Origin of the sequence: Streptomyces sp. NPDC050315 (assembly GCF_040655775.1) — a bacterium.
Classification (GTDB): Bacteria; Actinomycetota; Actinomycetes; order Streptomycetales; family Streptomycetaceae; genus Streptomyces.
Genome location: NZ_JBFAKN010000008.1, coordinates 346,029 through 403,699, shown reverse-complemented (window position 1 = coordinate 403,699; position 57,671 = coordinate 346,029). Strand labels below are relative to the sequence as shown.

Genomic DNA, 57,671 nt, shown 5'->3' with positions numbered 1-57,671 from the left:
AGCGAACAACGCCGGCTGCGTGTAGCGCGTTTCATCCACCAGCGACCCGTCGGGGGTCTGCGGGTCGGCGAAGACCGCCTGCCGCAGCGGCCGGTCCAGCAGCCCGTCGAAGTGCTCACACACCTCGTCGAAAGCCGCCGTGAACACCGGATACGCCGCGTACAACTCACGGCCCATCCCCGCCCGTTGACTGCCCTGTCCGGAGAAGAGGAACGCGGTCTTTCCGGGGCGGGCGACCAGCCCGCTGCGGGCGGTGGCCGGGGTCTCCCCGAGGGCGAACGCGTCGAGGGCGGCGAGGAGCTCGGTCCGGTCCGCGCCGACGAAGACGGCCCGGTGGCCGTGCAGGGCGCGGGTCGTGGCGAGGGCGTGCCCGACGCTGTGCGGGTCAGCATCGGCGTTCCGTACGAGGTGGCCGTGGAGCCGGGCGGCCTGCGCACGCAGCGCGGTCTCCCCGGCCGCGGAGAGCAGCCAGGCGGCCGGCGCGCGGTCCGGCACGGGACCGGCGGCCTGCGGTTCTTCAGCCGACTCCAGTTCGTTGGCTGCGGGGGGTTCTTCGAGGATGAGGTGGGCGTTGGTACCACTGATGCCGAAGGAGGACACCGCGGCCCGGCGCGGCCGGTCGCCACGCTCCCACGCCACCGGCTCGGTCAACAACGACACGGCGCCCGCGGACCAGTCCACCTCGGGCGAGGGCTCATCCACATGCAACGTCTGCGGCAACACACCGTGCCGCATCGCCATCGCCATCTTGATCACACCCGCCACACCCGCCGCGGCCTGCGTGTGCCCGATGTTGGACTTGATCGAGCCCAAGTGCAGCGGCGTCTCCAGCGCACGCTCCCGGCCGTACGTCGCCAGCAAAGCCTGCGCCTCGATCGGGTCACCCAGCCGCGTACCGGTGCCATGCGCCTCCACCGCATCCACGTCATGCGGGCCCAGCCCGGCATCCGCCAACGCCTGCCGGATCACCCGCTGCTGCGACGGACCATTGGGCGCGGTAAGACCGTTGGACGCACCGTCCTGATTCACCGCCGAACCACGAATGACACCGAGAATCGGGTGACCGTTGCGCTGCGCGTCCGACAGCCGCTCCAGCAGCACCAGACCCGCGCCCTCGCCCCAGCCCGTGCCGTCCGCCGACGCAGCGAACGCCTTGCACCGGCCGTCCTCCGACAGCCCACGCTGACGGCTGAACTCGACGAAGGTGCCGGGGGTCGACATGACCGTGACACCGCCGGCCAGCGCCAGGGAACACTCCCCCTGCCGCAGTGCCTGCGCCGCGAGATGCATGGCCACCAGCGACGACGAGCACGCCGTGTCCACACTCACCGCCGGGCCCTCAAGGCCGAAGGTGTACGCGACCCGGCCCGAAGCCACACTGCTCGAACTGCCGGTGAGGAGATAGCCGTCCGTGCCGTCCGCTGCCTCGTGCAGCCGCGGGCCGTAGTCGGGGGCCATGAGTCCGGTGAAGACGCCGGTGCGGCTGCCGCGCAGCGAGTGCGGGTCGATGCCCGCACGCTCGAACGCCTCCCACGCCGTCTCCAACAGCAACCGCTGCTGCGGATCGGTCGCCAACGCCTCCCGCGGCGAAATACCGAAGAACTCCGCGTCGAAGAGGTCGGCGTCGTACAGGAAGCCACCGTGCCGTGCGTACGACGTGCCGCGGTGCTCGGGATCCGGGTCGTACAGCGCGTCCAGGTCCCAGCCGCGGTTCTCCGGGAAACCGGAGATCGCATCCCGACCCTCGGCGACCAGCTGCCACAGGTCCTCGGGGCTGCTCACCCCACCCGGGTAACGGCAGCCCACACCCACGATCGCGATCGGCTCGTCCGCCGTCATGGGCACCGGCCGGTCATCGGTCGCGGCAGTGGTACCGGCGTCGGGCTCCGCCGCGCCCACCAGGTCCGTACGCAGCCGCTCGGCGACCGACGCCACGGTCGGGTGGTCGAAGAGCAGGGAGGCGGGCAGGCTCAGGCCGGTCGCGGACTCCAGGTGGCTGCGGGCCTCGACGGCGCGGAGCGAGGTGAAGCCCAGGTCGCTGAAGGGAGTTTCCGGGTCGACCGGTGCGTCGTCGGGCTGCTGGAGGACGGCCGCGGCAGCCCGCTGTACGAGCTCGCGCAGGGCCTCTTCCTGCTCGGCCGCCGGCAGTGCGGAGAGCTGCTGCCGGAGGGCGGCGGCCGGGCCGTCGTGGTCGGCGTCGGCCGTCGGGCCGCCCGCCGGCCGCAGTCCGCCCGTGGCGCCCGTACCGCGGTGCCGTCCCGCCGGGTCCGGCCAGTAGCTCGTGCGCTGGAAGGCATAGCCGGGCAGGGCGCAGTGCCGCGCCCCGGCGGGGAAGACGGCCGACCAGTCCGGGGTGCGGCCCGCGGTGTGCAGCTGGGCCAGGGCGAGCACCGCGGCCTGCGGCTCGAAGCGGTCGCGCTGGAGGGCGACGGCCGTGACGGGGCGGGGCTGTGCTCCTTCCAGGGTGGTGGTGACGGCCTGGGTGAGGACGGGGGCCGGGGAGAGTTCGAGGAAGGTGGTGACGCCTTCGTCCCGCAGGGTGCGGATGCCGTCGGCGAAGCGGACCGTGGCCCGGATGTGCCGGACCCAGTACTCCGGCGAGGTCAGCTGCTCGTCGGTGGCGAGCCGTCCGGTCACGTTCGACACGACGGGGATGCGCGGCGGGGAGTACGTCAGGCCGGCGGCCACCCGGCCGAATTCTTCGAGGATGCCGTCCATGTGCGGGGAGTGGCCCGCGACGGTGACGGCGAGGCGCTTGGTCTTGCGGCCGCGTTCCTTCCATGCGGCGCACAGGGCGAGTACAGCGTCCTCGTCGCCCGAGATCACGGTGCCGTCGGGGGAGTTGATGGCCGCGATCGACACGGCGTCGGCGTGGTCGCCGAGGTGGGCGAGTATCTCTTCCTCGGCGGCCTGTACGGCGGCCATGGCGCCGCCGGCGCGGGACTGGATGAGGCGGGCGCGGACCGCGGCCAGCTCACAGATGTCGGGCAGCGAAAGGACGCCGGCGACGTGGGCGGCGGCCAGCTCGCCCATGGAGTGGCCGGTGACGTAGTCGGGGGTGATGCCCCAGCTCTCGTACAGCCGGTAGAGGGCGACCTCGACGGCGAGCAGGGCGGGCAGTGCGTAGTCGGTGCGGTCGAGGAGCTGTGCGTCGGCGGTGCCCGGTTCGGCGAAGACCAGTGCGCGGACGGGCCGTTGCATGTGCCGGTCGAGATGCGCGCAGACCTCGTCGAATGCGGCGGCGTACACCGGATACGCGGCGTACAGCTCGCGGCCCATGCCGATGTGCTGGCTGCCGCCACCGCCGAACAGGACGGCGAGCCGGCCGCCCTCGGCCCCGGTCGCGGGGCTCCGACCGGCGGGCGGGCCGGAGACGGTGCTGGGTGACGGCATCCCGGTGGCCAGCGCGCGCAGGCCGCCGAGCAGTTCGTCGCGGCCGGTGCCGACGACGGCGGCGCGGCGCTCGAAGGCGGTCCTGGCCGTGGCCAGTGTCAGGCCCACGTCGGCGGGTCGGGCATCCGGCCGGGCTTCGATGTGGTCGGCGAGCCGGGCGGCCTGTGCCCGCAGTGCCGCGTCCGTACGCGCGGAGAGGACCCACGGGAGGGGGACGGCAGGCCCGTCGGCGGAGGTCGCGCCGGTGTCCGCTGCCTCCGGCGCGTCCCCCAGCACGACATGGCAGTTGGTGCCACCCACTCCGAGCGAGGCGACGCCCGCCAGCAGCGGGGCGTCCTCCTGCGGCCAGGGGCCGAGCTGCTGCTGGACGCTCAGCTTCAGCTCGGACAGGGGAATGGCGGGGTTGGGTGTCTCGTAGTTCAGGCTGGCCGGCAGCTGCCGGTGGCGGATGCTGAGGGCGGTCTTGAGCAGGCCGACGATGCCGGCGGCGCCCTCCAGGTGCCCCACGTTCGTCTTGGCGGAGCCGACGCGCAGCGGGGCGGCGCGGCCGGGTGCGGTGACCGCCGCCACGGCCCGGGCTTCGATCGGGTCGCCCACGTGGGTGCCGGTGCCGTGGAGTTCGACGTACTGGAGCTGTGCGGGGTCGATTCCGGCGCGGCGGCAGGCCGCGCGCAGGGAAGCGCTCTGCGTCTCGGACCCGGGCGTGGTCAGCCCCTGGGTAGCGCCGTCGTTGTTGACCGCGCTGCCGCGGATGACGCAGTACACGGGGTCGCCGGCGGCGAGGGCAGCGGAGAGCGGCTTGAGGACGACGAGCGCGCCGCCCTCGCCGCGTACGGTGCCGTTCGCGCGGGCGTCGAGGACGTGGCAGCGGCCGTCGGGTGAGAGCGCGCCGAGCCGGGCGAGGCCGAGGGAGCTCTCCGGGATCAGGTTGAGGTTCACACCGCCGGCGAGGGCGACGGACGACTCGCCGTTGCGCAGGCTGGCGCAGGCCGCGTGCACGGCGACGAGCGAGGAGGACTGGGCGCTGTCGACGGTCAGGCTGGCGCCGCGCAGGCCGAGGGCGTACGAGACGCGGTTGGCGATGATGCCGCGGTGGACGCCGGTCACGCTGTACTGGTTGACGGCTTGCGGCCCGTACTCGTGGAGCAGCCTCGCGTAGTCGTCCCAGATGGCACCGATGAAGACGCCGGTGTCGCTGCCCTGGAGGCCGCCGGGGACGATCCGGGCGTCCTCCAGCGCTTCCCAGGCGAGTTCGAGTATCAGGCGCTGTTGCGGGTCCATGGTGAGCGCTTCTTGCGGTGAGATGCCGAAGAAGGCGGCGTCGAACCCGTCCACACCGTCGAGGAATCCGCCCCTGCGCAGGTCGGCGCCGGTCCCGGCGGGTGTGTCGAAGTCGCCCCAGCGGCCCTCCGGCACCTCGCCGATGGCCTCGCGGCCGTCGCGCAGCAGCTCCCAGAACGCCTGCGGGTCCGGGGCTCCCGGCAGCCTGCAGGCAATGCCGATCACCGCGATGGGCTCCCCCGGCGCCGGTGCCGCGGTGCTGCTGTCGCTGCCGTGCTGGTCGTTCATGCGGTGCTGTCCCTCGGTGTGTGTGACGCTGAGGCGGGTGAACTGGGGGGCGGAGTCCGGAGGTGCGGTGGCGGGCCGGGTGTGGCCCGGCACCCGGTGGGTGCCGGGCGGTGGGGTCAGCTGCCGGCCAGTGCCTGGAGCGCCTGCTTCCAGGCGAGTTCGCCGCCGGCGGCCTCCATCAGCAGCCAGGGGTTCCAGAAGTCGCGGAAGAGCTTGATCTTCCCGTCCTCGAAGCGGACGACGGACAGGTACGTCTGGTGGTACTTGCCGCCAGTGGCGACCAGGGTGCAGTCGGCGGTGAACGCCGCGATCACCAGGCCGTCCTCGGTCGCCGTGTAGAACTCCGGCGCGGAGAAGGCGATTTCCAGCTGCTCTCCGAACATCGTCATCTGGGCGAGCAACTGCTCCCTGCCCTGCATCTGCGCCGGGAAGCCCCAAGCGGGATACGGGAATTCGAGGATGCCGTCCGCCGCGAAGAGGTCGACCCACTCCTCGATCCGTCCGCTCTCCAGCAGCTTCAGGCTGTGTGCGAACGTGTCCTTCAGTTCCTGCGGCCGTGCGGTGGTCATGCGTTTCTCTTTCCGGAAGGGGGCGGGACGATCTGGACTGTCGGTGGGTCAGCGGGAGGGCGCGACGATGCCGCCGAAGACCCGGTCGATGGCCCGGTCGGGCAGCAGCCGGGCGAGGAGGCGCCCGCCGGTGGCGTCCTTGCCGACGCCGTAGCGGGTCCGGGGGCGCCTGGTCACCAGTGCGCGGAAGACGACGCGGGCCACGTCCTCGGGGGTCTTGCTGCTCGTACGGGCGCTTTTTTCGTTCGTCTCCAGGAAGCGCAGGAAGCTGTCGCGGTACAGCTCCTGGACCGGCTCCGGGGCATCCTCGATCGTCCGCAGGCCCTCGGCCGACATCTTGTCCCAGATGGGCGTCATGATCGCGCCGGGCTGGACCACCGAGACCGGGATGCCGAAGGGCGCCAGCTCGCGGCGGAGCGCGTCGCTGAGCGCCTCCTTGCCGAACTGGGCGGCGGCATAGGCCCCGAGGTACGGGATGGCGACGTTGCCGACGCCCGAGGTGACGTTGACGATGCGGCCGGCCCCGGCACGCAGCAGCGGCAGGAAGCCCTGGATCACCGTGAGCTGGCCGACGACGTTGGTGGCGAGCTGGCGGCGCAGGAGTTCCGGGCGTACGCACTCCAGCGGCGCGGTGACCGCGATACCGGCGTTGTTGACCAGGCCCCACAGGCCGTCGTCGCCGACCTCGTCGGTGACCCGGCGCACCGCGGCCGCGACGCCCTCCTCATCGGTCACGTCGAGGATGACGGGGGTGAGGTCGGCGGGCGCCGCCTCGCGCAGCCTTTTGCCGTCCGCCTCGCGCCTGACTCCGGCGAAGACCCGGAAGCCGACCCGGGCCAGGTGGTGGGCGCAGCTCTCGCCGAGGCCGGTCGAGGCCCCGGTGATGACGACGGCCCGCCCCTGGGGGGACAGCGGTTCCGACCTGTTCGACACGTGTTCCTCCGACTCGATGCGCGGGTGGTTCAGGACTTGGCGGCGGACAGGGCCGCGTCGAGCGAGGCCGCTGCCAGCCGCTCGGCGCGTTCGGCCGGCACCGCGCCGTCGACGTGGGTGAAGTTCCAGGCGAGGCGGCCATGGCTGGTGTTGATCGCCGCGCAGTAGTACGCGTTCACCGACAGGCCCGCGATGAACTCCGCGTGGGAGACCCGCCAGGCGCCGATGGCCTGCGGGAAGTCGTAGCGGCCGATGTTGGAGACGCACAGGGTGATCGGTCCCTTGTCCTCCATGAAGCGCAGGAACCGCTCGCTCTTGGCGACCGACTTCGGGGCGACCGGGCCCAGGCTCGCGACGGCCGTCAGGTGCTCGCCGCGCCGTCTGCGGCGCATCAGGTCGCGGCTGATCGTGCGGGCCATCGGCCACAGTGGCGCGTCCGGCCGGTAGTCGACGATGGTGGGCACGGTGGCCACGTAGGTGCCCATGTCCCGCTCGGAGACGGCGGGATCGAGCGCGTCGCGGAAGGTGATGGGCGAGCCGATCGTCAGGGGCCCGGCCGTCAGGCCGGCGTCCTGTGCGGCGGCGGTCGCCATGGCGGCGGCGAGCGCGCCGTGCACCGTGGTCTGCTCGCGGCGGCAGGCCGCCACCAGGTCGGCGAGTTGTTCGGCGGTCAGCGAGCGGGGCAGCAGCCGGGTCGTGCGCTCGTCGAACGGCACCCGCCGGGTGGGCTCCATGCGCCGCGGCTTCAGCCGCCGCGCCGCGCCCTGGTCGGTGAACTGCTGCCCGACGACCTTGCGCAGCCCGGCGAGACCGCGATGGCCGGCCGGCAGCAGGGCTTCGGGGGCGGGCAGCGCGGGCCGGGAGACGACCTTGCAGTGCTCGGGGCCCAGCTCCTCGCTGCCGATCTCGGCGGCCAGCTCCAGCCACTGCTGCATCAGGGTCAGCGCCGTGGTGCCGTCCGCGATGTAGTGCGGCAGGGTGAGCACCAGGTCGTGGACGTCCTGGGCCCCGTCGCCGTCCCCCGGCCGGGTGATGGCGGTGGCCCGCGCCAGCGGTCCCTTGTGCCAGTCGACGGAAGTGGTGAGCTCGTACTCGTTCACCTCGGTCTCCCAGCGCTCCGCGGCGCCCGCTTCCGGCCCGTCGCCCGCGGCGACCATGCGCAGCGGCACCCGCTTCGAACCGGCGGGCACGAAGCGGGGGTTGCGGCCCGTCGCGTCCGCCCGGACGGCGGCGCGCAGCAGCGGGTGCCGCCGCTGGAGCGCGTCCAGTCCCTGTGCCAGCAGCTCCTCGGGCAGCGGTCCGTACACCCGGGCGTGCGAGAGGACGTTCAGTGGCGAGCGCTGGTCGCAGATCCAGTACCAGCGCTCCAGCGGGCTCAGTGGGCGGCCCGCCCCGGTCTGTCGGTCGAGCATCACGGCTGTGTCTCCAAAGTACGGTCGTCGGGGCTGCCGACGGCGTGGAAGTCGAGGTACTCCGCGTTCTGCTTGTCCACGACCGACGCGGGCGCGAAGCGGAAGAACAGGTCACGTCCCAGGACCCGCAGCGGCTGCTCGGTCTGTTCCAGGGCGCTCAGGGCGTGGGCCCCTTCGACGATCTTCCGCGTGCGGGGTCGGCGCGCGGCTTCGTAGGCGCGCAGCGCACGCTGGGGGTCGTCGGCGTCCTTGAGGTGGTGGGCGAGGACCACCGCGTCCTCGATGGCCATGCACGCGCCCTGGCCGAGGCTGGTCATCATGGGGTGGGCCGCGTCGCCGAGGAGGGTGACCGGGCCCTTCCCCCATTCACTGCGGAACGGCCGGTCCCTGGCGGGGAATGCGGTGATCGCCTCGAAGGGGGTGGCCTCGATGGCGGCGACGACCTCGGGTGCCCAGCCGGCGTAGGTGCGCAGGATCTCGTCCTTGTCGCCCTGCCAGTCGCGGGCCCGCTCGGGCGGCATGTTCTTGGTGCCCCACCAGTAGATCTCGCCGCCGCCGATGTTGGCGATGCCGAAGCGCTTGCCGCGGCCCCAGTAGTGGCCGCCGTACTGCTTGGGCACCCGGGGGTGGGTGAATTGCGGGGTGGCGACCCAGCAGATGTAGCCGGTCTCGCGGGGCTGTTCGGGGCCTGCGAGCTGCCGGCGGACGGCCGAGTGGAAGCCGTCGGCGCCGATGAGGACATCGCCGTGCGTCTCGCTGCCGTCCGCGAAGCGGACGCGTACCCCGCCCCCGTCCGGCTCGAAGCCGGTGGCCCGGGCGTCGAGCCGGACGGGGCAGTCGTCGATCTCCTTGAGGAGCAGCTGCTGGAGGAGGGTGCGCGAGACGCCGAAGCTGGGCGCGCCCAGCCGGTCGCAGATCTCCTTGAACCGCAGTGTGCGGATGCGCTTCCCGCGGTGGGTGAGGAAGTGCAGCTCCTCCAGGATCTCGGCGTGGTCCGCCAGCTTCAGGTCGATGCCGAGGGTCCGCAGCGCGAGGACCGCGTTGGTCATCACGGAGAGCGCTCCGCCGGCCGGGCGCAGCTCCTTGGCCCGTTCGTGGACCTCGACCTCCCAGTCGGTGCTGCGCAGGGTGGCGGCGGCGGTGAGCCCGCCGATGCCCGCGCCGATGACCACGGCCTTTCTCTTCCGTCCGGCCGCGTTCACTTGGTGTCTCCTTCCGCGGCGATGGCCCGGGCCACCTGCTGGACGTGCGGCTCGTCCAGGAGCAGGAGGTGGTCGCCGGTGACCTCGACGACGTCGATGCGGCCGCTGGTGAGGGTCGCCCAGCCGTTGGCCGGGGCCTGGTGCAGGGTGCGCGCGGCGCCGTGCATGGGCTTGAGCGCGTCGGGCAGCGGCGCGGTGGCCTTGACGAGGGTGAGGTCGACGGGGTCCGGGTGCGGCGCGTAGTCGCGCAGCGAGCCCCAGTTGGCCTTGTAGACCTCGAAGAGTCGGCGGATCGCGGTGCGCGCGGTCTGCTCGGGGACGATGCCGGCCCGGCCGGCGCGGTCCGCGATGAAGTCGAGCCGCTCGTCGTCGCTCTCCAGGTTGTCCGGGATGCGCTCGATGGGCGCGCTGCCGCCGCGGTCGACCCAGATGAGCTCCCAGAAGAACCACTCCATCATGGCGCGTTCCGCCACGTCGGGGCGCTCGCCGGGGTCCGGTGCGATGGAGTCGAGGAGGATGAGCTGGGCCACCTCGTCCGCGCCCGAGTGCCGCAGCTGCCGGGCCATTTCGAAGGCGACGAAGCCGCCGAACGACCAGCCGCCGAGGCGGTACGGGCCCTCCGGCTGCACGCGCCGGATCGCCTCCAGGTAGCTCTTGGCGAGTCCGCTCATGGTGGCGATCGGCTCGGTGCCGGGCTCAGCGCCGGCCGCCTGGAGCGCGTACAGCGGCTGGTCGTCGGGCAGGTGCCGGGCCAGGCGCACGTAGCACAGGACGTTGCCGCCCAGCGGGTGGACGAGGAAGAGCGGCGCCTTGGTGCCACCGGTCTTGATGGGCACGACGGGGTCGAAGGCCGGGGCCGCGTCGCCGGTGCGCAGCCGCTCGGCGAGCTGCGCGATGGTCGGGGCCGCCACGAAGGCGGTCAGCGGGACGCGTACGCCGAACCGCTTCTCGATGGTGACGACCAGCCGCATGGCGGTCAGCGAGGTGCCGCCGCTCTCGAAGAAGTCGTCGTGCACGCCCATCGCCGGCCGGGCCAGGATCTCGCCGAAGATGTCGGCGAGGGCCCGCTCGTGGTCGTCGCGCGGCGGGGTCGGGGCGGCGGCGGGTCCGGTCTCCAGCGGAATGCGGCGCAGTGCCGCGTCGTCGCGCTTGCCGCTGGGGGTCATCGGCAGCCGGTCCAGCCAGGCGAGGTGGGCGGGCACCATGTACTCGGGCAGTACGCCGCGCAGCCGGGCGCGCAGCTCGTCGAGGTCGACGTTCTTCCTGGCCTGCTCGTCGCCGAGCAGGTAGGCGACGAGGAAGGAGTCGACGCCGTCACCCCGCTTGCGGGCCACCACGGCGGCCGAGCGGATGCCGGGGAAGTCGTCGGCCATGCCGGTGATGGCGACCTCGACCTCGGCCGGCTCGACGCGGAAGCCGCGCACCTTCACCTGGTTGTCGGCGCGCCCGAGCCAGACGGTCTCGCCGTTCGGCAGTACGCGGCCCACGTCACCGGTGCGGTAGAGGCGTACCCCGGGCTTGCCGGAGGGGTGCGGTACGAAGCGTTCCTCGGTGAGGTCCTTGCGGCCGCGGTAACCGAGCGCGAGGCAGGCGCCGCCGAGGTAGATCTCGCCCTGGACGCCGGTGGGCACGGGGCGCAGCCGCTCGTCGAGTACGTGGATCTCGGCGCCGTCGATCGGTGTGCCGATGGGCGGCAGCGCGGGCCACTCGGCGGGGTCGCCGGACAGCAGATAGGCGCTGGCGATGTTGGTCTCGGTCGGCCCGTACTGGTTCTCCAGGAGGGTGGGCCGGCCGGCGCACAGGCGGCGTACTTCCTCGGTCACCCGCAGCTGTTCCCCGGAGGAGATGAGGATGCGCAGCGCCCTGGGCCGGATGCCGAGCAGGTCGGCGGCCTCGGCCATCTGCTGGAGGGCGACGAACGGCATGAACCAGCGCTCGATCTCCTGCTCGTCGAGGATCCGCAGGAGGGTCGCGGGGTCCCGCCGGTCCGGGTCGGAGATGAGGTGCAGGGTGCCGCCGACCGCCATCGTGGAGAAGATCTCCTGGAAGGAGACGTCGAAGCTCAGCGGCGCGAACTGCAGGGTCCGTGCGCCGGGTGCGGCGGTCTCGATCCGCACCTGCCACTGGGTGTAGTTGGCCCACAGCCGGTGCGGGAGTTCCACGCCCTTGGGCTCGCCGGACGAGCCGGAGGTGAAGAGGATCAGCGCCAGGCTGTCGAGCGGCAGTTCCGGTTCGGGCTCGCCCAGGGCGCCCGGGTCCTCCGCGCCCGGCATCGGGATGGACTCCACGGGCAGGACCAGCGCCGGGTCCGGCACGAGGTGGGCATGGGCCCGGTGCGCGATGACACGGAACGGCTCGGCCCGCTCGATCATCCGGGAGATGCGCTCCGGCGGGTAGCTGACGTCCAGCGGAACGCAGGCCGCGCCGGCGCGCAGGATGCCGAGGACGGTGGCGATCATCTCGGGCGAGCGGTCGAGGGCGATGCCGACGCCCGCGCCCCGCGGTACACCGAGCCCGCGCAGCCGGCGGGTGACCTGCCGGGCCGCCCGGTCCAGCTCGCGGTAGCTCCAGCGCACCTCGCCGAAGACGACGGCCTCGGCGTCCGGCTGCTCCGCGGCCTTCGCGGTGAAGCGGCTCATGACGTCCGCGGGCTCGGGGGCGGGGTTCGCGGGGATCTCGGTGCCGGCGAGGAAGTCGAAGTCGGCCGCGGCGTCGGGCTGTTCGGCGATGCGGCGCAGGATCGCGGTGTAGGAGTCGGCGAACAGCTTGGCCTGGGTGGCGGTGAAGGCGCGGCCCGCGCAGTTCAGACGCAGCCGGGTACGGCCGTTGCGCGGGTCGACGAGCGCGTTGACCAGCAGGGAGAAGTTCGTCTCCTCGTACGTGGTGAGGTCCAGCAGCTCGATCCCCCCGGCCGCCTCGAACAGCGGCTCCAGGTTGTGCAGCCGGACGAAGGTGAAGGCGGAGTCGAGCAGCGGGGCGCCGCCGCGGTCGGTCTGGATGGCGCTGAGCGGGTAGGCCCGGTAGGGGTGGGCCTCGCGCTCCTGGCGTACGACGTCCCGCACCGTGTCGAGCAGCGTCTGGTGGCCCGTGCCGAGCCGGAACGGCATGGTGTTGAGGAACAGCCCGGTGAGCCGGTCGGCGCCCGCGACCTCGGGGCGGCCGTGGGTGACCAGGCCCGTGGTGACGTCGTCGGCGCCCGCGAGCAGGCGCAGCGTCAGGCAGTGCGCGGTGAACAGGACCAGCCGCAGCGGCACGGCGTGGGCGCGGGCGAACTCCTTGACCGCGTCGTCCAGTTCCTCGCTCAGCTCGACGTGGTGGACGATCGACTCGTCCGCTGCCGCGCCGCGCGGCGCCTCGTACGGCACGAACGGGTCGAGCTGGACGAGCTCCACGCCGTCGAGGCGGTCCAGCCAGTACTGCTTCGCGTCCTCGGAGGCGAGGAGGCGGCGCTCCGCGCGTACGTAGGCGGCCTGCGAGGGCGGGTCGGCGGCGGGCACCGGCGCCACCGCGGCGCCCAGGGCGTGCAGATGGTCCCGGAGCAGTTCGCCGACCAGGTTGGCCACGCTCCAGCCGTCCAGGATCGCGTGGTGGAAGCTGAGGACGAGGTCGAGCAGCCCGTCGCGGACATGGGCGCGGAAGTGGTACAGCCCCGGCTGTTCGAAGTCGTACGCGTGGTGGCGCCGCTCTTCGATGTGGGCGAGCACGACGGCCTCGGCCGCCGCGCTGTCGCGGTCCCGCAGGTCGGTGATCTCCAGGGTGCCGGGCGCCCGGTCGTGGATGATCTGGAGCGGCTCGCTGTAGCCGCCCAGGGAGAAGGAGGAACGCAGCACCGGGTGGCGCTCCACCAGCTTCGCGAAGGCGGTACGGAACGCCTGCTCGTCCCAGTCGACGGCGAGGCGGTAGCGGAAGACGTCCTTGTAGACGGTGGAGGCCTCGTCCTCGCTGCTGTGGTACAGCATGCCCAGGTGCAGCCGGGTCGCCGGGTAGGCGTCGACCGCGCCGCGGCCCAGGAGGCGTGCCTTGTCCATGCCGGTGACCAGGGCGAACGGTTCGTCCTGCGGCTCGCTGGGCGCGCCGGCCGCGATGCGCTCGGCGTGCGGTGCCAGCCGGGCCACGGTCGGGTTCCGTACGAGGTCGGCGAGCGCGATGCGCAGGCCGCGCTTTTCGGCCACCGCGCGGATCCGCAGCATCAGGATGGAGTCGCCGCCGAGGACGAAATAGTCGTCGTGCACGCCGACGTGTGCGACGCCGAGCACCTCGGACCAGATCTCGACGAGTACGGCCTCCACGTCGTTGCGCGGCGCGGTGCGTTCCGTGTCCGGGGCGTCCGGCTGCTCGGGGATGCTGCGCAGCAGGGCCTTGCGGTCGGCCTTCCCGTTCGGGGTGAGCGGGATCCGGTCGAGCTTGAGGTACCGGGCGGGGACCATGAACTCCGGCAGTACGTCGCCGAGCCGGGCGCGGGCCTCGGTGGGCTCCAGCTCGCCGTCCGCGACGTAGCAGCCGACCAGCTGCCGGGTGCCGTGCACCGCCCGGTCCAGCACGACGGCGCCGCGCACGCCGGGCAGCAGCGACAGCTGGTGCTCGATTTCGCCCAGCTCGACGCGGTTGCCGCGGATCTTCACCTGGCCGTCCAGCCGGCCGAGGTACTCCAGGCTGCCGTCCGCCAGCCGGCGGACCAGGTCACCGGTGCGGTACAGCCGCCCGTCCGCGGTGAACGGGTCGCCGGTGAACTTCTCCCGCGTCAGTTCGGGCCGGGCGAGGTAGCCGCGGGCGAGGCCGACGCCCGCGATGCACAGCTCGCCGGGCGCGCCCACGGGCTGCGGGTTGTCGTGCGGGTCCAGGACGTGCAGCGCGGTGTTGTCGATGGGGCGGCCGATCGGCACCCTGCCGACCTGCTGCTGCGCGTCGCGGGGGCAGTCGTAGTACGAGACGTCGACGGTCGCCTCGGTGGGCCCGTACAGGTTGACCAGCGCGGGTGCCCGGTCACCGGCCGCGGCGAAGAGCTGGTTGAAGCGGTTGACCTGCTCGGGCGGCAGGGCCTCGCCGCTGCAGAAGACACGGCGCAGGGAGTCCGTACCGGCGAGCAGCTCGGGCCGGCTCTCCAGGAGTTCGAGGAACGCGCCGAACATCGAGGGGACGAAGTGCACCACGCTGACCCGCTGTTCCCGCACGGCGCGCAGGATCTCCCTGGGGTCCTTTTCCGCGCCGGGCGGCAGCAGGGCGAGCCGGGCGCCGGCGGTCCCCCACCAGAACAGCTCCCATACGGAGACGTCGAACGAGACCGGGGTCTTCTGCAGCAGCACGTCGCCCTCGCCGAGCGGGTAGTTGCGCTGCATCCAGTTCAGGCGGTTGACGACGGAGCGGTGCTCGACCATGACGCCCTTGGGCCGGCCGGTCGAGCCCGACGTGTAGATCACGTACGCGAGGTCGCGCGGCCCGGCCGTCTCCGGCAGCGGGTCCACCGGCCCGTCGAGCGGCTCGTCGGCGCGGCGGACGACGGCGTCGAGCCCGGCGGGGAGCTCGGGCGTGCCGGGCCCGGTGAGGATCGCCGCGGCGCCGCTGTCCTCCAGCAGGAAGCGGATGCGCTCGGCCGGATACCCGGGGTCCACCGGCACGTACGCGGCGCCGGCCTTCAGGACCGCCATGATCGCGGTCATCATGGCGGTGCCGCGCTCCATGACCACGGCGACCCGGTCGCCGGTGCCCACCCCGTCGGCGCGCAGGGCGTGCGCGAGGCGGTCGGCGCGGGTGTCGAGTTCGGCGTAGCCGAGGCGGTCCCCGTCGGGGCCGACGACGGCGGTGCGGTCGGGGGTACGCGCGGCCTGTTCGGCGAAGAGCCCGTGCAGGGTCTGCTCGTCCGGGAACGGGGCGGCGGTGCGGTTGTGCCCGACGACCAGCTCCTCTCGCTCCTCGGCGTCGAGCATGGACAGCTCGGCGAGCGGCCGGTCCGGGGTTTCCAGGCCGCCGAGCACGAGGTTGCGCAGGTGCCGGGCGAGCGCCTCGACGGGGAAGTCCGCGTCGAAGACGTCCTGCGCGTAGTCGAGGTCGATGCGCACGTTCCGGCTGTCGTCGCCCTCGTTCACGACGACCGCGAGCACGTCGTGGTCGTGCGCGCGGGTGCCGCCGGTGGTCTCCTGGCGCAGCCCGGGCAGCTCCGTTGCGCTGGGCCACTGGACGTACGACAGCGTCACGTCGAACAGCCCGCGCGAGGTCCCGGCCGGTGCTTCGCGCAGCACCTCGCCGTACGGGAGGCGCTCGTGCCGCTGGAGTTCGCGGACCGCGGTCCCAACGGTGCCGACGAGTTCGGTGAGGGACTGCCCGCCCGCGGCCCGTACCGGTAGCGGCAGGGTGTTGGCGAAGTGGCCGACCGTACGCCGCTGGTCCCGGCCGCGGCGGTTCAGCAGCGGTACACCGAGCACCACGTCGTCGGTGAGATGGACGCGGGAGAGGTAGACCGCGAAGGCGGCGGCGATGAACGCGAACGGCGACTCGCCGCGCTCCCGGATCCGCTCCACGGCCTCGCGCGGCAGATCGAAGGAGTGCCGGGCCGACCGCCGGGTGCCGCGCCCCGCCTTGCGGGCGAACAGCGGCGGTTCGAGGCCGGAAAGCAGGTCGCGGAAGTACGCGCGGTCCTTGTCGTACTGGGGCGAGGTGCGGTACTTCGCCTCGTCCTCCAGGCACGCGAGGTAGCGGGGCGGTTCGGCCGGGGTGCCGGCGGCGCCGCCCGTGGCCCGCGCGTATTCGTCGGTGACCTGGGCGAAGAACTGGTTCAGCGCCCAGGCGTCGGCCACGATGTGGTGGGCCTTCACGTACGCGTGGACGGCCGAGCCGCTCTCCTTGAGCACGGCGAGCCGGACCGCGCCCTCGCCCAGGTCGACGGGCCGGTCGAAGTCGGCGTCGATCCACTCCGCGCAGCGGGCCCGCGGGTCGGCGTCGGCGGCGAAGTCGACGAACTCCACCAGCGGTTCGTCGTCGCTCACCCGCTGCTGGGGCGTCCCGCCCGCCTCCCGGAACCGCAGTCGGAAGGCGTCGTTCGCGCGCGCGGCCCGGATCAGCGCGGCCGACAGCGCCTCGGTGTCCACCGCTCCCTCGAACCGCCGGGACAGGAAAATGTTGAATTGGGGCAGCTCTGGGAACATCGAATGCGCCACCCAGATGTCACGCTGGTGTGCCGTCAATGCTGACCACTCGGATGAATTCACGATTCCCTCTGCCCGTTCGATCGCGGAGTCCAGTCTCGACGGCTCACACCCTGACCCGGCCGGCCGCCCCAATCCAGAAAGCGCCCTGCCTGGTAGTCCCGATACCAGGCAGCCGAGCCCCTCCCTCGGAGCACCCGTTCCGGCGGATCCTGGCTCCAGCGGAAAAATATGGAACAGTTCCACTGCCCCCTGGCGGAGCCCTGCTCGAACCGGCAAGAATCCAGCCTCGCAGTGCTTTTCCGTCTTCCCCTCGGCCAGAAAGGAAGCCCGTGAGCAGGCAAGTGCCCCTGGTCGCCGCCAACTCCGTGCTCGGCTCGCTGCAAGAACTGCGCAGCGATACGCTCGGGGCGTACCTCAGAGCCCAGCGAACCTACGGTGACGTGGTACGTTTCAGCGCCGGCCCACCCGGCATGCGAGCCGATGTGTACGGTGTCTTCTCGGCTGAGGGCGTGCAGCAGATCCTGGCGTCACAGGCGGCGAACTTCCGCAAGGAGAACGCCGTGTACACCGAGATCCGGGAATCCATCGGAAACGGTCTGCTCACCAGCCAGGACGAGGAATACCGCTTCCAGCGCCGTATGGTGCAGCCCTTTTTCACCCAGCGCCGGGTCAATGGCTATGCCGCCGCGGTCCATTTGGAGGCGATAGCGGCCGCCGAGAAGTGGTCCGCCTCGCCGGACGGGCTCATAGACGCCTCGAAGGAAATGGCGGAGTTCGCGCTGCGCGCGGTCACCAGAATTCTTTTCGGCTCCGACATCGACACCGCCATCGACGTGGTGCGGCGGAATTTCCCGGTGCTCGGCGACAGCGTGCTGCGCCGCGGCGTGGCACCGCTGCGCATTCCGCGTACCTGGCCGACGCCGGCCAACCGCCGGGTCGCCGCGGCCCAACGCGAACTGTACGAGGTCTGCGACCGCATCATCGCCGAGCGGTCCGCCGCCGGGGACACCGGCGAGCAGGACATGGTCTCGCTGCTGGTACAGGCCCGGGGCGAGGACGGTGCCGCGCTCGACGCCGACGCGGTGCGCGACCAGGTCCTGGTCTTCCTGCTGGCCGGGCACGAGACCACCGCGACCGCGCTCGCCTTCTCCCTGCACCTGCTCGCGCGCCACCCCGAGGCCCAGGCCCGGCTGCGCGAAGAGGTGGACTCGGTACTCGGTGGACGGGCTGCGGAGGCAGCCGACCTCGACACCCTGCCGTACGTCGGACAGGTCCTGAAGGAGGCGATGCGGCTCTACCCGTCCGTGGCGATCATGGGGCGCCGCAACGCGGAAGCCGCCGAGGTCGAGGGCTTCCACATCCCGGCGGGCAGCGATGTCTATCTCAGCCCCTGGGTCACCCACCGCCACCCGGACTACTGGGCCCGCCCCGAGGACTTCGACCCGGACCACTTCGCGCCGGAGGCCGAGGCGGCCCGGCCGCGCTACGCCTGGTTCCCGTTCGGCGGCGGCCCGCGCGCCTGCATCGGCCAGCACTTCTCGATGCTGGAGGCCACCATCGCGCTCGCCACGTTCTTCCAGCGCTTCGAACTCACCGCGGTCGACCACGACATACCCGTGGGCCTGGCGATGACCATGCAGGCGATGGGGCCCATGCGGGTGCGGGTGACGCCGCGCGACAAGAGGCCCCAGCGGCACTCCGCCGGGGCCCGCACCGAGGGGCAGGGGGCCGCCGAGTGAAGCACATCCTGGACGCCGTCCTCGCCACGGACCGTACGGCCGACGACATCGCGGCGCTCCCGCTGCCCGAGTCGTACCGCGCGGTGACCCTCCGCAAGGAGGACACCGCGATGTTCGAGGGCATCCCGAGCCGCGAGAAGGACCCGCGCAAGTCGCTGCACCTGGAAGAGGTGCCGGTACCTGAACTGGGCCCGGGCGAAGCCCTGGTGGCGGTGATGGCCAGCTCCGTGAACTACAACACGGTGTGGTCCTCTATCTTCGAGCCGCTGCCGACCTTCGGCTTCCTGGAGCGCTACGGCAAGCTCTCGCCGCTCGCCGAGCGCCACGACCTGCCGTACCACGTCATCGGCTCCGACCTGGCCGGCGTCGTGCTGCGCACCGGCCCCGGCGTCCGCCGCTGGCAGCCCGGTGACGAGGTCGTCGCGCACTGCCTCTCGGTGGAGCTGGAGTCCTCCGACGGTCACAACGACACGATGCTCGACCCCGAGCAGCGCATCTGGGGCTTCGAAACCAACTTCGGCGGCCTGGCGGAGATCGCGCTGGTCAAGTCCAACCAGCTGATGCCGAAGCCGGATCACCTGAGCTGGGAGGAGGCGGCCGCCCCCGGGCTGGTGAACTCCACCGCGTACCGCCAGCTCGTCTCCCGCAACGGCGCGGGCATGAAGCAGGGTGACAACGTCCTGATCTGGGGCGCGTCCGGCGGGCTCGGCTCGTACGCCACCCAGCTCGCACTGGCCGGCGGCGCCACCCCCATCTGCGTCGTCTCCAGCCCGCAGAAGGCCGAAGTGTGCCGTGCCATGGGCGCCGAGGCGATCATCGACCGCGCCGCCGAGGACTTCCGGTTCTGGAAGGACGAACACACTCAGGACCCGCGCGAGTGGAAGCGCTTCGGCAAGCGCATCCGCGAACTCACCGGCGGCGAGGACATCGACATCGTCTTCGAGCACCCCGGCCGCGAGACCTTCGGCGCGAGCGTCTACGTCACCCGCAAGGGCGGCACCATCACCACCTGCGCCTCCACCTCCGGCTACATGCACGAGTACGACAACCGCTACCTGTGGATGTCCCTGAAGCGCATCATCGGCTCCCACTTCGCCAACTACCGCGAGGCATGGGAGGCCAACCGCCTGATCGCCAAGGGCAGGATCCACCCCACGCTGTCCAAGGTCTACCCGCTCGAAGAGACCGGGCAGGCCGCCTATGACGTCCATCGCAACCTCCATCAGGGCAAGGTCGGCGTCCTCGCGCTGGCCCCCGAGGAAGGCATGGGCGTCCGCGACCACGAGAAGCGCGCGAAGCACCTCGACGCCATCAACCGCTTCCGTGCCGATCTGCCGGAACCGGCCCGTGCACCCGGCAGCTGTCCGGACGGCGCGGCGCAGTGAGTACCACGAGCCGCACAGGCTTCTCGAGAGGTGAACAACCAGTGAAACCCACTGCATTCACGCATGGGGGAACCACCAGCAGTACCCCTGAGGCCCGTGCGGAATCCTTCTACCGCGACGGCGGCGCCCCCGCCATCATGCGGGCCGCCCACTTCCCCGACGAGCTCCTGTTCTTCCTCCAGATGGAAGGGCTCGCCGCGCTGGACGCGGTCTCCCGCCACCAGTGCGACAGCCTGGTCGAACTCGGCTGTTACGACGGGCGGGCACTGGAAGTCGCCAAGGCGGCCCGCATTCCGTACCTGGGCGTGGACATCAGCAGCGGCGCCATCGGACGGCTCAACTGCCGGATCGCCGAAGAGGGTTTGCAGGAGCAGGCGCGCGCCGTGCTCGGCGACGTACTGCACAGCGCGGAGTGGGCCGGCGAAATAACCGGCGAACACCCCCTGCACCTGCTGCCGTTCAACCTGCTGGGCAACTTCACCGAGCCCGAAAAGGTGATCGCCGGCCTGAGCGGCATCGGCGGCACCGGCCTGATATCGGTGTTCAACGAGCAGCCGTCGACCACCGCGGTGCGCCGCGCCTATTACACCTCCTGCGGAATTCAGCACATCGAAGAGGCCCCGGGCGATTACGGTGGCGTTGTGTTCCGCGGCGAAGGCGGCTTCAGGTCCCAGTCCTTCAGCGAGGAGAGTATGAACCAGCTGCTCGACAAGGCCAACGCCACGGTCGTGGGGCGGACCTGGAACCGGCTCGGCCAGTGCGTCATCGCACGCTTCTGCTGACCGGCCCCCCAGAAAGCTCCCCGGCCGTCCCGGCCCCGCGCAGAAAGGCAGAGTAGTGACCTCTCCCCCGGCCCGGCCCTCGCTCGAGTGGGACGACGGCGCTGTGCTCGCAGTGGACCAGCGTGCGCTGCCCCACACCTACCGCACCCTCCGCCTCACGACTCAAGAACAACTCATCGACGCCATCCGGTCGCTGGCGATACGGGGCGCCCCGGCACTGGGCCTGGCCGGCGCGCTCGGCGTGGCGATGTCCGCCCGGCAGCACGCGTCGGCCCCGGACGGCCGGGACACCGTGCGTGCGGAGGCCGCCCGGCTGGCCGACGCCCGGCCCACGGCGGTCAACCTCGCCTGGGGCGTGCGGCGCGCGCTGGAGCGGCTCGGCGAGGGGCCCGAAGCGGTGCTCGCCGAGGCGCGGGCCATGCTCGACGAGGACATCGCCGTCAACCGGGCGGCCGTGGAGCGCGCCGCCGACCTCGTCCTGTCGCTCGCCCCCGGCCGGCCGCTGCGGCTGCTCACCCACTGCAACACCGGCCGGCTCGCCACCGCCGCCGTGGGCACGGCACTGGGGACCATCGTCGAGCTCGCCCGGCGCGGGCACGTCGAGGAGGTCCTGGTCGACGAGACCCGGCCGCTGCTGCAGGGCGCCCGGCTCACTGCCTGGGAACTGGGCGAGGCGGGCGTGCCGTACCGGCTGTGCGTGGACTCGGCGGCGGCCGCCGCCATGTCCCGGGGGCTGGTGGACTGCGTACTGGTCGGGGCCGACCGGATCGCCGCCAACGGCGATGTGGCCAACAAGATCGGGACATACGGTCTCGCGGTGGCCGCGGCCCGGCACGGCATCCCCTTCCTCGTCGTCGCCCCCGAGTCCACCTGGGACCCGGCGCTGGCCGACGGCTCGGGAATCGTGGTGGAGGAACGCGCCCCGGAGGAAGTGACGCGCTTCGCGGACACCGCGGTCGCCCCCGCGGACGCCCGCGTCCACAACCCCGCCTTCGACGTCACACCGGCGGAGCTGGTCACCGCGCACGTCTCAGAGAAGCAGACCGTACGCCCGCACGAGACACGGCAACGGCTCGCCGCCGACCTCGCCCGCTTCTCCCGTGACCTGTACGAACGCGGCTGGATGCCCGGCACCTCCGGCAACCTCTCCGTACGGCTGCCGGGCCCCGGGAACCACGCGCTCATCACCGCCAGCGGACGGGACAAGGGAGAACTCACACCGCGGGACATGCTGCGGGTGGACGCCGAGACGGGCGAGCGCACCGAGCCCACGGACCTGCGGCCGTCCGCGGAGACCGCGATCCACACCGCGGTCTACCGCACCACCGACGCCCGTGCGGTCATCCATGTGCACTCCCCCTACGCCACCGCCGTCGCCTCGCTGTACGGAGACACCTCCGGCACCGCGTCCGTGCCGCTCGAACGGTACGAGCTGCTCAAGGGCCTCGGACTGGCCGACCCGTCCCGCACCGCGCTGCCCGTCTTCGCCAACTGGCCCGACGTGCCGCGGATCGCGGCCGAGGTCGCCGCACACCTGGGCCGTACAGAGCAGCCGGCCCCCGGCCTGCTCATCACCGACCACGGCGTAACGGTCTGGGGCAGCGACCTGTCCCAGGCACGCAACCGGCTGGAATGCCTGGAATCCATCTGCCAGTTGATGCTGCTCACCGGGGTGCCGCACGGCGGCGCCCGAGGCCGCGGCGGCGCGGAAAGCCCCGGCCGTGCCCGCGAAGACGCCCGAGACGAAGAGGAGGCACTGTCGTGACCCTGCTCCAAGTGATGCCGCAGGACGCGCCGGACACCGTACTGCTGCGCACCCGTGACCCCGAGGCCATCGCCACGGAGCTGGCCAAGTGTGACGTGGAGCTGCGCCACTGGCCGGTGCGCGGGCCGGTCGCCCCCGGCACCGATGCGGACGAGGTCCTCCAGCGGTACCGAGCGGAGGTGGACGACCTGTGCGCCCGCGAGGGCCTGCGGCTGGTGGACGTCGTCCAGCTGCACCCCGAGGACAGCCCCGAGTGGCGGGAACGTGCGGCCACAGCCCGCGGCGCCTTCCTGGAGGAGCACCGGCACGCCGAGAACGAGGTCCGCTTCTTCGCCCACGGCACCGGCTGCTTCTACCTGCACGTGGCCGACCGGGTGTACGCGGTCGTGTGCGAGGCGGGTGACCTGCTGTCCGTACCGGCCGGGACGACGCACTGGTTCGACATGGGGCCGCGTCCCGAGTTCTGTGCCGTCCGCTTCTTCGAGGAGGAGGACGGCTGGGTCGGCGACTTCACCGGCGACCCGATCGCCCGGCGCTTCCCCCGCCTGGACGCGCTGCTGGCGGAGCCGGCGTGAGCGACACCACCGTCCCGCTCGTCACGGCCGACGCGGTGGTCCTCGACATCGAGGGGACCACCGGTTCGGCCTCCCACGTGCACGACGTGCTTTTCCCGTACGCCCGGGACCGGTTCGCCGACTGGTTCGCCGCGCACCGGGGCACCGAGCGGCAGGCGGAGCTGGTCCGGCAGATCGGGGCGGCCCGCGGCGAGCCGGACCTCGACGAGACCGGCGCGGTCCGGGCGCTGCTCGACTGGTCGCACGCCGACGTCAAGGCCGCGCCCCTCAAGGCGGTCCAGTCGCTGATCTGGGCCGAGGGTTACGCGGACGGCACCCTGACCGGGCACGTGTACGCCGATGTGCCCGAGGCCCTCGAACGCTGGGCCAAGGCGGGCATCGCCCGGTACATCTACTCCTCCGGCGCCCGCCAGGCCCAGCGCAACTGGTTCGCACACACCGCGCACGGGGACCTCACCGGGCTCCTCGACGGCTACTTCGACCTGGACAACGCCGGCGGCAAGCGCGACCCGGCGTCCTACCGCGCGCTGACCCGCGCCATCGGTGTGCCGCCCGGCAGCACGCTCTTCCTCAGCGATGTACCGGCGGAACTCGACGCCGCCACCGCCGCGGGCTGGCAGGCCGTCCTCGTGCAGCGCCCCGAGGACGCGCACCCGGAGGCCGCGAGCAGCTACCCCACGATCCGGACCCTGGCCGGCATACGGCTGGCGCGACAGTGAGCGAGGCACAACACACCATGACCGAGACCCGCCCGGAGATCGGCGTCATCGGCGGCAGCGGCTTCTACGAGCTGCTCGACGACGCCCAGCAGATCAGCGTCGAGACACCGTACGGCGAGCCGTCCAGTCCGGTCTCCGTCGGCACCGTCGCCGGCCGCCGGGTGGCGTTCCTGCCCCGGCACGGTAAGGACCACCGCTTCCCGCCGCACCGCATCAACTACCGGGCGAACATCTGGGCGCTGCGCTCACTGGGCGTACGGCAGATCCTCGCCCCGTGCGCGGTCGGCTCGCTGCGGCGTGAGCTGGGGCCGGGCACCATCGTCGTACCGGACCAGCTGGTGGACCGCACCAGCGGCCGGATCCAGACGTTCATCGACGAGGGCGCGGTGCATGTACCCTTCGCGGACCCGTACTGCGCGGCGGGCGGCGCGGCGGTGGCCGCCGCTGCGGGCGGCGAGGTGCGCACCGGCGGCACCATGGTCGTGGTGGAGGGCCCGCGCTTCTCGACCAGGGCCGAGTCGCAGTGGTTCGCCGCGCAGGGCTGGTCGCTGGTCAACATGACCGGCCACCCGGAGGCCGTCCTCGCCCGCGAGCTGGCGGTCTGCTACACCTCCCTCGCGCTGGTGACGGACTTCGACGCGGGCATCGACGCGACGGAGAGCGTCTCCCAGGAAGAGGTCTTCGCGGTGTTCGCGGAGAACATCGACCGCCTCCGGAACATCGTCCTGAAGACGGTGGAGGTCCTCCCCGAGCACCGCACCTGCCACTGCGCCCGAGCCCTCGACGGCATCCGCCTCCCGTTCGAGCTGCCGTAGAGGAGGGCCCTGCCGGCGCGCGCCGGCAGGGCCCTCCTCGTAGGTCCGTTGTTGTCCCTCGCCGTCTTCCGCTACCCGAGAGTGGGGGCGCCGAGCAGCGCCGAGGCGTTCTGGAGCGGCGTGAGCGTGCGCGTGGGTGCGGCCTCGGGGTGGGTGCGGCACGTGAAACCGAGGCGAGTCATGGCCCGCGTGACTTCCCCGGCGGTGAAGTCACGGCGGTCCTGCCTGGTGATGACCGCGCCTACTTGCTTGACGGGGTAGTGGCGGCGGCCGATGACCACGCTGTCACCCGTGATGGGCTCCGGCTCGATGCCGTGCATCGAAGCCAGTACTCCGCTCTTGCAGAGGTCGAAGGGGAAACGTGCGATGACGCAGCGCATGATGCCTCACAGGTAAGGGAGCGAAGGAGCCGGCTGACGGGCGTGCGGCGATCAGCGGAAAAGGGCAGGAGCACCCGGAACACCGGTGCGTTCAGCGACGAGCGGCAGGCCTCGGCGTTGCCAGTACGACATCCCGTGCTCCGTTCCGGCCGATGTGGTGACGGACGGGGTGAACGGCTCGCCGGTGGCGATGACGTCCCGCAGGCGAACCTGGTCCGTGTACGCGGGACTGTCACGGACGGCGGTGAGCTGGGCCCGGCTGATCATGCCCGTGCACTGGTCGTCGTCGTCACAGAGGAACAGATGACCGGCGCGAGCGCCCGCCATGACGGACAGCGCCACCTCGACGGTCATGTCGCTGCCGACCTGCGGTCCGGACACGTCCGCAGCATCGGTCAGGGCGGTGGGTATGGGGCCCGCTGGGCGGGGCTGCGTCTGAACCGGGGTCAAAGATGCCTCCTGCAGAATGGGGGGAGCCTTCTGGAAACGATCGCTCTAGGCCGCCGCGGCGGGGGCGGACTGCCACTGAGCCGTGCGGCGCGACGTGCGGTCGGTGCGCCGGTTCTGGGCGCTGCGGCTGCGGCGGCCGCGGGAGGAGGAGGGGCTGCCGCTGCGGGGGCGTTCCGCGGCGGCCGGCTTGGGGATGGTGACCGGGACACCTGACGGGGCTTGCGCGCCGGTGATGCGGCTGAGTTCCGCCTCGCCGGAGCGGACCTGGGTGATCTGCGGGGTGATGCCCGCGGTGGCCATCAGGCGGCTCATGTCGCGGCGCTGCTGGGAGGTCACCAGGGTCACGACGCTGCCGGACTCGCCGGCGCGGGCCGTGCGGCCGCCGCGGTGCAGGTAGTCCTTGTGGTCCTGGGGCGGGTCGACGTTCACGACCAGGTCGAGATTGTCGACGTGGATGCCGCGCGCCGCGACGTTGGTGGCGATCAGCGCCGTCACATCGCCGGTCTTGAACTGGGCGAGGGTGCGGGTGCGCTGCGGCTGGGACTTGCCGCCGTGCAGGGCGGCAGCCCGGACGCCGTTGTTCAGCAGGTGCTGGGTCAGCTTGTCGACGGCGTGCTTGGTGTCCAGGAACATGATCACCCGGCCGTCGCGGGCCGCGATCTCGGTGGTCAGCCGGTGCTTGTCCGTGCCGTGCACATGCAGCACGTGGTGGTCCATCGTGGTCACCGCGCCCGCGGACGGGTCGACGGAGTGGACCACCGGGTCGGTCAGGTAGGTGCGGACCAGCCGGTCGACATTGCGGTCCAGCGTGGCCGAGAACAGCATCCGCTGGCCCTCGGGGCGCACCTGGTCCAGCAGCGCGGTGACCTGCGGCATGAAGCCCATGTCGGCCATCTGGTCGGCCTCGTCCAAGACGGTGATGCCGACCTGGTTCAGCTGGCAGTCGCCGCGGTCGATGAGGTCCTTCAGGCGGCCCGGCGTCGCGACCACCACCTCCGCACCGCCGCGGAGCGCACCGGCCTGCCGGCCGATCGACATCCCGCCGACCACCGTGGCCAGCCGCAGCCTCAGGGCGCGGGCGTAGGGGGTGAGCGCGTCGGTGACCTGCTGGGCCAGCTCACGCGTCGGTACGAGGACCAGGGCCAGCGGGCGGCGCGGCTCGGCCCGCTGCCCTGCCGTGCGGGCCAGCATCGCGAGGCCGAAGGCAAGGGTCTTGCCCGAACCGGTGCGGCCCCGGCCCAGTACGTCCCGGCCCGCCAGAGAGTTCGGCAGCGTCGCCGCCTGGATCGGGAACGGTACGGTCACGCCCTGCGAACCGAGCTCGGCCAGCAGCTGCGCCGGCATGTCGAGATCGGCGAACGCCTCGACAGCGGGCAGCGCCGGGGTGACCGTCACCGGCAGCGCGAACTCCCCCTGCGGAGCGGCCGGCCGGCGTCCGTTACCGCCACCGGAGCGGCGCGGGGCGCCGAAACGGCCGCCGCCGGAACCACCGGAGCGGGTGCGGGCGAAGCGATCGTTCGTGCGTGTGCGGTTCATGCGAAACCTTCCTCGATGCGGCGCGTATCAAGGAATTCCCGCAGCGAGTACACAGAGCGGAGAATTGCGAGAACGAGCCGAGAAAAATACAAGCCGGCCTGCCAGACGATGCATGACCGAAGAGCCGACGCGGTCGAATAACTGGCGCGCTCTGAGCGAGCGAGCCACCCAAGCGCAACCCCAATAAAGCGAATTGAATCCGCAGTTCCGCGTGGAGCATGCGCCCTATGGCGACTGTGCGTCCAGGAAAAATAGACCGCGCGGCGAGCGGCGTGAGAGGGGTGCGCCCCGAAAAGCAACGAGCTGGGGCCCGCACCCTAGGTGCGGGCCCCAGCTGCGAAGTACGCGTCAGCGTCAGGCGGGAACGATGTTCTCCGCCATCGGGCCCTTCTGGCCCTGCGCGATGTCGAAGGTCACCTTCTGGCCTTCGAGGAGCTCACGGAAGCCCTGGGCGGCGATGTTCGAGTAGTGGGCGAAGACGTCGGCGCCGCCGCCGTCCTGCTCGATGAAGCCGAAGCCCTTTTCCGCGTTGAACCACTTCACGGTGCCAGCAGCCATGTCAAATCTCCTTCGGGGCAGTGCCCGGAGTCCACGCCTTGCGGACTCCGCGTCGCCGCGATGATCACCCCGCCGGAAATGACCGGAAATACAAAAGCGCTCCCACCGGCACAAACACGGTGCGGGCACTTGAAGTTTTCGGGAACCACAACTGCAACTGAGACCGACAGTAGCACGGCACAGCCGGCTCTGCGTGGTGAATAATTCCACCCCGCCTGCCGCACAAGAATCCCTCAGCGCGCCTCGCGCCGATTTCTCTCCCCGCGGCCACAGATATCGGCTGCCTCCGGACGCAGCGTTTCTGCCACAGGCGGCGGCCGGACGTTCCGGGCGGCATGCGTAGGGCCTTGGGATGTACGGGTTCCGGTCAAGACGTTCGACTGCCGTTGCCGTCCGAGGACCAGCGGGTTCGTGCATCGGGCGGTCCGTCCGGCAGGGGACCTTCGCAGAAGGGCGGCGCCACGCGCATGGTCCGGCCGCGGCGTACTGCGGCGAAATACCGGCCCTGGCACTTTGCCTTCCGCCCCGGGGCCGCAACAGTGGACGGCCTGGCGCGCTGTAGCGCGTGCTGCACCGGCCCAGTGATCGAGTTCCTCGTCGACGAGGAGAGGACATCTGGAGCATGGCCCACCTCTTGCACCGCACTGTGCTGTCCGAGCGTGTCGTACGTCTGGCGCTGGGAGCAGCGGGCCGGCTGACCACGCCCCTGCTCCCGGACGACTACCTGGCCCTGGCCGATCCGCTGCTGTCCCGGCACCGGCCGGCCGGACGGGTGGAAGAAGCACGGACGGAGACGACGGACACGGCCACCTTGGTGATCCGCCCCGGCCGCGGCTGGCGGCCCGCGCGCAGGGCCGGGCAGTACGTCCCGGTGGGGGTGTGGATCGACGGGGTGCTCCACTGGCGTACTTACTCGCTCACCACGCCACCCGGCGCACCCGGAGCCCCGTTCTCGATCACGGTCAAGGCCCTGCCGGACGGCCGCGTCTCCCGACACCTGGCCTACCGCGTCCGCCCGGGGGACGTGTTGCGCCTCGGCCCGGCCCAGGGCGACTTCCACCTACCCGATCCACCTCCCCGGCGGCTGTTGTTACTCACCGCCGGAATCGGCATCACCCCGGTCATGGCAATGCTGCGCGCCCTTGCCGGCGACGGTGTACGGCTCGCGCCGGGCACGGACGTACTACTGGTGCACTCCGCCCCCGACCCCACCCACGCGGTCTTCGGCCCGGAACTGCGGGCGATGGAGAACCGTCTGCCCTGGTTCCGGCTGTACGAGCACCACACCCGCGCCGGTGCCCGCCCGGCCGGTCACCTCACCCCGGCACAGCTGCCCGCCGTCTGCCCGGACTGGCGCCAACGCGACACCTGGGCCTGCGGCCCGGCCGCCCTGCTGGAGGCCGCCGAACGCCACTGGGCCGTGGCAGGACTCGCAGACCGCCTCCACATCGAGCGTTTCCGCCCCACACCGCCCGCACCGTCCGGGCCTCTCGGCAGAAAGGCCCCGGGCGCACGGGTGCGCTTCGCCGCAAGCGACGTGGAGACCGACGCCGGCACCGGTACGCCGCTGCTCCAGGCCGGGGAGGCCGCCGGGGTGGCCATGCCGAGCGGCTGCCGCATGGGCATCTGCTTCGGCTGCGTCAGCCCGCTCCTGCACGGCCAAGTCCGCGACCTGCGCACCGGCCAGGTGCACGGCGAGCCGGGCGACCTGATCCAGACCTGCATCTCGGCCCCCTGCGGCCCCGTGACCCTGGACCTGTGAACCACCGCTGTATCACTGTGTGCCTCACTGGAGGAGCCGTCCACCATGGCCACTGCCACTACGACCGATCCGGCCCTGCCCCACTCGCCCGACGCGCCGCCGCACAGTACGGACACCGAAGCCCTCGGCCGCGCACTCGACCGTATCCGTGCCGATGTCCTCGCCCGCCGTGGCGCCGAGGACGCCCGCTACATTCACACCGTCGTGGCCGTCCACCGCCGGCTGGAGATCGGCGGGCGCGCGGCCCTGGCCGTCTCCCTGCTGCCCCCGGCCTGGTTCGTCGGTACCGCCGCCCTCGCCACCGCCAAGATCCTGGAGAACCTCGAACTCGGGCACAACATCATGCACGGCCAGTGGGACTGGATGCGCGACCCGGCAATCCACTCCACCACCTGGGAATGGGACAACCCCACCCCGGCCTACGCCTGGAAGCACACTCACAACAACATTCACCACACCTGGACCAACGTCGTCGGCCGCGACCGCGACCTCGGCTTCACCGTCCTGCGGATGAGCAAGGACCAGCCCTGGTACCCCGTCCACCTCTTCCAGCCCCTCTACACGGCCCTGAGCGCGCCCTACTTCGAGTGGCTGGCAGCCCTGTACGACTTGGAGGCCGACGCCGTCCTCCAACGCCGCAAACCCCTGCGGGCCTTCCTCCGCGACGTCACCAACACCCTACGCAAGGGGGCCCGCCAGGCAGCCAAGGACTACCTGCTCTTCCCGCTGCTCGCCGGCCCCTCCGCCGTGCCCTGCCTGCTCGGCAACTTCACCGCCAACACCGCACGCAGTCTGTGGGCGCACATGGTGATCTTCTGCGGCCACTTCCCCGACGGCGTCCACTCGTTCACCGAAGAGGAGACCGAGAACGAGACCCGCGGCCAGTGGTACCTGCGCCAGGCCCTCGGCTCGGCCAACCTCGAGGGCAGCACCGTCTTCCACGTCCTCACCGGCAACCTCAGTCACCAGATCGAGCACCATCTCTTCCCGGATCTGCCCAGCAACCGTTACGCCGAGATCGCCCCCCGAGTCCGCGAAGTCCTCACGGCGCATGGCATCCCCTACACCACCGGCCCGCTCCTGAAGCAGTACGCCTCCACCTGGGCCCGCATCTGCCGCATGGCCCTTCCGGACTTCCGCAGGGCTACGCATCTTCCTCGGGACCACCAGGTGATCCAAACGAAATCGCCTAGCAGCTGAGGGCGTAGGCCATCCCCGCGTCCCACGTGGCCGCACGCCCTGCCTCGTAGGCAGCCTCGTAGGCGTGGTCGCCGATGGCCTGGCGGATCTGCTGCTCGCACCGTTCGCGTGCGGCGACCCAATCGGGCAGTCCGAGCTGCGGCTTGCCCAGCGTGTCCCACAGTTGCTGGGCCAGGCCGAGCAGGCGGGCGGCACGCTCGCCGAGGCCCGCGCCGGCCGTCGCGGCGGCCATCACATCCAGGCACATGGCCATGCCCAAGCAGTCGTTGAGCCCATGCTTGACCTCAAGAGCCGCCCGGCCGCGGTGTCGCGCCGCTGCGTGGTGGCCGCGGGCCAGCTCGGCCCGGGCAAGCAGGTAATCCGCGTAGGCACGCATCCAGAACTCGCCGTATCGCTCGCAGTCATTGCGCAGATGCTCAAGGACGGCGACAGCTTTATCGATCTCTCCCTCGAAGGTGTACGCGTATCCGAGGAACAGGGCGGCCGCCAACACTGGATGGACGAGTCCACCTTCGCACCGGTGCCCGTCGAACAGGCCCTGCGCCAGGCCCTTGGCGCGCTGGATGTCGCCGCTGATCACCGCGGCGAAGGCGACCATGGCCCGTGCCTCGTCCGCCAGCTCGGTGTCGCCCAGGCGCTCGGCCAGGTCGGCGCATTCGGTGGCCCGGCGCTCCCCTCGCGGCGCGTCACCCAGGTCCGACAGGATCAGGGAGCAGACCCACAGCGCCTGCGCACGTGCCCGGCTCGGCTCGGTATCGAGGGCCAGGGCCCGCTCCAGATAGTGGAGCCCTTCCCGGGTGAACCCGCAGCAGTGCCAGAAGAACCACAGTCTCCCGGTCAGCTCCAGGGCGACATGCCCCGCCGGCCGCTCCAGACAGAACTCCACGGCAGCACGCACGTTGTCGTGCTCGTCCGCCAGCCGACCGCACCAGGCGTACTGGTCCGGCCCGAGCCAGCCGGCGTCGCCCCGACGTGCCAACGCCAGGTAATGATCCCGGTGGCGCTGACGCAGCACGTCTTCTTCCCCCAGCGCGCGCAGCCAGTGGCCGCCGAACTCACGGATGGTGTCCAGCATCCCGTACCGCTCGTCGCCGCCCGTGGGCAGCCAGGCCAGGATCGACTTCTCGACCAGCTCGCCCAAGAGCCTCGGCAATTCATCGCCGGGCAGCCACTCGTCGGCGCACACCTGACGCGCCGCCTCGGCGTCGAAGCTTCCCGCGAACACAGAGAGCTGCGCCCACAGCAGCCGTTCCCCGGGCGTGCACAACTGGTGACTCCATCCGATCGCGGTACGCAGCGCCTGATGCCACGGGGGATCGGCGTCATGCACCGACTCGCGGTCGTTGCCCAGCACGCTGAACCGGTCGTCCAGCCCCTCGGCCAGCTCGGCCACGCTCAGCTCACGCAGCCGGGCCGCAGCCAGCTCGATCGCCAGCGGCAGCCCCTCCAAGCGGCGGCACAGCCACAGAAGATCCGGCCGATTGGCATCGGTGACGGTGAAGCCCGGCACGGCCTCCCCGGCCCGCTCGGCCAACAGCGCCAGCGCATCCCCCTCGCCCTCTACCCTCTCGCCCTCCCCCGGCACCGGGAGCGGGTCGAGCACGACCACCTCCTCGCCGGCCAGATTCAGCGGGCACCGGCTCGTGGCCAGGATCCGCAGACCCGGCGCGGCCCGCAGCAGCACCTCCACCGCCAGGGCACAAGCATCGGCGAGGTGCTCGCAGGTATCCAGGACGAGCAGTGTCTCCCGCTCGGCCAGGTACTCGGCCACCACGTCAATCATGGGCCGGGTCGTCTGGTCGGCCAGCGGCAGCGTCTCGGCGATGACATGCGCGACCAGCACACCGTTCGTCAACGGCGACAGCTCGACGAACCAGGCCCCGTCCTGGAACTGCACCTGCACGGCATCTGCGGCTGCCAACGCGAGACGCGTCTTCCCCACGCCGCCGACCCCGGTCAGCGTCACCACCCGGGACCGATGGCACACAAGGCGTTCCAATCGCTCCAGTTCGACTGTGCGCCCGATCAGTCGCGTACGCGGTCCCGGAAGGCTGCCCACCCTTGACAGCATCTCCCCTCAGCCGCAGAGCGTGGCGTGATGACACCGACTACATGAAAGCCGCGCAAACCTGCTCCACCCTGACCGCTACAGGCCGGCCGACTGCCGAGAGCGGGCCACTTGCTTCCGCATTCCGTTGGGCGAGCAGCCGGTGGTGGTTACTCGTGGCGGGGGGTGCGACACGGCAGTGCCCGGTCGGCAGCCGGCCGGGCCGGTTCGCGATTCGGCCTATCCGGGCCGATGCCGTACAGTTCAGCGTACCGACGCGGGGTGGAGCAGCTCGGTAGCTCGCTGGGCTCATAACCCAGAGGTCGCAGGTTCAAATCCTGTCCCCGCTACGAAAGTGAAGGCCCGGGTCCTGAGGACCCGGGCCTTCGCTGTTGCCGTGAGGACGTCGATGAGACCCTCCTCGCCCTTCGTCCGCAACGATCCCTTCCGGCGTGAGCGCGAGCGCACCCCGACAAGTCGGCCACGCCCTGGCTAGCCGTGGCTGATTCCGATCGGAAAGATTTGGTGCAGAAACGGTCCCGGTGACGTGATCGTCGGGCAGGTTACTCGCGGGTTCATGTCCGGGGTTCTCCGAGAGTAGCCCGTTTTCGTCGGATGACCAGGGCCTATGGCCACGGTTCGGACGTTTGGCAGTCGCTGCCGTTCGGACGCTCATGTGGGGTACGGTCGCGGCGCTGCATGGAGCACCACGAGGAGCGGGTCATTGCGCGAGTACTCCGTCCCCCCACTGGCGACGGCGCCCCGGGTCGGCGGTCTGGCGGACGCCGTCTTCGAGAATGCCGAGTCCGGCCCCGACCAGGTCGCACTCTGCCGTAAGGACGACGCGGGACGCTGGGAGGATGTCACCGCCGCGCGGTTCCGCGACGAGGTCATGGCGCTCGCCAAGGGGCTGCTGGCCCAGGGCGTGCGGTTCGGCGACCGTGTCGGGATCATGTCTCGGACACGGTACGAGTGGACGCTGTTCGACTTCGCCCTGTGGTCGGTGGGCGCGCAGCCGGTACCGCTGTACCCGACCTCCTCCGCCGAGCAGGTCTTCTGGATGCTGCACGATTCGGCCGTCTCGTCGTGCGTCGTCGAGCACGAGGACCATGCCATGACCGTCGGCTCGGTCATCGACCGGCTGCCGCACCTGCGGCGGCTGTGGCAGCTGGACGCCGACCCGATCGCCGAGCTGACCGAGGCGGGCGCGCACATCGAGGACGACGTCGTGCACCGGCACCGGATGGCCGTCACCCCGGACGCGCCCGCGACCGTCATCTACACCTCCGGCACCACCGGCCGCCCCAAGGGCTGCGTGATCAGCCACGCCAACTTCATGGCCGAGGCCGACAACGTCGTCGCCCGGTACGAGAAGGTCTTCCACTCCAAGCCCGGCGACGAGGCGTCCACCCTGCTCTTCCTGCCGCTGGCGCATGTCTTCGGGCGGATGGTGCAGGTCGCCGCGATCCGTGGCCGGGTGAAGCTCGGCCACCAGCCGAACCTCTCGGCCACCGCGCTCCTCCCCGACCTGCAGTCCTTCCAGCCGAGCTTCATCCTCGCGGTGCCCTACATCTTCGAGAAGGTGTTCGCGGCGGCGCGGCGCAAGGCCGAGGCGGACGGCAAGGTCGGCCCCTTCGACAAGGCCGTCGACGTGGCGCGGCGGTACGCCGAGGCGATGGAGCACAAGGCGTTCGGCACCGGCTCCGGGCCCGGTGCGGGCCTGCGTATGCAGCACCAGCTGTTCGACAAGCTCGTCTACAGCAAGGTCCGCGCGGCGATGGGCGGCCGGGTCCGGCACGCGATGTCGGGCGGCTCGGCCATGGAGCGTCGGCTCGGTCTCTTCTGGGAGGGCGCGGGCGTCACGATCTATGAGGGGTACGGCCTGACGGAGTCCACCGCCGCGGCCACCGCCAACCCGCCCGAGCAGACCCGGTTCGGCACGGTCGGGCTGCCCATCCCCGGTACGACGATCCACATCGCGGACGACAACGAGGTGTGGGTGCACGGCGGCCAGGTCTTCCAGGGGTACCTCAACGACCCCAAGGCCACCGACGCCGTACTGCACGACGGCTGGCTGGCCACTGGCGACCTCGGGCAGCTGGACGAGGACGGGTACCTCACGATCATCGGCCGCAAGAAGGAGATCCTGGTGACCTCCGGCGGCAAGACGATCTCGCCGGTACCACTGGAGGAGCGCGTACGGGCGCACCCGCTGGTCGCCCAGTGCATAGTGATCGGCAACGACCGGCCGTACGTCGCCGCGCTGGTCACGCTGGACGCGGAGGCGGTGACGCACTGGCTGCAGATGCGCGGCAAGCCGTCCCTGCCGGCCACCGACCTGGTGCGCGACCCGGATCTGGAGACCGAGATCCGGCGGGCCGTGGTCGCCGCGAACACGCTCGTCTCGCAGGCCGAGTCCATCCGTACGTTCCGCATTCTGGCCCACCAGTTCAGCGAGGAGCACGGGCTGCTGACGCCGTCGCTGAAGCTGAAGCGGAAGGCGATCGAGACGGCGTACGAGGCCGAGGTGGCGGCGCTGTACCAGCGGTAGCTCGGTCCGCGGAACGGGTGACACCGCATTCGGTCGACGGCATTCGATGTGCAGTCGACGTGCGCGGGAATGCATGGGTCCGGAAGATCGTTGTGTACCCGTAGAACCTGTACGCCGACCAAAGGACCGATTCGCTCGTGAGCAAGGTTCCCCACATCACCCTCAACAACGGCGTCACCATGCCGCAGCTCGGCTTCGGTGTCTGGCAGATTCCGGACGACGAGGCGTTCACCGCTGTCGGCCACGCCCTGGAGGCCGGGTACCGCAGCATCGACACCGCCGCGATCTACGGCAACGAGGAGGGCACGGGGAAGGCCCTCGCCGCATCCGGCATCGCCCGTGACGAGCTGTTCGTGACGACGAAGCTGTGGAACACCGAGCAGGGGTACGACTCGACCCTGCGCGCGTTCGACGCTTCGCTCGCCAAGCTGGGGCTGGACTATGTCGACCTGTACCTGATCCACTGGCCGCTGCCGGCCCGGGACACCTACGTCGACACCTACAAGGCGTTCGAGAAGATCCAGGCGGACGGCCGCGCCAAGGCCATCGGCGTCTCCAACTTTCAGCCGCCGCACCTCCAGCGGCTGCTGAACGAGACCTCCGTCGTCCCCGCGGTCAACCAGATCGAGCTGCACCCCGAGCTCCAGCAGGCCGAGACCCGCGCCTTCCACGCCGAGCACGACATCGCCACCGAGGCGTGGTCGCCGCTGGGCCAGGGCAAGGGCCTCCTGGAGAACGCCACGATCGGCAAGCTCGCCGAGAAGCACGGCAAGACCCCGGCCCAGGTCGTGCTGCGCTGGCACCTCCAGCTCGGCAACGTCGTCATCCCCAAGTCCGCGACCCCGTCCCGGATCAAGGAGAACTTCGACGTCTTCGGCTTCGAGCTGGACGCCGCCGACATGGACACGCTCGCCGGCCTCAACGCCGACAAGCGGCTGGGCCCGGACCCGGCCACGTTCGACGTGGCCTGAGCCACTCCGGTTCACGGTACGGCGCCGCCGCCCCATTCGCCGGGGCGGCGGCGCCGTTCGCCATAGTTGGTGAGCCGCGGCTCCATGTAGTCGTCGAAGGGCAGAACGTCGTCGTGGAGGCGCGCGTCCGCCTCGGTGACGGCGGAGGCGACGATGCCCCGGTAGGCGTCGCGGTACCGCCCGGCCGGGCCGGCGCCGCTGACGCGCGAGAACGGCAGCGCGGCGGCGGCCGCGCCGGCCGAACTGCCGTACGATCGGCGGCAGTCGGCGGTATGCGATCGACGGTGGGTGATCGGCGGTCGACTGAGGATGATCGACGGTCGACGGATGAGGGGGCGCGGTGTCGCGGCGGGGGAAGCGGTGGCTGATCGGTGCGTGGGGCGCGTTGGTGGTCGCCGGGGGCGGGATGACGTTGGGGCTCAATGGCGGGCTGGAGACGTCGACGCCGGAGCCGGAGTTCGGATGGTTTCCGTTGGGCTCCACGCCCGCGCCGACGGGCTCCACGCCCACTCCGGACGGCGGGTCCCTCTCGCCTTGTCCCTCCGCACCTCCCACCCGCCCCGCCCCCGACCTCAGCCTCACCGGCGAGGCGAAGCCGCCGGCGGAATCGGGGCACGCACGCCTGACGGTCACCGCCATCAAGTGCACGGACGAGTAACCGGCGACTGACGCAACGTCAGCAACCGTGGCGGTCCGGGCCGGTCACCCGCCCCTCACTCCGCCCGGCCCGCGTGGACCGTTTGAGCCGTGAGCAGGAAGGCGTCCGGGCGGTGGGCGATGGCCGCTTCGTCGGTCGGGTCGATGAGGCGGGCCAGCGTCGTGCGGTCGGCTTCGTCCAGGAAGTCGGCGTACTGGTCGGCGGCTCGGGTGAGACGGGCCGCGATGTGGTCGCGGGCGGTGCTGTCGAGCGGCGCCGGCAGGTCGAGGAGGAAGCTGCGGCTGCCGGTGTCGGCAAGCCCCGCGTGCGCCAGGAACGCGGGCCAGTCCTCGACGGTCTCCCGGTACCCCGGGAGCTCCGCCCGCATCTGCGCGAACCACTCCTCCTGGGCCGCGTCCAGCCTCGCCTGCAGGCCGGGTCGGCCGATGCCGATGTCGCGCGGCAGTACCCGGATGGGCAGCCCGCCCTCGGCCACCGCGAGTACCCCGCCGGGTCGCAGCCGCCCGGCCAGTAGTGCCACCGCGGCCCGTTGGTCGCCGACGTGGTGCAGCACCTTGCTCGTCCAGATGAGGTCGGCCGTGCCGAGCCCTTCGAGAGCGTCACCGGGCAGTTCGGCCTCGTGGGTGCGGAACCGGTCGGCGAGGCCGAGCCGCGCGGCGCGGTCCCGGGCGCGGGCCAGCAGCTCCGGCGCCGGGTCCACCGCCACCACCTCCGCGTGCGGGAAGGCCCGCGCCAGCAGGCAGGTGACGACGCCGGGGCCGGAGCCGACGTCCCAGACGCGGCGTACGGATGCCTGCCCCGCTGCCCGTTCCTCGGCCCCGCCGAGCAGCGTGCGCAGCCAGTCGGCGGCCTGTTCGTACAGGGGCGTGGCGAGTTCGGCCTCGCGCTCCAGCACCGGGGCCAGCTCTTCCCAGTCGATCTCCGCGGAGTGGGAGTGGGAGTGGGAGTGGGAGTGCGGCTTGGAGTGGTCGTGGGGGTGCTTGTCGTTCATGGGCCGCCTCCGGTCACGCCAGGTCCGTCACCGTCACCGTGACGGTGAGTGTCGCGACGCCGTGCCGGTCCGGCTCCTCCGGCCCCAACGCCTGCTGGACCGCGGCCGTTACTTCCGTACGTACCGCGCGGACCACGTCCAGCGCGCGGTGGCCGCGACGCACCGCGAGGTGGATCCGCAGCCGCCACAGCCCCGGTGCCTCGCCCGGCTCCGCGCGGACGCCCGTGACGCGTGGCTGTCCGTCGGCGGGGCCGAGCAGGGGGACCGCACCGCGTACGAGATCGCCGAGGCCCGGACGCAGGTACGCGACCCCGGACGTGGCCCGTGCGGCCTCGGCCGCGGTGCGCTGCAGCAGTGCCCGCAGCTCGCGTTCCGTACTGCCGAGGCCCTCGGTCCGGTGTGCGCCGCTCATGCCGGCTCCTCCCCCGCGTCCGCGTCGATGAGGTCCACGACCGCGACGTCGACTTCGGAGACGGCCATGCCGACCGCCTCGTCCGCCGCCGCGAGCACCCGCTCCCGGATCCGCTCCGCCAGTTCCGGCAGCGGCCACTCCAGGCCCGCCGCGACCTCCATCGTCACGGTCGCCGGTCCGCCGGGTGCCTGCAGGGTGACCTTGCAGCTGCCCGCGAACACCGTGGGCAGCGCGTCGGCCGCCGCGCGGAACGCCTTCGCGGCCGCCGCCTCGGTGATCCACGCGTCGTCCGTCGGCTCGCCCAGCGGGAGCGTGCGGCCGGGCCGCAGGTCGGTCCTGACCAGGTCCATCACCCGCGCCGTGATCCGGTCGGCGGCCGCCGCCTCGGCCGCCTCGTCCACGTCGCGGTCCCGGGCCCGGCGTACGTAGTCGTCCAGTATCCCGAGCTGCGCCAGCGCTGCCTGACAGTGCGGGCAGTCGGCTGTATGCAGATCACCCCATGCACCGTCCCGCGTCCCGTCCCGGGCCTCCTCCGCCGCCTCCCAGACCTCCGAGAGCGTGCGGCCGCAGGGCAGTGCCGGGTCCTCGCCCTCGTACGCGTCGCCTAGCGCCATGAGCTCATCGCCTCCGTCAGATAGCGGCGTGCCCGGAAAACCCGGCCGCGCACCGCCTGGTGCGTGCTGCCGACGATCTCGGCGATCTCCTCGTACGGCAGCCCCTGCAGCTCGCGCAGGACCCAGCAGGCGCGCTGTTCGGGGGTGAGCCCCTGCATGGCGTCGCTCAGTGCGCGTACCGCCGCCTGCGACTCGGCCGCGCGGACCGGCGACGAGGCGTGTTCGGGCGCGGGCGGTTCGGGGACCGAGCCGAGGTCCTGGGTGGGGCGGCGGGCCCGCAGGATGTTCAGGCAGCGGTTGGTGACGATGCGGTACATCCAGGTCGGGAACGAAGCGTCGCCGCGGAATTCCGGAATCCGGCGCCAGGCGTTGACGAATGCGTCCTGCACCGCGTCCTCCGCGTCCGTCCGGCTGCCCAGGAGCCGGGTCGCCAGCCGCAGCAGGGACGGGCCGTGCCGGCGTACGAGCATCTCGAACGCCCCCTCGTCCCCTTCTCCGGCCCGCGCGGCCAGGAGGGCATCGCCGGGTTCGGGCACCCGTCCGCTCCTCTCGGTCGGCACCGCGGAACATGCGTGCCAGGCATCACTGCCCCGGTACCCATTGGGGCACGCTCCGCTCCCGAAGTCCCGGTACGGCACGCGCAAAGCGCGGTGATTTTCCCGCTTTCCGATCATTCGCCGGGACCGTTGGGCACGGGCCCGGTACGGAAGGGTCCGCCGCACGGGGCAGGATGGGGCGCGGGCCGTAAGCGGAACGGACCATGAGCGGAACGGTCCGTACGGAAAGGAAGACCAGCACGATGGAGGTCGGCGATGAGCGCCGGGTACCGGAACAGCAGACGCCGGAGCGGGCCGGGCCGGTGCGCGGAGCGGTACAGGACGTCGTGCGCTCGCTGCCGGACTGGCGGCAGTGGCGGACCGCGCTGTGCCGTACGCCGCTGTCCGTGTGGCGCGACGATCTGACGGACTGGGCGGCCAGCCTGACGTACTACTCGGTGCTGGCGCTGCTGCCCGCCATGATCGTGACGGTGTCGCTGATCGGGCTGGCCGATCCGCCCGCGACCGGGCAGCTGATCGAGCACATCAGCGCGCTCGCCCCGGCCCAGTCCGGCGCCACGCTGCACCGCGCGCTCATCTCCATGTCCCACCAGCGGACCGCGGCCTGGCTGGTGGTGGGCGGTGCGACGGTCAGTGCGGTGTGGTCCTCGTGCAGCTATCTCGCGGTGTTCCGGCGGGCGCTGCACGCCATGCACCGGGTCAAGGACGACCGGCCGCCGTGGCGCAAGGCGCCGCGCATCCTCGGTACGGCGCTGGTGCTGCTCGCCTCGCTCATCTTGAGCGCGGTGGCGCTGCTGGCGAGCGGGCCGCTGGCGCGCGCGATGGGGCGCGCCGTGGGGCTGGGCCGGGCGGCCGAGGTGACCTGGAGCGTGGTCAAGTGGCCGCTGCTGCTGTGCCTGGTGACCGTGCTGGTACTGGTCCTCTTCCGCTCGGGGCCGCCGGCCTCGCGCGGGGTGCGGCGCGGGGTGCCCGGCGGCGTCCTGGCGGTCCTGCTGTGGCTGGTCTCCTCGGCGGGCTTCGCGCTGTACGCGTCGTACGTCGGGACCTTCAACCGGCTGTACGGGTCGCTCGCCGGCCCGGTGGTCTTCCTGATCTGGCTGTGGTTCTCCCACCTGTCCCTGCTGACCGGCGCGCAGTTCAACGCGGAGCTGTCGCGGGCTGCGGGGCCGCGCGCCGGGCGGGACCGGGACCGGGACCGGGTCAGCCGGCCCCGTGGCCCGCTGCGACGGCTTCGATCCGCTGTGCGAGAGCGAAGTCCTTCTCGGTGACGCGGCCGCCGGCGCTGTGGGTGTTCACCGCGATCGTCAGCTTGTTGTAGCCCAGCGTCTGTTCGGAGTGGTGGCCCAGTTCCTCCTGGATCTGGGCCACGTGGATGACCATCGCGGCCGCCGGGAGGTGGCTGTCGAAGCCGTACGTCCGGGTCAGCTTGTCGTCGGCGACCGTCCAGCCGGGCAGCTCCGCCAGCCGGTCCTCGATCTCCTTGTCGGTGAGCGGATCCACCTGACCGTTCATGCCGTCCGCCTCTCAGCCGTCGCGTGTGTACAGCGAGCCGTCGCCTGGATACTGCATTGCAGGTTGCCGTCACCTGGATACTGCATCCAGCATTTCCACCCACCTTCGCACGCCGAACCCGCTTTCGCGCCAATGTACGGACGGGCGTGCCGCGCGAGTTACTGGTGCGCCGCGGCCACCAGCGCCGCCACCCGGTCGATCGCGAAGGCGTAGCCCTGGACGCCGCAGCCCGCGATGACGCCGTCGGCGCGGTGCGAGACGTAGGAGTGGTGCCGGAACTCCTCGCGGTGGTGGATGTTGGAGATGTGTACCTCCAGGACCGGCATCCCGTCGCAGGCGTTGAGCGCGTCGAGGATCGCGACGGAGGTGTGGGAGTACGCGGCCGGGTTGATCACGATGCCCGCGTGGCTGAGCCGGGCCTCGTGGATCCAGTCGACGAGCTGCCCCTCATGGTTCGACTGCCTGCAGTCGACCGTGCCCCCGTGCGCGGCCGCGGCCTTGGCGCACAGCGCCTCGACGTCGGCGAGGGTGTCGGAGCCGTAGATCTCCGGCTGCCGCTGGCCCAGGAGGTTCAGGTTCGGGCCGTTGAGGACGAGGATCGGGGCGGTGGCGAGGGTGCGGGGCATGTGCTCTCAACTCTCCGTTCGGTACGGCGCTCTCAGGGCGCCAGTATCCCCTTCGGCGAGTCCTCGGCCGCTGCGGGGGCGTCGGCGGTCGCGGCGGTCGCGGCGGTCGCGGCGATCTCAGCCTCAGCGGAGACCTCGGCCTCTACGGAGGCTTCGGCCGTGTCCCGCTCGCGTGCCGTCCGCCGGGCCCGCATCCACGCGTACACCAGGATGCCCGCGAAGAGGAACAGCACGCCCTGGTAGATCGCCGCGTACCCGGCGCCCGCCACCAGCCAGAAGGTGAAGCCGAAGGCGGCCAGCGCGAGGACCAGGTCACGGGCGAAGCGACCGGGGCGCACCTCGTCGCGGCGCCCGGTGAGCAGGAAGTACACCTGCGCGCCGGCGGCGAGGAGGTAGGGCACGGTGGCCGAGAAGGTGGTGATCAGGACGAGGATCTCGAAGACGCCGCCGGCACCGGAGACGTAGTTGCACACGGTGAGCGCCGAGGCCAGGACGACCGAGGCCAGCACGCCGAAGGTGGGCACGCCGCGCCGCTTCTTCCGGAAGGCGGCCGGGAACAGGCCGTCCCCGGCGGCGACGTACGGGGACTGGGCGCTCATCAGCGTCCAGCCGTTCAGCGCGCCGAGGATGGAGATCACGGCGGCCGCGGCGATCAGCGTGCCGCCCCAGGTGCCACCGAACATCGCGTTCATCGCGTCGGAGAACGGGGCCTGGGAGTCCACCAGCTTGTCGTGCGGGACGGTGCCGAAGACCGAGAGGGTGCCGAGGAGGTAGACCACGGCGGCGCCGAGGACACCGAGGACGGTGGCCCGGCCGACGTTGCGCCGCGGGTTGCGCACCTCGCCCGCGCTCATCGCGGCGGACTCCACACCGACGTAGCTGTACAGCAGGATCGCGGCGGCGGCCGAGAGCCCGCCGAGCGAGCTGCCGCTGCCCTCGTGGAAGTTGCCGAGGTTGTCCGGGTCGAAGAAGAAGAGGCCGGCGATCGCGATGAACAGCAGCGGCAGGAACTTCAGGACGGTGGCGATCAGCTGTACGGCGCCGACGTAGCGGGTGCCGGCGAAGTTGGAGATCGCCGGGAGCCAGAGGGCGATCAGCGCGACGGCCAGGTCCATGCCCTTGGAGTCGTGGCCGGGGAAGAGCACGTGGACGTAGCCGACGGCGGCCACGGCGAGGGCCGCGTTGCTGACCCAGGACATGGTCCAGTACGACCAGGCGGAGAGGAAGCCGGCGAAGTCGCCGAACGCCTCGCGCGCGTAGACGTACGGGCCTCCGGTGTCCGGGTGGCGCTGCGCGAGGCGTCCGAAGACCAGCGCCAGCGCGAGGGCGCCGAGGGTCAGGACGCCGAAGGCGACGAGGCTGACGGTGCCGTAGGGGGCAACCGAGGCGGGGAGCAGGAAGATCCCGCCGCCGATGATGTTGCCCATCACCAGGGCGGTGGCGGTCCCCAGACCGAAGCGGCGGGTGTGCCGGTCGTGCATGGCGAGTGGTGGCTCTCTCTTGTGCTCTTTGTCCGAGCGCTTGTGCTCTGCGTTCGAGCGCTTGTGCTCTGCGCCCGAGGTCGCCGGACGCCCTGCGTACCTGGCCTGCGTCAGGCTCCTGGCACGCGCCGCGCCCGGCCGGGTGGCAACGGGCGCCCCACCATGGTCCGCGACCCCGGAGGCCGCCTCCAAATCAACGCTTTTTGTCCTGTGCGGCGCCATCGGCGGACGAAAAAGCTTCGGGCCCGCCCCCTTGCGACCGTATTTCGTCCTCCCCTGGCCGCTCCCCTATCGGCACCGCCGGCCCGCCGCCCTCTCCCAGCCAGCGGCGGAAGACGCGATGTAGCCGCTCGGCACCGACCAGCTCCACGCCCTCCGCCACCGGCGGCGTGAGCTCCTCGGGCCAGAGCAGGAACGGGCGGGACTGCTCGCCGCCGAGGCCACCGTGCGAGCCGATCTGTTCCTCGAAGGCGTGCACCTCTCCTGTCTCCGGGTCGCACGAGGAATTGATCATGATGTCGGCGACGTGCGGGAAGCCGTCGGTGCGGCGTACCGCGTCCGCCGCGCCCGGCCCGAACGGCGCCAGCGGGTCCTCGCCGACGATCCGCCCGGTGTCGAGGTGGTGCGCGCCCCCGCGCGGCCCGAGCACGACCGCACCGTGCTCCTCGGACCGTACGAGCAGGAAGCCGATGCCCGGATGCTCGGCGAGGGTGCTCAGCAGCGCCGGATTGCGGCGGTCGATCTGCTCGCGCGTCGCCCGGCCCGGTATCGAGGGCAGCGACACCAGGCCGAGGTTCCCCGAGGCCAGCACGATCGGCTCGGCGGCGCGGCGGGCGCGCCGCGTGGTCTCCTCCGGCTCCTCCTCGGGGCGGTGCAGCGCGGCGCGCGCGGTGTTCCTGGCCTCGGCGCCGGTGGGGCTGCGCCGCGCCCGCCGGGACACCGGCAGCCCGCAGCCGGCCCGCACCAGGTCCTCCAGCGTCAGCCCGTACCGCCCGGCGAACGTCTCGCCCGCGCTCTGGCCGTGGTCGGAGAGGAGCACGATCCGGTACGGGCGCGGCGCGTGCGGGGCGATCTTCGCGATGAGCGCGAGCGAACGGTCCAGCCGCCGCAGCACCAGCCGCGCGTCCCGGCTCTCCGGCCCGGAGTGGTGCGCGACCTCGTCGTACGCGACCAGATCGGCATAGATCGCGGTCCGGCCGACCAGCATGTCGCCGATCACCGCGGCGACCACCACGTCCCGCTCGACGACCGTCGCGAAAGCCCGCACGAAGGGGTACAGCCCGCCGCGCTTGACCCGCGGCCCGTCATCCCGGAAGCGCGCCCGCAGCGACTGCTTGATCTCCCGGAACACCTCCACGACGAACGACGCGGCGGTACGAGTGGCATTGGTCGGGTCGGAGAAGTACGCGAAGTACCCGGCCCGGGAGCGGTTGTAGCGGCCGCGCCGGGCGGCCACCGAGAGCACCAGCGCGAGCTGCGCCGCGCCGCCGCTGAAGAGATTGCCGCGGCTCGCGCCGTCCACGGAGAGCAGGCCGCCGCTGCCGGTCCTGGCCATCGCGCGGCGCTGCAGCTCGGCGGCGCTGGTCGGGCGGTTGCTGACGATGACCTCGCCGGTCTCCTTTTCGTACCAGCGGAAGGCGGGCAGGTCGTGGTTGGTGCCGTGCAGGATGCCGAGCTGGCTGGCGCCGGTCTGGCTGGACCAGTCGGTGCGCCAGGGGGTGAGCGTGTGGGTACTCCCGGCCCAGCTCGCGACGGTGGGCATGAGCGGGTCGGGGCCCGCCAGCGCGTCCACGAGCACGTCGTGCCCGACCCCGTCGAGCTGGAGGAACACCGTCCCGGGCGGGGCGCCCGCCGGGTCCTGCACGACGGTGGTGCGCCGCCGGAGGGCCAGTCGGGCCAGCCGTCTGCGGTACGCGTCGTCGTCGCCGACCGCGAGCGCCGCCCCGGTGGCGGAGGACACCGCCGACATCACGGCGGCGACCACCACGGCCGTCTCCGGGGAGGCCGCGCCGCGCCCGTCGGGGATCAGCCAGAGCGCGACCAGCAGCAGCGAGCCGTTGAGCGCGAAGACCAGCAGGCCGAGCACGAGCGCGGGCACGAGGAGCAGGGTGCGTACGAGAAGCGGCCACACCAGGGCGCCGAGCAGGCCGAAGACCCCGGCACCGAGCGCCGCGGTCACCGCCGTACGGGTGGCGCTGTCGCCGTCGACGGACTGCAGCCGGAAGTCGGGCAGCGCACCGGCCAGTACGAGCATGGCGACGGTCGACACCGCCCAGACCGCGATCACTCGCAGCAGGGCACCGCCCGCGCTCCGCCATCGAGGTCGCCGCACTCCGCACTCACCTTTCCTCCCACATGTCCGGTACGTGTCACCGGTCCGCGCTTCAGCGTGCCACACGAGCCGGGACCGGTCGGATGCCTGTGGACAACCACTCGAAAACCACGACATCGCCCCTTGTGGATAACCGAGACAATGGCCAGGGCAATGGAAACGGCAGGGGGAAGCGGTCGGCGGGAAACAGCTTCCCGCGCGGCGGCCCGGCAGCCGGATTTGGCAGGATGAAGCGTGATCACTTTGCACACGCAGCGGCTCACATTGCGCCGCTGGCTCCCCGGGGACCTCCAGCCGATGGCTGCCGTGAACGCCGACCCGGACGTCATGCGCTGGATCGGGAACGGTGCGACCCGCAGCCTGACCCAGACCGCGTCCGGCATTTCCTCCTGGGAACAGGAGTGGGACATCGAGGGCTTCGGACTGTTCGCGGTGGAGCTGCGCGCCTCGGGGGAGCTCGCCGGGTTCGTCGGGCTGTCGGTACCGCACTTCCTGCCGGAGGTACTGCCCGCCGTGGAGATCGGCTGGCGGCTGGGCCGGCCGTACTGGGGACGAGGCATCGCCACGGAGGCGGCGCGGGCCGCGCTGGACTACGGGTTCCGCGAGCGCGGCCTGGAGCGGATCATCAGCATCGCGCAGCGCGGCAACGACGCCTCCGAACGCATCATGCGCAAGCTGGGCATGCGACTGGACCGCGAAACGGTGGACCCGACGTGCGGCCGCACGGTCCGGGTGTACGTCATCGACAGCCCGGAGCTGCGCGTAGGGTCGAGGAGCGGGGCATAAGGCGAACGGAGGTCAGCCGTGTCGGTGGAGGTCACGTGGTGGGGACATGCCACCGCGACGGTCGAGGACTCCGGGACGCGGCTGCTGACCGACCCGCTGTTCGTACGGCGCCTGGCGCATCTGCGGCGACGGCGTGGGGCCGTACCTGACAGCCGTGCCACCGTGGCGGACGCGGTACTGATCTCGCACCTGCACGCCGACCATCTCCATCTGCCCTCGCTGGCCCGCCTCGCGCCCGGTACGCGGCTGATCGTGCCGCGTGGCGCGCCCGCCGCACTCCCCGGGCTGCGCCGCACCGCGGACGCCCACGACCTGCCCGTGACGGAGCTCGGCCCCGGCGAGAAGACCGAGGTCGGCGCGGTCACCGTACGGGCGGTCACCGCGGCGCACGACGGGCGGCGGCTGCCGTACGGGCCGCACCGGGTGCCGGCGCTCGGCTATGTGATGCGGGGCGCGGCGACGACGTACTTCGCGGGTGACACCGGGCTGTTCGACGGGATGGCGGACGAGGTCGGGGCGTGCGACGTGGCGCTGCTGCCGGTGGGCGGCTGGGGCCCGTTCCTCGGGCACGGGCATCTGGACGCGCGCCGCGCGGCGGAGGCCGCGGCCCGGATCGCGCCGCGTGACGCGGTCCCGGTGCACTACGGCACGTACTGGCCGATCGGCATGGACGCCGTGCGGCCGCACGAATTCCACGCGCCGGGGCAGGAGTTCGTACGGCAGTCGGCGCTGCTGGCGCCCGAGGTGACCGTGCACCAACTGGAGCACGGCGCCTCAGTGCGGCTGGCGGCGGGCCGGTGAGCGCTTCCTGGGCACCGGTCCTCGCGCTGGCCGCCGTCCCGCCGGAGTCCACGCAGCAGGCGGCCGGTTATCCGTCGCTCTTCGTGCTGGTGGTGCTCGGCTCGCTGGTGCCGGTGGTACCGACCGGGGCGCTGGTCAGCTCGGCGGCGGCGGTGGCCTTCCACCACACCGCGCCGTTCTCGCTGCTGCTGGTCTTCCTCATCGCGTCGGCCGCGGCCTTCCTCGGCGACATGGCGCTGTACTGGCTGGGCGCGCGCGGAGTGCGGTCCAAGAACGGGTCCCGGTGGCTGGAGCGGCTGCGCGAGCGGTCGGCGCCGGAGCGGCTGGCGCAGGCCCGGACGCGGCTGGACGAGCACGGGGTGCAGGTGCTCGTACTGTCCCGGCTGGTGCCGGCCGGGCGCATTCCGATCATGCTGGCGTGCCTGCTGGCGAAGCTGCCGGTCCGCTGGTTCGCCCGCGGCGACCTGCCGGCCTGCCTCGCCTGGGCGGCGACGTACCAGCTCATCGGCATTCTGGGCGGCTCGCTCTTCAGCGAGCCGTGGCAGGGCGTGGCCGCGGCGGTCGGCCTGACGGTCCTGCTCAGCGCGGCCCCTGCGGCCTGGCGCCGAATCCGCCGGCTCCGCCGCCCGCACGATCACTCGGCCTGACACACCCCTGCCCTCTCGTTGCCGGTGGCGCGCTTCAGTCGGTCTTCGCCGACTCGTCGAAGAATCTGACGATCCGGGGCAGGGCTTGCCGGACCGATTCGTTGTGGTCGTGGTCGCCGACGTCGGTGAGCCGATGTGCGGCGTCGTTCCTCGTCAACTGGTCGGCACAGTAAGCCGCGTGACTGGAGTCGACGTCCTTGTCGCCCCGGCCGTGGAAGATCTCCACCGGTACGTTCGGCCGCCAGTCGCACGTGTGGTCCATCGGGCGCAGCTTGTCCTTCAGGACACCGTCGGGCTTACGGATCTTGTTCAGGAAGGCCTCGGTGAACAGGTCCTTGGAGGCCGCCGGGAGTTCGCCGGCGATCTGGCCGGCGGTGTGATGGCCGTCGAAGAGACCCTCCACCTTGCTGTCGTAGGGGGCGCGGAAGACGTCGCCGGGTGACGTGTAAAGGCCGTACATCTTGTTCCAGGCGGTGACGAAGTAGGCGAGGTAGAGGGCGGATTTGGCGATCTTGTCGTCGGCCGCGGCGGCCTCGAAGGCCGAGAGGTGGTAGGGGCCGCTGACCGGGGCGAGTGCGCCCAGCCGGAAGTAGCGGTCGGCGCCCTTCTGCTGCAGCGCCCGGCCTACCAGCATGGTCGCGGGGCCGCCCTGCGAGAACCCGCTGACCTCGACCTTCCGCTTCAGCTCCCGGCCGCTCCGGTGGGCGAAGGTCCGGGCCGCGCGCAGGCCGTCCACCGAGGCCGCGACGGTGGCCCGAGGATCACCGTAGGGGTGGAAGCCCTCGCCCGAGCCGAGGCCCACGTAGTCGGGCGCCGAAACGGCCCGCCCGGTCGAGGCGAACAGCAGGGCGACGAGCCGGTCGTTCGACTTCGGGTTCTCCGAGGCGACGTCCTTGCGGTACACGGTGGTGCCGTGCAGCCAGGAGACGGTGGTCAGGTGGCGCGCCCCGTTCTTGGGCAGGGCGACGAGCTGGCTCGCGGTCGTGGGGGCGCCCGCGCTGTCAGTGGTGCGGTAGGTGATCCGATAGGCGGTCACGCCGTGGCGGACCTGGGACGAGTCGATCTTTCCCCGGAGTTCTCCGGCCACTTCCTCCGCTGTGAGGTCGGCCGCTTGCTCGACGGAGACGACGGCCCCGCCTTGCGCCCGCTCGCTGTCGGAGCCGGTCGCCGCCGAGACCGGAGCCATCAGGGCGGACGCACTGCCGAGGGCCGCCGCACCAGCCAGAATCCGGATTTTTGTGCGTCGTGAAGTCATGGATGGATCATGCCCGTCGGCCGCTCCGCCGGGACATGGAGCGACCCCCCGGATCGCAAAGGGGGAAAACCCCCTCGGGGCCCCTAGGGAAAACCCACCTGACGGGCCGTCAGGCCTCCGCCCCCCTCGTCATCCCCAATGCCTCGCCCAGTGCCCCGAGTTCCTCCCCCACCCCGGGGGCTTCGAGGGGGTCGGGGGCGGCCAGGAGGCGTCTGCGGCGGTCGGGGTCCGGGTCGAAGAGGGCCTCCGTGCTCAGGCGGACGCGGAGGGCCTTGGGGTCGTCGCCGAAGCGGTGGCCGCCGCGGGCCGCCCAGCGGGCCAGGGCCCGTTCCAGCGCGGCCGGTCCGGTGACGCCGCGGGCGGCGAAGGCGGGGCGGAGCGGTTCGAGGTCGGCGTAGAGGTGGCTGCCGGCGTGCGGCGGACGGCAGAGCGCACCGGCGGCGGTGAGGGTCTGGTGCAGCCCGGCGGCGAGCCGGCCGTGCAGCCGCGCCGCCGCGGTGATCCGTTCCCGTACGGTGGCGGGCTCGCCCAGCGCGTGACCGACGGCGGCGGCGAGCGGGCCCGGCAGCGGGGTGGCGAGGCCGGTCAGCGCGTCGAGCGCGGCGGCGCGCAGCACCTCGCCGGGATCGGTGGCGGGGAAGCGGGCGAGCGCGGCGGGCCAGGAGGCCGGTACGAGCGTGGCCCGCAGGTCGGCGAGGACGACGACGCTGGTGGGCAGCATCTCGGCGGGGCTGAGCACCACCGTGTCGTGCGGGTCGTGCAGCAGGTCGCGGCGGGTCTCGTCGCTGATGATCCACAGCCCCTCACTGGCCGCCACCTCGCACACCTCGTGCAGCAGCTCGGGCGGCGGGCAGGTGCCGGTGGGGTCGTCGGCGACGGATACCAGCAGCACCCGGGGGTCGCCGCCGGTGTTGCGGGCGCGGTGCACGGTCTCCAGGAGCGTGAACGGGTCCGGCAGGCCGCCGGACTCGGCCGGTACCGGCGCCGGGTGCACGGCGCGGCCCAGCAGCCGGGCCTGCGGGGCGTACCAGGCGGCGCACGGGCGGGGCAGTACGACGTCGCCGCCGGTCGCGGCGAGCAGCGCGAGCAGCAGGGCGGGCGCGCCGGGTCCGGCCAGCACGCGTTCGGCGGCGGTCCACAGGCCGCGGCGCTCGAAGTAGCCGCAGGCGGCGGCGCGCAACGGCAGGGAGCCGCCGGGCGGTTCGGGGTCGGTGCGGTCGGCCGCCGCGGCGAGGTGCGCGGCCAGTTCCGGAAGGATGGGCAGCCCCATGGGCGGGTCCGGATCCGGGTGCGGCTCCAGGGCGCTCGGCTGCATCCGTACCTCCACTGTCCACGGCAGACGGTCGGGGCCCGCGCGGCGCCGGGCCCCGACCACCCTTGCAGATCACGGAGGTGCGGCGGGGGACGACACGTCACCGCTCGGCGCCGCGGGCCTCCCGTCCGCGTGCGCCGTTCTCCTCGCGCAGGCCGCGCAGCTCCCGTTCCAGGCCGCGGCCGCGGGTCTCGACGACGGCGGCGGCGAGGTCGTGGAGCTTGCGGTTGGTGTGCTGGGAGAGCCGGCGCAGCATCGCGAACGCCTCGTCGGCGTCGCAGCGCAGCACGTACATCATGATTCCGCACGCCTGGTCGACGACCGGGCGGGAGCGGAGCGCGGCGTCCAGCCGGCCGACCTCCGCCAGCGCCCGGCGGTAGTTCCGGTCGCGGGCCAGGCCGGTGGCGGCGAGGTCGCCGAGCGCGGCGGCCGCGCAGTCGCCGGGGTCCGCGGTGAGTCCGGGGCGGAAGCTGTAGACGGTGACGGTGACCGCCAGTCCGTCGCGCAGGTAGGGCAGCGTGGTGCTGGAGCGTACGCCGGCCTCCAGCGCCTCGGTGCGGTACGCGGGCCACCGGTCGTCGTGCAGCAGGTCGTCGGTGGTGACGGGGCGTCCGGAGGCCAGGGCGGCCTGGATGGGCCCTTCGCCGGACTCCCACTGGACGCTGACGAGCGAGGTCAGGTCGGGGTGGGTGACGGCGGCGGGCGGGTCGGCGGCCGCTTCGCCGGTGGTCACGGTCGCGGTGGCGCCGCAGCTTTCCGGGGTGCACCGCGCGGCAACGTCCGCGAGGTTCACCAGGCTCCGGGCGGACGAACCGCGCGCGTCGCCGGATTCGTCCACCGGGCAGAGGGTGTGGGTCGCCATTGCTTGTCAGTCCCTCGGTCCTTGTCGGTCCTCGGTCGGTGCCCCGGGCCGGCGGTGCGGCGGTGCAGCTCAGCGGAGGTACCGTCGCGGCCGGCCGCATATGTCGGAGGCCCGGCCCGTAGGGAGTCGGATGCCCGGCGGACGGGGGCCGAAAACGCCGGTATCCCGTCGTTCGGCAATCGTTCGGAAGACGGTCTTCCGGGCCCGGCACGCACGTCCCGTCCTGCATCTATGACCCCCGTTCTTTCCGGTGGTCATGGGGCTCTTCCGGACGTGATGGGTTCCGCGCGGGGCCGGTACCGGCGGGTCCGGATACGGTGTGGGCATGGCCGGGGTAGAGCAGTCAGCGGGCGGAGATCTCACGGATTTCCGCAAGCGTGTGGAGGAGTTGCGGAGCGCCCGGGCGCTGCCGTCGCAGGAGCAGCAGCCGATGCTGGACGCTGCCCTTTTCGAGCTGCAGCACGTCGTCGACGTACTGCTGCCGCGGTACGAGGGGCTGGCCGCGGCCGGCCGTAACAACGGCTCGCGGGCGGGGACGGAGGAGCAGCAGCTGCTGCGGGCGCTGTTCCAGCGGACCCCGTGCGTGGTCGCGCTGCTGGATCCGGACACGGTCGTGCGGCGGCTGAACTTCGCCGGGACGATCCTCTTCGGGATGCGCGCGGGGTACGCCACGGGGCGCCCGCTCACCGGCTCGCTGGCCCCGGAGATCCGCGCGGCCTTCCGGTCGCAGGTCGCCGCCGTGGCCCGTAACGAAGGCGACCGCAGCATGGTGGTACGGCTGCTCCGGACGCCCGACGGGCCCGGCGAGCCGCTGCGCGTGACGATGACGGCGCTGCGCCCGCCGGGGGAGCCGGGCACGGCCGTCCTCACGGTTTTCCATACGGGGGGCGGTGCGTTCCCTTCGCACGAAATACCGTCAATTAACGGGATATGGCTCGGGGATGAACAGCAGGGGGAACACGGAGGGCAGCGCGCGCACCTCGCTGAGGTGAAGCAGGGCGCCGAGCTGATGGATCTCCTCGACGACACGGCCACCGCGCTGCTCTCGGGGCCGTCGGGCGGTGCGGCGACGGAGGCGGGCGGGCCGCCGGCCGCGGTGGAGCGGGCCCTGCGGGAGCTGACCGGCCGGTTCGCCGACTGGGCGGTCCTCGACCAGACGACGCCGGACGGGTCCGGTGCCCTGCGCCGCACCCTGGTCCTCGGCCCGGACGACAGCGAGGACCTCACCGCGGCGCTCGCCGGGCAGGACCCGGCGCGGTGTCCGCTCCCGGAGGACGCGGCCCGTACCGGCAGCTCGGCGCTCCAGGTGCGGCCCGACGACGTGGCGGCCTTCGGCCACGACGCGCAGGGGGCACCGCTTCTGGTACGCGCGTCGGTCACCTCCTTGTTGTGCGTTCCGCTGCGGGAAGCGGGCGGCCCCGTACGGGGTGTGCTCACGCTCTTCCGTACGGGGGCCCGCCGGGCGTTCAGCCTCCCGGAGGCCGGTGTCGTGGACCGGGTGTCGCGGCACCTGGCGCTGGCGCTGCGCGACACCCGGCCCTGAGAGCGGCGCCCGTCCGCGAGAGCAGGTGAGAGCGGTACGGGCGCCGGGTCCGGCGGTTCGGGTTCCGGCGTCAGGTGGCGGCCGTCAGGTGGCGGCGCACTCCTCCTGACGGCCGCCGACCTGGTCGGCGAGGCGGCGGCAGGTCCGGCTGATGATCCGCGAGACATGCATCTGGGAGATGCCGAGCCGGTCTGCTATCCGGCTCTGGGTCATGTCGCAGAAGAACCGCATGTAGAGGATCTCCCGCTCGCGCTCCGGGAGATTGCGCAGCTTGGGCTTGACCGCCTCGCGGTCCAGGACGAGGTCGAAGCCGGCCTCGGGGGCGCCGAGCGTGTCGGCGAGCGAGTAACCGTCGTCGGCGCCGGGCAGTTCGGCGTCCAGGGACAGCGTGGTGAAGCTTTCCAGCGCCTGGCTGCCGAGCAGTACCTCTTCCAGGGACATGCCGGTGTGCTCGGCGATCTCCTCGGGGGTGGGCCCGCGGTCGTCCACGCTGCGGGTCAGTTCCTGGCGCGCGGCGCGGACGCGGTTGCGCAGCTCCTGGACACGGCGCGGTACGTGCAGCCCCCACATGTGATCGCGGAAGTGCCGCTTGACCTCGCCCACGATGGTGGGCACGGCGAAGCTCTCGAACGCGCAGCCGCGCTCGGGGTCGTACCGGTCCACGGCCTTCACCAGGCCGAGCGCCGCGACCTGCTGGAGGTCCTCGGCGGACTCGCCGCGGTTACGGAAGCGCAGCGCGAGCCGCTCGGACATGGGCAGCCAGGCGCAGACGACGCGGCGGCGCAGCTCGTCGCGTTCGGGGCCTTCGGGGAGGGTGGTCAGCCGCTCGAAGTCCGCCGCGGTGTCGGGGGCGTCGTGGTGGGAGTGGCGGGCCCGCTGCCGACCCCCGCCCGGCGGGGCCTTGCTGGACGTGACCCTGCGCGGCTTGGTGCGGCGTACGGGTTTGCCGGGCGGCCGGCTCGGGGCCTGGTCTGCTCGCCGACGCGCGGCGCGCAGCTCCGCGGCGCGCTGATCGGTGCGCTGCTCGGGGGTGGGTTCTATCGAGGTGTGCTGTTCTTCGGCCTGGGGTGTCATGGGCATGGTCTGGGCTCCCTGATCCGTCGACTCAGAGTTCGTCAGATCCCGTGGAAGCGCGGCCAGACAGGCGCGCCCGCAAAGCGTGAAACGTCTTCCACGGGCGTGCCTCCGGTCCGAAGCACGGTTAGTCGCGTGCCCGGCCGCCCCCTGCGTAAACCCGTTCCCCGCCAAGTGAGTTCGGGCCGCACGGTCCCCTGCGCGGACCGGACGGGCCGCCGACCGGCCGTGCCCGCCGCCCAGGTAACCGCCCGCGCGCGCCGCACACCACGCACTTCGTACGGATTCCGCCCGCCGGGCGCTCCGCCACCGGGCGCAGCCGGTTTTCAGCCCGCCGTCCGCTGCCCGGTCGGCGGTGTCGACGATGCTTCGTAATGCCGTACGGTGACCGGCTCCGGCCCGCCCCAGTCCTGCCGCTCGGTCCGTACCGGCCGCCAGCCCAGGCGTTCGTACAGGGCGATCGCGGCGGTGTCGGTGGCGTTGACGGCCAGTACGGGCCGCAGCCCGCGGGCCACCGCCTCGCCCGTCACCTGGCGCAGCAGCCGGCCGCCCAGCCCCCGGCCGCGCGCCTCGGGCGCCACGTAGAGCCGGTTCACCTCGCCTCCTCGCAGCGCGGCGTGGCCCACGACGCGGCCGTCCGGGTCCTCGGCGACCCACGCGCCGGTCAGCCCCTCCGGAGTCAGCCAGCCCGCCGGATCCGAAGGCCAGGCGTACGGATAGCCGCTCTCCAGGTGCACCGCGCGCAGCACACGTATGCACGCGGGCAGATCCCACGCGCCGCGAGGTCTGATCATCGGCCCATCGAAGCACGCAGCGGGCATGTCCGGGGGCGTCTTGGGTACTGCTGCCAGCACTCCCCCTGCAGGAGGCCGGCCGTGAGAGCAGGAGAAGGAAGAAGGCGATCAGGCAATGGCACAGTTGGTACGGGAAGTCATGACGCCGGCCGTCACCGCCGTACACCCCGACGCTTCGCTGGTGGAGGCGGCTCAGCTCATGCGCGCGCACGACATCGGAGACGTCCTGGTGGCGGAGGACGGCAAGCTGGTGGGCGTCGTGACCGACCGGGATATCGTGCTGCGCGCCGTGGCGGACGGAGTGGACCCGTTCAGCGTGCAGTGCCACTCGGTGTGCACCCCGGAGCCGGTCACGGTCGGCCCGGAAGACCCGGTGTCGGACGCGGTGACGCTGCTGCGCCGGAACGCGGTACGGCGGCTGCCGGTGGTCCAGAACGGCGCTCCGGTGGGCATGGTCAGCATCGGTGACCTGGCGCGGGACCAGGACCCCGACTCGGCCCTGGCGGACATCAGCCGGGCCGCGCCGGACGGATCGCCGGGTCGGTGGTGATCCGTCCGGAAGACGGTCCGTTACCGTCTGCCGGCCCGTTGCCGTCTGCGGTGGTTCCGCTGGGGTACATGTGGCTCATGCGCACTGTACTGAGCACGTGGGACCGCACGACGTTCAACGGGGTCGCGACCCGGCACTGGCCCGGCGCCGAGCGGGTGCTGCCCAAACTGAGCCGCGCCGCCGACCACGGGCTGCTGTGGCTGGGTGCTGCGGCGGGCGCGGCGGCGCTGGGCGGGCGGCCCGCACGCCGGGCCGCGCTGCGCGGCGTCGCCTCGCTGGCGGTGGCGTCCCTGACGGTGAACACGCTGGGCAAGCGCTCGGTACGCCGCGACCGGCCGATCCTGGACGCGGTGCCGGTGATACGGCAGCTCGCCCGGCAGCCCTTCACGACCTCCTTCCCTTCGGGGCACGCCGCCTCCGCCGTGGCGTTCGCGACCGGTGTGGCCTTCGAGAACAAGTGGTGGGGACTGGCGCTGGCGCCGGTCGCCGCCTCGGTCGCCTTCTCCCGCATCTACACCGGCGTCCACTATCCGGGCGATGTGCTTGCGGGCGCAGCCCTCGGCGCGGGCGCGGCCTTCGCGGTACGCGGCTTCGCGCCGACCCGCGCGCAGATGGCGCCGCCCGCCCGGCCGCGCGCCGACGCGCCCGCGCTGCCGGACGGCGACGGGCTGTACGTCGTCACCAACCAGGGCTCGGGCCAGCGCACCGGCGCGCACAGCGACCGGACCGAGGTCATCCACGACGTACTGCCGCTGGCCGAGGTGACCGAGTGCGGTCACCAGGGCGCGGTGCCGCTGGACAAGGCCCTGCAGGCCGCGGCCGAGCGGGCCGCCGAGCGCGGCGGGGCGCTCGGCGTGCTGGGCGGCGACGGCACGATCAACGCGGCGGCCGCGGTCGCGGTGCGGCACGGCGTACCGCTCGCGGTGCTGCCGGGAGGAACGCACAACCACTTCGCGTACGACCTGGGCGTGGAGACCGTGGCCGAAGCGGCCCGCGCGGTGCAGACGGGCGAGGCGGTCGCGGTGGACCTCGCGCGGTTCCGCACGGGGCCGCGGCAGGAGCCGACGTACTTCCTCAACACCTTCTCGATCGGGGCCTACCCGGAGCTGGTGCGGATCAGGGAGGAGTGGGCCGGGAAGATCGGCGCCTGGCCGGCCGGGGTGCTGGCCGCGTGGCAGGTGCTGCGCACCGCCGAGCCGGTGACCGTGGAGATCAACGGCCGGCGGCGCGAACTGTGGACGCTGTTCGTGGGCAACTGCGCGTACCGGGGGCTCGGTTCGGCCCCGGTACGACGGCACGACCTGGCGGACGGCGTGCTGGACGTACGGATGGTGCACGGCGGCCGCCTGGCCCGCACCCGGCTGCTCACCGCGGCACTGACGGGCGCGCTGCGGCACACGCCCGTACTGAGCGAGGCGCGGCTGCGGACACTGCGGATCGGCGGGCTGGCGACCGGGACGGATCTTGCGTACGACGGCGAAGTGACCGCTGCGGGCAAGGAGTTGACGATCGACAAGGAGAACGAGGCGTTGGTTGTTTATCGGTTGCTGCCGGAGTGAATCGCACATGTGACGTCTATATATTGAGACGGGACTCTCATAGTGCGAGATGGCGGCGTACGGTGTGATCACGGCGCGGCCCCCGTGCCGTGACCGCATCGACGACCGCATCGAGCATGCGAAGGAGCAGCCATGTCGCAGGAGTCCGCCGTCTACACCCACGGTCACCACGAGTCCGTACTGCGCTCGCACACCTGGCGCACAGCCGCCAACTCCGCGGCCTACCTGCTGGATTCGCTCAAGCCGCACATGAAGATCCTGGACATCGGCTGCGGCCCCGGCACCATCACCGCCGACCTGGCGGCGCTGGTGCCGGACGGCTCGGTGACCGGCCTGGAGCACGCGCCGGGCGTACTGGAGCAGGCCCGAGCCGTGGCGGACGGCCGCGGCCTGACCAATGTCCACTTCGCGGTCGGCGATGTCCACGCACTGGACTACCCGGACGACACCTTCTGCGTCGTCCACGCCCACCAGGTGCTGCAGCACGTCGGCGACCCGGTCCAGGCGCTGCGCGAGATGCGCCGGGTGACCGCGCCGGGCGGGATCGTCGCCGTCCGCGATGCGGACTACGGGACCATGACGTGGTACCCGGACGTCACGGGCATGGACGAGTGGCTCGACCTGTACCAGCGGGTGGCGCAGGCCAACGGCGGCTATCCGGACGGCGGGCGTCGGCTGCGCTCCTGGGCGCTGGCGGCCGGCTTCGCCCCGGAAGCCGTCACGTCCACCGTGAGCGGCTGGTGCTATGCGACGCCCGAGGAACGCGCCTGGTGGAGCGACCTGTGGGCGGAGCGCACGCTGGCCTCGACGTACGCACAGCGGGCGACCGAGGGCGGGCACGCCACCGAAGCGGAGCTGCGGGCGATCAGCGCCGCTTGGCGCGAGTGGGGCACCCGGGAGGACGGCTGGTTCGCCATGGTGCACGGAGAAATCCTGTGCCGCGTGTGAGGGCCTTCCGGAGGTCCTTCTGGCGGCTCCGTCGGATGATCGCGTTGTCGGGCCGCGCCAACTAGGCTCCTCCGCATGGACATTCTCGGTACCTCCCTGCGGGTGTGCGTCGACGACCTGGACACCGCGATCCCCGTGTACGAACGGCTGACGGGCGCAGAGGCGCAGCGCTTCCAGCGCGGCGGCGTGTCCGTCGCCGCGGTCGGCTGCTTCTTCCTGATGAGCGGCCCCGAGGCGGAGCTGTCCGTACTCCGCAAGATCACCGCGACGATCGCGGTGTCGAACGTGGACCAGGCGGTGGACGACCTGAAGGCGGTCGGCGGGCAGGTCATCGCGGGCCCGCTCGCCAGCCCCGCAGGCCGCAACATGGTGGCCCGCCACCCGGACGGCTCGATCTTCGAGTACGTGGACCGGGTGGCGATCAGCTGACGGGGCTTCGGGGGACGCGGGGCCGGCTTGCGCGGGCTTTCAGTTGCGCCCGGGCTCTCAGGAGAGGTCGAGGACGATCTTGCCGCGGGCCCGGCCGGACTGGCTGCGGCGGAAGGCTTCGGCCGTCTGCTCCAGCGGCAGCGCCGTGTCGATGTTGACGGTGAGCTTGCCGGCCTCGGCGAGGTCGGCGAGCGCGGTGAGGTCGGCGCTGTCGGGCCGCACCCACACGAGGTGTCCGCCCTTGTCGGTGACCTCGTTGTCGACGACCGACGCCACCCGCTTCGGGTCCTTGAGCACCTGCTGGGAGACGTCGATCGCGTCGCCGCCCACGAAGTCCGTCGCCGCGTCCACGCCCTCGGGGGCCAGCGCGCGCACCCGGTCGGCGAGGCCGTCCCCGTAGGTCACCGGCTCGGCGCCCAGTGAGCGCAGGAAGTCGTGGTTGCGCTCGCTCGCCGTGCCGATGACGCGGGCGC

At 72.2% G+C, this 57,671-nt stretch carries 45 protein-coding genes and 1 tRNA gene (2 of these 46 cut by a window edge); 21 read left to right on the top strand and 25 right to left on the bottom strand.

What is annotated here, in order from left to right; translation table 11 throughout:
• From AB0I82_RS29135 to AB0I82_RS29110, 6 genes are all read right to left on the bottom strand, one after another.
• Positions 1-4,962, bottom strand: part of the annotated coding region (locus AB0I82_RS29135) for an SDR family NAD(P)-dependent oxidoreductase (protein WP_363260361.1) (this coding region is incomplete at its 3' end). 13,295 nt of the annotated region lie to the left of the window's left edge; 4,962 of its 18,257 annotated nt are in view.
• Between the two features lie 116 nt (positions 4,963-5,078).
• Complete coding sequence (locus tag AB0I82_RS29130; protein ID WP_363260360.1) at positions 5,079-5,531, bottom strand: nuclear transport factor 2 family protein; 453 nt, start codon at positions 5,529-5,531, stop codon at positions 5,079-5,081.
• A 48-nt stretch (positions 5,532-5,579) separates the two neighbouring features.
• Entirely contained in the window at positions 5,580-6,464 is an 885-nt protein-coding gene (locus AB0I82_RS29125; RefSeq protein ID WP_363260359.1) for an SDR family oxidoreductase, read from the bottom strand.
• A 29-nt stretch (positions 6,465-6,493) separates the two neighbouring features.
• Positions 6,494-7,876: a short-chain dehydrogenase gene (locus AB0I82_RS29120; RefSeq protein WP_363260358.1), complete on the bottom strand. Its 1,383-nt coding sequence runs from the start codon at positions 7,874-7,876 to the stop codon at positions 6,494-6,496.
• A complete protein-coding gene (locus AB0I82_RS29115) occupies positions 7,876-9,078 on the bottom strand; it encodes an FAD-dependent monooxygenase (RefSeq protein ID WP_363260357.1) in 1,203 nt (400 codons plus the stop codon). Before AB0I82_RS29115 ends, AB0I82_RS29120 begins: the two co-directional genes overlap by 1 nt.
• Positions 9,075-16,280: an amino acid adenylation domain-containing protein gene (locus AB0I82_RS29110; RefSeq protein ID WP_363260356.1), complete on the bottom strand. Its 7,206-nt coding sequence runs from the start codon at positions 16,278-16,280 to the stop codon at positions 9,075-9,077. The genes AB0I82_RS29115 and AB0I82_RS29110 overlap by 4 nt, the downstream gene beginning before the upstream one ends.
• A gap of 269 nt (positions 16,281-16,549) precedes the next feature.
• Between AB0I82_RS29110 and AB0I82_RS29105 the strand changes: the two genes are divergently transcribed.
• From AB0I82_RS29105 to AB0I82_RS29075, 7 genes are read left to right on the top strand one after another with little or no spacing between them, the layout of a single operon-like run.
• The gene (locus AB0I82_RS29105) at positions 16,550-17,959 is read left to right on the top strand and encodes a cytochrome P450 (RefSeq protein WP_363260354.1); all 1,410 of its coding nucleotides are present in this window, start codon (positions 16,550-16,552) and stop codon (positions 17,957-17,959) included.
• Positions 17,956-19,344: a crotonyl-CoA carboxylase/reductase gene (gene ccrA / locus AB0I82_RS29100; protein WP_363260353.1), complete on the top strand. Its 1,389-nt coding sequence runs from the start codon at positions 17,956-17,958 to the stop codon at positions 19,342-19,344. Before AB0I82_RS29105 ends, ccrA begins: the two co-directional genes overlap by 4 nt.
• 41 nt (positions 19,345-19,385) lie before the next feature.
• Positions 19,386-20,126, top strand: a complete 741-nt coding sequence (locus tag AB0I82_RS29095) for a hypothetical protein (RefSeq protein ID WP_363260352.1) — start codon at positions 19,386-19,388, stop codon at positions 20,124-20,126.
• 55 nt (positions 20,127-20,181) lie between these two features.
• Positions 20,182-21,891: an S-methyl-5-thioribose-1-phosphate isomerase gene (gene mtnA / locus AB0I82_RS29090; protein ID WP_363260351.1), complete on the top strand. Its 1,710-nt coding sequence runs from the start codon at positions 20,182-20,184 to the stop codon at positions 21,889-21,891.
• A complete protein-coding gene (locus AB0I82_RS29085) occupies positions 21,888-22,466 on the top strand; it encodes a cupin (protein ID WP_363260350.1) in 579 nt (192 codons plus the stop codon). Before mtnA ends, AB0I82_RS29085 begins: the two co-directional genes overlap by 4 nt.
• The gene (gene mtnC, locus AB0I82_RS29080) at positions 22,463-23,185 is read left to right on the top strand and encodes an acireductone synthase (protein ID WP_363260348.1); all 723 of its coding nucleotides are present in this window, start codon (positions 22,463-22,465) and stop codon (positions 23,183-23,185) included. Before AB0I82_RS29085 ends, mtnC begins: the two co-directional genes overlap by 4 nt.
• A 17-nt stretch (positions 23,186-23,202) precedes the next feature.
• Entirely contained in the window at positions 23,203-24,000 is a 798-nt protein-coding gene (locus tag AB0I82_RS29075) for an S-methyl-5'-thioadenosine phosphorylase (protein WP_363260347.1), read from the top strand.
• 71 nt (positions 24,001-24,071) lie between these two features.
• Here the strand turns inward: AB0I82_RS29075 and AB0I82_RS29070 are convergent, their stop codons facing one another.
• The 4 genes from AB0I82_RS29070 to AB0I82_RS29055 all read right to left on the bottom strand — a co-directional run bounded on the left by AB0I82_RS29070 (position 24,072) and on the right by AB0I82_RS29055 (position 26,924).
• Positions 24,072-24,380, bottom strand: a complete 309-nt coding sequence (locus AB0I82_RS29070; protein ID WP_363260346.1) for an SCO5918 family protein — start codon at positions 24,378-24,380, stop codon at positions 24,072-24,074.
• A gap of 51 nt (positions 24,381-24,431) precedes the next feature.
• Positions 24,432-24,761: a hypothetical protein gene (locus tag AB0I82_RS29065; RefSeq protein WP_363260345.1), complete on the bottom strand. Its 330-nt coding sequence runs from the start codon at positions 24,759-24,761 to the stop codon at positions 24,432-24,434.
• 114 nt (positions 24,762-24,875) lie between these two features.
• Entirely contained in the window at positions 24,876-26,366 is a 1,491-nt protein-coding gene (locus AB0I82_RS29060) for a DEAD/DEAH box helicase (RefSeq protein WP_363260344.1), read from the bottom strand.
• 354 nt (positions 26,367-26,720) lie between these two features.
• Positions 26,721-26,924, bottom strand: coding sequence for a cold-shock protein (locus AB0I82_RS29055; RefSeq protein ID WP_363260343.1), 204 nt, complete (start codon positions 26,922-26,924; stop codon positions 26,721-26,723).
• Between the two features lie 622 nt (positions 26,925-27,546).
• Here AB0I82_RS29055 and AB0I82_RS29050 point away from each other — a divergent pair.
• A complete protein-coding gene (locus AB0I82_RS29050; RefSeq protein WP_363260342.1) occupies positions 27,547-28,686 on the top strand; it encodes a ferredoxin reductase in 1,140 nt (379 codons plus the stop codon).
• Between the two features lie 45 nt (positions 28,687-28,731).
• The gene (locus AB0I82_RS29045) at positions 28,732-29,886 is read left to right on the top strand and encodes an acyl-CoA desaturase (protein ID WP_363260341.1); all 1,155 of its coding nucleotides are present in this window, start codon (positions 28,732-28,734) and stop codon (positions 29,884-29,886) included.
• Here AB0I82_RS29045 and AB0I82_RS29040 read toward each other — a convergent pair.
• Positions 29,876-31,855: a regulator gene (locus AB0I82_RS29040; RefSeq protein ID WP_363260340.1), complete on the bottom strand. Its 1,980-nt coding sequence runs from the start codon at positions 31,853-31,855 to the stop codon at positions 29,876-29,878. The genes AB0I82_RS29045 and AB0I82_RS29040 overlap by 11 nt on opposite strands.
• Positions 31,856-32,209: 354 nt before the next feature.
• Between AB0I82_RS29040 and AB0I82_RS29035 the strand changes: the two genes are divergently transcribed.
• The 3 genes from AB0I82_RS29035 (at position 32,210) to AB0I82_RS29025 (ending at position 35,455) form a co-directional block, all read left to right on the top strand.
• Positions 32,210-32,283, top strand: a tRNA-Met gene (locus AB0I82_RS29035).
• 374 nt (positions 32,284-32,657) lie between these two features.
• Positions 32,658-34,484: a long-chain fatty acid--CoA ligase gene (locus AB0I82_RS29030; RefSeq protein WP_363260339.1), complete on the top strand. Its 1,827-nt coding sequence runs from the start codon at positions 32,658-32,660 to the stop codon at positions 34,482-34,484.
• Positions 34,485-34,621: 137 nt separating this feature from the next.
• Positions 34,622-35,455 carry an aldo/keto reductase gene (locus tag AB0I82_RS29025; RefSeq protein WP_363260338.1) on the top strand — a complete coding sequence of 278 codons (834 nt, stop codon included), beginning with the start codon at positions 34,622-34,624 and terminating at the stop codon, positions 35,453-35,455.
• A 713-nt stretch (positions 35,456-36,168) separates the two neighbouring features.
• On the opposite strand, the gene AB0I82_RS29020 is transcribed toward AB0I82_RS29025, so the two are convergent.
• The 4 genes from AB0I82_RS29020 to AB0I82_RS29005 are packed head-to-tail and all read right to left on the bottom strand — an operon-like array spanning position 36,169 to position 38,600.
• Entirely contained in the window at positions 36,169-37,104 is a 936-nt protein-coding gene (locus AB0I82_RS29020) for a class I SAM-dependent methyltransferase (RefSeq protein ID WP_363260337.1), read from the bottom strand.
• 13 nt (positions 37,105-37,117) lie between these two features.
• The gene (locus tag AB0I82_RS29015) at positions 37,118-37,516 is read right to left on the bottom strand and encodes a hypothetical protein (protein ID WP_363260336.1); all 399 of its coding nucleotides are present in this window, start codon (positions 37,514-37,516) and stop codon (positions 37,118-37,120) included.
• Positions 37,513-38,130, bottom strand: coding sequence for an Asp23/Gls24 family envelope stress response protein (locus tag AB0I82_RS29010; RefSeq protein ID WP_363260335.1), 618 nt, complete (start codon positions 38,128-38,130; stop codon positions 37,513-37,515). The genes AB0I82_RS29015 and AB0I82_RS29010 overlap by 4 nt, the downstream gene beginning before the upstream one ends.
• The gene (locus tag AB0I82_RS29005; RefSeq protein ID WP_363260385.1) at positions 38,121-38,600 is read right to left on the bottom strand and encodes a sigma-70 family RNA polymerase sigma factor; all 480 of its coding nucleotides are present in this window, start codon (positions 38,598-38,600) and stop codon (positions 38,121-38,123) included. The genes AB0I82_RS29010 and AB0I82_RS29005 overlap by 10 nt, the downstream gene beginning before the upstream one ends.
• A gap of 290 nt (positions 38,601-38,890) precedes the next feature.
• Between AB0I82_RS29005 and AB0I82_RS29000 the strand changes: the two genes are divergently transcribed.
• Positions 38,891-39,955 (top strand): YihY/virulence factor BrkB family protein, encoded by a 1,065-nt coding sequence (locus AB0I82_RS29000; protein ID WP_363260334.1) that lies wholly within the window; start codon positions 38,891-38,893, stop codon positions 39,953-39,955.
• On the opposite strand, the gene AB0I82_RS28995 is transcribed toward AB0I82_RS29000, so the two are convergent.
• From AB0I82_RS28995 to AB0I82_RS28980, 4 genes are all read right to left on the bottom strand, one after another.
• Positions 39,888-40,199 carry a 4a-hydroxytetrahydrobiopterin dehydratase gene (locus tag AB0I82_RS28995; protein WP_363260333.1) on the bottom strand — a complete coding sequence of 104 codons (312 nt, stop codon included), beginning with the start codon at positions 40,197-40,199 and terminating at the stop codon, positions 39,888-39,890. The genes AB0I82_RS29000 and AB0I82_RS28995 overlap by 68 nt on opposite strands.
• A gap of 158 nt (positions 40,200-40,357) precedes the next feature.
• Entirely contained in the window at positions 40,358-40,825 is a 468-nt protein-coding gene (aroQ, locus tag AB0I82_RS28990) for a type II 3-dehydroquinate dehydratase (protein ID WP_363260332.1), read from the bottom strand.
• 32 nt (positions 40,826-40,857) lie between these two features.
• Entirely contained in the window at positions 40,858-42,306 is a 1,449-nt protein-coding gene (locus tag AB0I82_RS28985) for an amino acid permease (protein WP_363260330.1), read from the bottom strand.
• A 193-nt stretch (positions 42,307-42,499) separates the two neighbouring features.
• Positions 42,500-44,638, bottom strand: coding sequence for a phage holin family protein (locus AB0I82_RS28980; RefSeq protein WP_363260329.1), 2,139 nt, complete (start codon positions 44,636-44,638; stop codon positions 42,500-42,502).
• A 234-nt stretch (positions 44,639-44,872) separates the two neighbouring features.
• On the opposite strand from AB0I82_RS28980, the gene AB0I82_RS28975 reads away from it, so the two are divergent.
• Genes AB0I82_RS28975 through AB0I82_RS28965 form a run of 3 tightly spaced genes read left to right on the top strand, consistent with a single transcriptional unit; the run spans position 44,873 to position 46,872 of the window.
• Positions 44,873-45,424 carry a GNAT family N-acetyltransferase gene (locus tag AB0I82_RS28975; RefSeq protein WP_363260328.1) on the top strand — a complete coding sequence of 184 codons (552 nt, stop codon included), beginning with the start codon at positions 44,873-44,875 and terminating at the stop codon, positions 45,422-45,424.
• A gap of 18 nt (positions 45,425-45,442) precedes the next feature.
• Entirely contained in the window at positions 45,443-46,225 is a 783-nt protein-coding gene (locus AB0I82_RS28970) for an MBL fold metallo-hydrolase (protein ID WP_363260326.1), read from the top strand.
• Complete coding sequence (locus AB0I82_RS28965) at positions 46,222-46,872, top strand: VTT domain-containing protein (RefSeq protein WP_363260325.1); 651 nt, start codon at positions 46,222-46,224, stop codon at positions 46,870-46,872. Before AB0I82_RS28970 ends, AB0I82_RS28965 begins: the two co-directional genes overlap by 4 nt.
• Before the next feature lie 34 nt (positions 46,873-46,906).
• On the opposite strand, the gene AB0I82_RS28960 is transcribed toward AB0I82_RS28965, so the two are convergent.
• The 3 genes from AB0I82_RS28960 to AB0I82_RS28950 all read right to left on the bottom strand — a co-directional run bounded on the left by AB0I82_RS28960 (position 46,907) and on the right by AB0I82_RS28950 (position 50,301).
• A complete protein-coding gene (locus AB0I82_RS28960) occupies positions 46,907-48,127 on the bottom strand; it encodes a lipase family protein (protein WP_363260324.1) in 1,221 nt (406 codons plus the stop codon).
• Between the two features lie 109 nt (positions 48,128-48,236).
• On the bottom strand, positions 48,237-49,442 hold the full coding sequence (locus AB0I82_RS28955) for an aminotransferase class I/II-fold pyridoxal phosphate-dependent enzyme (protein ID WP_363260322.1): 1,206 nt from the start codon (positions 49,440-49,442) through the stop codon (positions 48,237-48,239).
• Positions 49,443-49,539: 97 nt separating this feature from the next.
• Positions 49,540-50,301, bottom strand: coding sequence for an ANTAR domain-containing protein (locus tag AB0I82_RS28950; protein ID WP_363260321.1), 762 nt, complete (start codon positions 50,299-50,301; stop codon positions 49,540-49,542).
• Between the two features lie 325 nt (positions 50,302-50,626).
• Here AB0I82_RS28950 and AB0I82_RS28945 point away from each other — a divergent pair, with 325 nt between their 5' ends.
• Entirely contained in the window at positions 50,627-51,844 is a 1,218-nt protein-coding gene (locus tag AB0I82_RS28945) for a PAS domain-containing protein (protein ID WP_363260320.1), read from the top strand.
• An 84-nt stretch (positions 51,845-51,928) separates the two neighbouring features.
• On the opposite strand, the gene AB0I82_RS28940 is transcribed toward AB0I82_RS28945, so the two are convergent.
• Together AB0I82_RS28940 and AB0I82_RS28935 are read right to left on the bottom strand one after the other, a co-directional pair.
• Positions 51,929-52,924, bottom strand: coding sequence for a SigB/SigF/SigG family RNA polymerase sigma factor (locus AB0I82_RS28940; protein WP_363260319.1), 996 nt, complete (start codon positions 52,922-52,924; stop codon positions 51,929-51,931).
• A gap of 320 nt (positions 52,925-53,244) precedes the next feature.
• Positions 53,245-53,712 (bottom strand): GNAT family N-acetyltransferase, encoded by a 468-nt coding sequence (locus AB0I82_RS28935; protein WP_363260318.1) that lies wholly within the window; start codon positions 53,710-53,712, stop codon positions 53,245-53,247.
• 115 nt (positions 53,713-53,827) lie between these two features.
• Between AB0I82_RS28935 and AB0I82_RS28930 the strand changes: the two genes are divergently transcribed.
• The 4 genes from AB0I82_RS28930 to AB0I82_RS28915 all read left to right on the top strand — a co-directional run bounded on the left by AB0I82_RS28930 (position 53,828) and on the right by AB0I82_RS28915 (position 57,198).
• On the top strand, positions 53,828-54,262 hold the full coding sequence (locus tag AB0I82_RS28930) for a CBS domain-containing protein (RefSeq protein WP_223733824.1): 435 nt from the start codon (positions 53,828-53,830) through the stop codon (positions 54,260-54,262).
• Positions 54,263-54,339: 77 nt separating this feature from the next.
• A complete protein-coding gene (locus AB0I82_RS28925; RefSeq protein WP_363260316.1) occupies positions 54,340-55,821 on the top strand; it encodes a phosphatase PAP2 family protein in 1,482 nt (493 codons plus the stop codon).
• Positions 55,822-55,953: 132 nt separating this feature from the next.
• Positions 55,954-56,769, top strand: a complete 816-nt coding sequence (locus AB0I82_RS28920; protein ID WP_363260315.1) for a methyltransferase domain-containing protein — start codon at positions 55,954-55,956, stop codon at positions 56,767-56,769.
• A 75-nt stretch (positions 56,770-56,844) separates the two neighbouring features.
• Entirely contained in the window at positions 56,845-57,198 is a 354-nt protein-coding gene (locus AB0I82_RS28915; RefSeq protein WP_363260314.1) for a VOC family protein, read from the top strand.
• A 57-nt stretch (positions 57,199-57,255) separates the two neighbouring features.
• Here the strand turns inward: AB0I82_RS28915 and AB0I82_RS28910 are convergent, their stop codons facing one another.
• A protein-coding gene (locus tag AB0I82_RS28910) for an NADP-dependent oxidoreductase (RefSeq protein WP_363260313.1) crosses the window boundary here: on the bottom strand, positions 57,256-57,671 show its 3' end. The gene runs 508 nt beyond the window's last position; the window shows 416 of its 924 coding nt (coding positions 509-924); its start codon lies off the right edge, out of view; its stop codon occupies positions 57,256-57,258.

Bases quoted from the DNA above. Each gene is read 5' to 3' on its own strand.
- AB0I82_RS28950 (WP_363260321.1), bottom strand. From the start codon at position 50,301: ATGGCGACCCACACCCTCTGCCCGGTGGACGAATCCGGCGACGCGCGC.
- AB0I82_RS29055 (WP_363260343.1), bottom strand. From the start codon at position 26,924: ATGGCTGCTGGCACCGTGAAGTGGTTCAACGCGGAAAAGGGCTTCGGC.
- AB0I82_RS28985 (WP_363260330.1), bottom strand. From the start codon at position 42,306: ATGCACGACCGGCACACCCGCCGCTTCGGTCTGGGGACCGCCACCGCC.
- AB0I82_RS28945 (WP_363260320.1), top strand. From the start codon at position 50,627: ATGGCCGGGGTAGAGCAGTCAGCGGGCGGAGATCTCACGGATTTCCGC.
- AB0I82_RS29050 (WP_363260342.1), top strand. From the start codon at position 27,547: ATGGCCCACCTCTTGCACCGCACTGTGCTGTCCGAGCGTGTCGTACGT.
- AB0I82_RS28935 (WP_363260318.1), bottom strand. From the start codon at position 53,712: ATGATCAGACCTCGCGGCGCGTGGGATCTGCCCGCGTGCATACGTGTG.
- AB0I82_RS28995 (WP_363260333.1), bottom strand. From the start codon at position 40,199: ATGAACGGTCAGGTGGATCCGCTCACCGACAAGGAGATCGAGGACCGG.
- AB0I82_RS29010 (WP_363260335.1), bottom strand. From the start codon at position 38,130: ATGGCGCTAGGCGACGCGTACGAGGGCGAGGACCCGGCACTGCCCTGC.
- AB0I82_RS28955 (WP_363260322.1), bottom strand. From the start codon at position 49,442: ATGCAGCCGAGCGCCCTGGAGCCGCACCCGGATCCGGACCCGCCCATG.
- AB0I82_RS29000 (WP_363260334.1), top strand. From the start codon at position 38,891: ATGAGCGGAACGGTCCGTACGGAAAGGAAGACCAGCACGATGGAGGTC.
- AB0I82_RS28925 (WP_363260316.1), top strand. From the start codon at position 54,340: ATGCGCACTGTACTGAGCACGTGGGACCGCACGACGTTCAACGGGGTC.
- AB0I82_RS28940 (WP_363260319.1), bottom strand. From the start codon at position 52,924: ATGCCCATGACACCCCAGGCCGAAGAACAGCACACCTCGATAGAACCC.
- AB0I82_RS29120 (WP_363260358.1), bottom strand. From the start codon at position 7,876: ATGCTCGACCGACAGACCGGGGCGGGCCGCCCACTGAGCCCGCTGGAG.
- AB0I82_RS29020 (WP_363260337.1), bottom strand. From the start codon at position 37,104: ATGAACGACAAGCACCCCCACGACCACTCCAAGCCGCACTCCCACTCC.
- AB0I82_RS29075 (WP_363260347.1), top strand. From the start codon at position 23,203: ATGACCGAGACCCGCCCGGAGATCGGCGTCATCGGCGGCAGCGGCTTC.
- AB0I82_RS29060 (WP_363260344.1), bottom strand. From the start codon at position 26,366: ATGAACCGCACACGCACGAACGATCGCTTCGCCCGCACCCGCTCCGGT.
- AB0I82_RS29070 (WP_363260346.1), bottom strand. From the start codon at position 24,380: ATGCGCTGCGTCATCGCACGTTTCCCCTTCGACCTCTGCAAGAGCGGA.
- AB0I82_RS28960 (WP_363260324.1), bottom strand. From the start codon at position 48,127: ATGACTTCACGACGCACAAAAATCCGGATTCTGGCTGGTGCGGCGGCC.
- AB0I82_RS29045 (WP_363260341.1), top strand. From the start codon at position 28,732: ATGGCCACTGCCACTACGACCGATCCGGCCCTGCCCCACTCGCCCGAC.
- AB0I82_RS29130 (WP_363260360.1), bottom strand. From the start codon at position 5,531: ATGACCACCGCACGGCCGCAGGAACTGAAGGACACGTTCGCACACAGC.
- AB0I82_RS29015 (WP_363260336.1), bottom strand. From the start codon at position 37,516: ATGAGCGGCGCACACCGGACCGAGGGCCTCGGCAGTACGGAACGCGAG.
- AB0I82_RS28930 (WP_223733824.1), top strand. From the start codon at position 53,828: ATGGCACAGTTGGTACGGGAAGTCATGACGCCGGCCGTCACCGCCGTA.
- AB0I82_RS28920 (WP_363260315.1), top strand. From the start codon at position 55,954: ATGTCGCAGGAGTCCGCCGTCTACACCCACGGTCACCACGAGTCCGTA.
- AB0I82_RS28915 (WP_363260314.1), top strand. From the start codon at position 56,845: ATGGACATTCTCGGTACCTCCCTGCGGGTGTGCGTCGACGACCTGGAC.
- aroQ (WP_363260332.1), bottom strand. From the start codon at position 40,825: ATGCCCCGCACCCTCGCCACCGCCCCGATCCTCGTCCTCAACGGCCCG.
- AB0I82_RS29005 (WP_363260385.1), bottom strand. From the start codon at position 38,600: ATGCTCGTACGCCGGCACGGCCCGTCCCTGCTGCGGCTGGCGACCCGG.